The 57,314-nt window shown below is 46.4% G+C and carries 55 protein-coding genes, 2 tRNA genes, 2 rRNA genes, 2 pseudogenes and 1 riboswitch (2 of these 62 only partly in view); of the genes and pseudogenes, 27 read left to right on the plus strand and 34 right to left on the minus strand.

Annotation, left to right across the window (positions count from 1 at the left end; translation table 11 throughout):
* The 6 genes from ABK447_RS17475 to ABK447_RS17500 form a co-directional block, all read right to left on the minus strand.
* Window positions 1-639 (minus strand): 23S ribosomal RNA (locus ABK447_RS17475) (it extends 2,291 nt beyond the left edge of the window).
* Between the two features lie 175 nt (window positions 640-814).
* Window positions 815-2,364 (minus strand): 16S ribosomal RNA (locus ABK447_RS17480).
* The 16S and 23S rRNA genes sit together here with 2 tRNA genes alongside, the layout of an rRNA operon.
* A gap of 98 nt (window positions 2,365-2,462) precedes the next feature.
* Window positions 2,463-2,536, minus strand: a tRNA-Gly gene (locus tag ABK447_RS17485).
* An 8-nt stretch (window positions 2,537-2,544) separates the two neighbouring features.
* A tRNA-Arg gene (locus ABK447_RS17490) sits at window positions 2,545-2,621 on the minus strand.
* Window positions 2,622-2,922: 301 nt separating this feature from the next.
* Window positions 2,923-4,341 (minus strand): sugar porter family MFS transporter, encoded by a 1,419-nt coding sequence (locus ABK447_RS17495; RefSeq protein WP_100001262.1) that lies wholly within the window; start codon window positions 4,339-4,341, stop codon window positions 2,923-2,925.
* 427 nt (window positions 4,342-4,768) lie between these two features.
* Complete coding sequence (locus ABK447_RS17500) at window positions 4,769-5,770, minus strand: acryloyl-CoA reductase (RefSeq protein WP_100001260.1); 1,002 nt, start codon at window positions 5,768-5,770, stop codon at window positions 4,769-4,771.
* 127 nt (window positions 5,771-5,897) lie between these two features.
* Between ABK447_RS17500 and ABK447_RS17505 the strand changes: the two genes are divergently transcribed.
* The 6 genes from ABK447_RS17505 to ABK447_RS17530 all read left to right on the plus strand — a co-directional run bounded on the left by ABK447_RS17505 (window position 5,898) and on the right by ABK447_RS17530 (window position 10,545).
* On the plus strand, window positions 5,898-6,365 hold the full coding sequence (locus ABK447_RS17505) for an SRPBCC domain-containing protein (RefSeq protein WP_015239285.1): 468 nt from the start codon (window positions 5,898-5,900) through the stop codon (window positions 6,363-6,365).
* 111 nt (window positions 6,366-6,476) lie between these two features.
* Window positions 6,477-7,331, plus strand: coding sequence for a manganese catalase family protein (locus tag ABK447_RS17510; RefSeq protein WP_007409292.1), 855 nt, complete (start codon window positions 6,477-6,479; stop codon window positions 7,329-7,331).
* A 237-nt stretch (window positions 7,332-7,568) separates the two neighbouring features.
* Entirely contained in the window at window positions 7,569-9,131 is a 1,563-nt protein-coding gene (locus ABK447_RS17515) for an APC family permease (RefSeq protein ID WP_015239284.1), read from the plus strand.
* 116 nt (window positions 9,132-9,247) lie between these two features.
* Window positions 9,248-9,829, plus strand: coding sequence for a TetR family transcriptional regulator (locus ABK447_RS17520; protein WP_007409294.1), 582 nt, complete (start codon window positions 9,248-9,250; stop codon window positions 9,827-9,829).
* Window positions 9,830-9,901: 72 nt separating this feature from the next.
* Window positions 9,902-10,231 carry a multidrug efflux SMR transporter gene (locus tag ABK447_RS17525; protein WP_003156023.1) on the plus strand — a complete coding sequence of 110 codons (330 nt, stop codon included), beginning with the start codon at window positions 9,902-9,904 and terminating at the stop codon, window positions 10,229-10,231.
* Window positions 10,231-10,545 carry a multidrug efflux SMR transporter gene (locus ABK447_RS17530; RefSeq protein WP_032866740.1) on the plus strand — a complete coding sequence of 105 codons (315 nt, stop codon included), beginning with the start codon at window positions 10,231-10,233 and terminating at the stop codon, window positions 10,543-10,545. The genes ABK447_RS17525 and ABK447_RS17530 overlap by 1 nt, the downstream gene beginning before the upstream one ends.
* A 58-nt stretch (window positions 10,546-10,603) precedes the next feature.
* Here ABK447_RS17530 and ABK447_RS17535 read toward each other — a convergent pair whose 3' ends face one another.
* From ABK447_RS17535 to ABK447_RS17545, 3 genes are all read right to left on the minus strand, one after another.
* Window positions 10,604-11,818: an MFS transporter gene (locus ABK447_RS17535; RefSeq protein WP_012116961.1), complete on the minus strand. Its 1,215-nt coding sequence runs from the start codon at window positions 11,816-11,818 to the stop codon at window positions 10,604-10,606.
* Window positions 11,808-12,494 (minus strand): FadR/GntR family transcriptional regulator, encoded by a 687-nt coding sequence (locus tag ABK447_RS17540; RefSeq protein WP_100001257.1) that lies wholly within the window; start codon window positions 12,492-12,494, stop codon window positions 11,808-11,810. Before ABK447_RS17540 ends, ABK447_RS17535 begins: the two co-directional genes overlap by 11 nt.
* A gap of 121 nt (window positions 12,495-12,615) precedes the next feature.
* Complete coding sequence (locus tag ABK447_RS17545) at window positions 12,616-13,332, minus strand: GntR family transcriptional regulator (protein WP_007409298.1); 717 nt, start codon at window positions 13,330-13,332, stop codon at window positions 12,616-12,618.
* Between the two features lie 177 nt (window positions 13,333-13,509).
* Window positions 13,510-13,609, plus strand: a riboswitch (purine riboswitch).
* 54 nt (window positions 13,610-13,663) lie between these two features.
* On the opposite strand from ABK447_RS17545, the gene ABK447_RS17550 reads away from it, so the two are divergent.
* Complete coding sequence (locus ABK447_RS17550; RefSeq protein WP_007409299.1) at window positions 13,664-14,824, plus strand: MFS transporter; 1,161 nt, start codon at window positions 13,664-13,666, stop codon at window positions 14,822-14,824.
* 51 nt (window positions 14,825-14,875) lie between these two features.
* On the opposite strand, the gene ABK447_RS17555 is transcribed toward ABK447_RS17550, so the two are convergent.
* Entirely contained in the window at window positions 14,876-15,442 is a 567-nt protein-coding gene (locus tag ABK447_RS17555; RefSeq protein WP_007409300.1) for a YdhK family protein, read from the minus strand.
* 196 nt (window positions 15,443-15,638) lie between these two features.
* On the opposite strand from ABK447_RS17555, the gene ABK447_RS17560 reads away from it, so the two are divergent.
* Window positions 15,639-15,812: a hypothetical protein gene (locus tag ABK447_RS17560; protein WP_015239280.1), complete on the plus strand. Its 174-nt coding sequence runs from the start codon at window positions 15,639-15,641 to the stop codon at window positions 15,810-15,812.
* Window positions 15,813-15,864: 52 nt separating this feature from the next.
* Here ABK447_RS17560 and ABK447_RS17565 read toward each other — a convergent pair whose 3' ends face one another.
* Window positions 15,865-17,223: a serine hydrolase gene (locus tag ABK447_RS17565; protein ID WP_100001255.1), complete on the minus strand. Its 1,359-nt coding sequence runs from the start codon at window positions 17,221-17,223 to the stop codon at window positions 15,865-15,867.
* Window positions 17,224-17,359: 136 nt separating this feature from the next.
* Window positions 17,360-17,629, minus strand: a complete 270-nt coding sequence (locus ABK447_RS17570) for a hypothetical protein (RefSeq protein ID WP_007409303.1) — start codon at window positions 17,627-17,629, stop codon at window positions 17,360-17,362.
* A gap of 231 nt (window positions 17,630-17,860) precedes the next feature.
* Between ABK447_RS17570 and ABK447_RS17575 the strand changes: the two genes are divergently transcribed.
* Window positions 17,861-18,115: a hypothetical protein gene (locus tag ABK447_RS17575; protein WP_007409304.1), complete on the plus strand. Its 255-nt coding sequence runs from the start codon at window positions 17,861-17,863 to the stop codon at window positions 18,113-18,115.
* Window positions 18,116-18,172: 57 nt separating this feature from the next.
* Here ABK447_RS17575 and ABK447_RS17580 read toward each other — a convergent pair whose 3' ends face one another.
* The gene (locus ABK447_RS17580) at window positions 18,173-19,366 is read right to left on the minus strand and encodes a macrolide family glycosyltransferase (RefSeq protein WP_007409305.1); all 1,194 of its coding nucleotides are present in this window, start codon (window positions 19,364-19,366) and stop codon (window positions 18,173-18,175) included.
* 141 nt (window positions 19,367-19,507) lie between these two features.
* On the minus strand, window positions 19,508-20,194 hold the full coding sequence (locus ABK447_RS17585; protein WP_020955411.1) for a GntR family transcriptional regulator: 687 nt from the start codon (window positions 20,192-20,194) through the stop codon (window positions 19,508-19,510).
* 176 nt (window positions 20,195-20,370) lie between these two features.
* Between ABK447_RS17585 and ABK447_RS17590 the strand changes: the two are divergent.
* A pseudogene (locus ABK447_RS17590) lies at window positions 20,371-21,430 on the plus strand (tartrate dehydrogenase).
* A 48-nt stretch (window positions 21,431-21,478) separates the two neighbouring features.
* Here ABK447_RS17590 and ABK447_RS17595 read toward each other — a convergent pair.
* From ABK447_RS17595 to ABK447_RS17610, 4 genes are all read right to left on the minus strand, one after another.
* Complete coding sequence (locus tag ABK447_RS17595; protein ID WP_059368346.1) at window positions 21,479-22,261, minus strand: class I SAM-dependent methyltransferase; 783 nt, start codon at window positions 22,259-22,261, stop codon at window positions 21,479-21,481.
* 35 nt (window positions 22,262-22,296) lie between these two features.
* The gene (locus ABK447_RS17600; RefSeq protein WP_094031548.1) at window positions 22,297-22,914 is read right to left on the minus strand and encodes an NUDIX hydrolase; all 618 of its coding nucleotides are present in this window, start codon (window positions 22,912-22,914) and stop codon (window positions 22,297-22,299) included.
* 175 nt (window positions 22,915-23,089) lie between these two features.
* Window positions 23,090-23,962 carry a DMT family transporter gene (locus tag ABK447_RS17605; RefSeq protein WP_015239274.1) on the minus strand — a complete coding sequence of 291 codons (873 nt, stop codon included), beginning with the start codon at window positions 23,960-23,962 and terminating at the stop codon, window positions 23,090-23,092.
* 215 nt (window positions 23,963-24,177) lie between these two features.
* The gene (locus ABK447_RS17610) at window positions 24,178-24,999 is read right to left on the minus strand and encodes a MerR family transcriptional regulator (RefSeq protein ID WP_094031547.1); all 822 of its coding nucleotides are present in this window, start codon (window positions 24,997-24,999) and stop codon (window positions 24,178-24,180) included.
* Between the two features lie 131 nt (window positions 25,000-25,130).
* Here ABK447_RS17610 and ABK447_RS17615 point away from each other — a divergent pair, with 131 nt between their 5' ends.
* Both ABK447_RS17615 and ABK447_RS17620 read left to right on the plus strand, forming a co-directional pair.
* Entirely contained in the window at window positions 25,131-25,589 is a 459-nt protein-coding gene (locus ABK447_RS17615; RefSeq protein WP_032866763.1) for a GNAT family N-acetyltransferase, read from the plus strand.
* A 156-nt stretch (window positions 25,590-25,745) separates the two neighbouring features.
* Window positions 25,746-26,489: a sulfite exporter TauE/SafE family protein gene (locus ABK447_RS17620; RefSeq protein WP_015416927.1), complete on the plus strand. Its 744-nt coding sequence runs from the start codon at window positions 25,746-25,748 to the stop codon at window positions 26,487-26,489.
* 41 nt (window positions 26,490-26,530) lie between these two features.
* Here ABK447_RS17620 and ABK447_RS17625 read toward each other — a convergent pair whose 3' ends face one another.
* Window positions 26,531-27,370: a helix-turn-helix transcriptional regulator gene (locus tag ABK447_RS17625; RefSeq protein ID WP_094031545.1), complete on the minus strand. Its 840-nt coding sequence runs from the start codon at window positions 27,368-27,370 to the stop codon at window positions 26,531-26,533.
* Between the two features lie 108 nt (window positions 27,371-27,478).
* On the opposite strand from ABK447_RS17625, the gene fabF reads away from it, so the two are divergent.
* Window positions 27,479-28,714, plus strand: coding sequence for a beta-ketoacyl-ACP synthase II (gene fabF / locus ABK447_RS17630; RefSeq protein WP_015239270.1), 1,236 nt, complete (start codon window positions 27,479-27,481; stop codon window positions 28,712-28,714).
* A 28-nt stretch (window positions 28,715-28,742) separates the two neighbouring features.
* Here the strand turns inward: fabF and ABK447_RS17635 are convergent, their stop codons facing one another.
* Window positions 28,743-29,954 carry a Bcr/CflA family efflux MFS transporter gene (locus ABK447_RS17635; RefSeq protein WP_007609720.1) on the minus strand — a complete coding sequence of 404 codons (1,212 nt, stop codon included), beginning with the start codon at window positions 29,952-29,954 and terminating at the stop codon, window positions 28,743-28,745.
* 145 nt (window positions 29,955-30,099) lie between these two features.
* Window positions 30,100-31,233 carry a glycerol dehydrogenase gene (locus ABK447_RS17640; RefSeq protein WP_003156056.1) on the minus strand — a complete coding sequence of 378 codons (1,134 nt, stop codon included), beginning with the start codon at window positions 31,231-31,233 and terminating at the stop codon, window positions 30,100-30,102.
* Between the two features lie 282 nt (window positions 31,234-31,515).
* On the opposite strand from ABK447_RS17640, the gene ABK447_RS17645 reads away from it, so the two are divergent.
* From ABK447_RS17645 to ABK447_RS17660, 4 genes are all read left to right on the plus strand, one after another.
* Window positions 31,516-32,373 (plus strand): YitT family protein, encoded by an 858-nt coding sequence (locus ABK447_RS17645; RefSeq protein WP_003156057.1) that lies wholly within the window; start codon window positions 31,516-31,518, stop codon window positions 32,371-32,373.
* 115 nt (window positions 32,374-32,488) lie between these two features.
* Entirely contained in the window at window positions 32,489-33,016 is a 528-nt protein-coding gene (locus tag ABK447_RS17650; protein WP_032866771.1) for a GNAT family N-acetyltransferase, read from the plus strand.
* A 279-nt stretch (window positions 33,017-33,295) separates the two neighbouring features.
* A complete protein-coding gene (abc-f, locus tag ABK447_RS17655) occupies window positions 33,296-34,927 on the plus strand; it encodes a ribosomal protection-like ABC-F family protein (protein ID WP_094031544.1) in 1,632 nt (543 codons plus the stop codon).
* Window positions 34,928-35,052: 125 nt separating this feature from the next.
* Complete coding sequence (locus ABK447_RS17660; protein ID WP_015239265.1) at window positions 35,053-35,775, plus strand: gamma-glutamyl-gamma-aminobutyrate hydrolase family protein; 723 nt, start codon at window positions 35,053-35,055, stop codon at window positions 35,773-35,775.
* A 33-nt stretch (window positions 35,776-35,808) separates the two neighbouring features.
* On the opposite strand, the gene ABK447_RS17665 is transcribed toward ABK447_RS17660, so the two are convergent.
* The 3 genes from ABK447_RS17665 to ABK447_RS17675 all read right to left on the minus strand — a co-directional run bounded on the left by ABK447_RS17665 (window position 35,809) and on the right by ABK447_RS17675 (window position 39,849).
* Window positions 35,809-37,962, minus strand: a complete 2,154-nt coding sequence (locus ABK447_RS17665; RefSeq protein ID WP_094031543.1) for an MMPL family transporter — start codon at window positions 37,960-37,962, stop codon at window positions 35,809-35,811.
* A 98-nt stretch (window positions 37,963-38,060) separates the two neighbouring features.
* Window positions 38,061-38,696: a response regulator transcription factor gene (locus tag ABK447_RS17670; protein WP_076425605.1), complete on the minus strand. Its 636-nt coding sequence runs from the start codon at window positions 38,694-38,696 to the stop codon at window positions 38,061-38,063.
* The gene (locus tag ABK447_RS17675; RefSeq protein ID WP_179946984.1) at window positions 38,689-39,849 is read right to left on the minus strand and encodes a sensor histidine kinase; all 1,161 of its coding nucleotides are present in this window, start codon (window positions 39,847-39,849) and stop codon (window positions 38,689-38,691) included. Before ABK447_RS17675 ends, ABK447_RS17670 begins: the two co-directional genes overlap by 8 nt.
* A 455-nt stretch (window positions 39,850-40,304) precedes the next feature.
* Between ABK447_RS17675 and ABK447_RS17680 the strand changes: the two genes are divergently transcribed.
* Genes ABK447_RS17680 through ABK447_RS17700 form a run of 5 tightly spaced genes read left to right on the plus strand, consistent with a single transcriptional unit; the run spans window position 40,305 to window position 42,622 of the window.
* Window positions 40,305-40,550: a hypothetical protein gene (locus tag ABK447_RS17680; protein WP_015416919.1), complete on the plus strand. Its 246-nt coding sequence runs from the start codon at window positions 40,305-40,307 to the stop codon at window positions 40,548-40,550.
* Between the two features lie 17 nt (window positions 40,551-40,567).
* On the plus strand, window positions 40,568-40,936 hold the full coding sequence (locus ABK447_RS17685) for a spore coat protein (protein WP_094031541.1): 369 nt from the start codon (window positions 40,568-40,570) through the stop codon (window positions 40,934-40,936).
* An 18-nt stretch (window positions 40,937-40,954) separates the two neighbouring features.
* A complete protein-coding gene (locus tag ABK447_RS17690; RefSeq protein WP_025284325.1) occupies window positions 40,955-42,091 on the plus strand; it encodes a zinc-dependent alcohol dehydrogenase in 1,137 nt (378 codons plus the stop codon).
* 18 nt (window positions 42,092-42,109) lie between these two features.
* A complete protein-coding gene (locus tag ABK447_RS17695; protein WP_025284324.1) occupies window positions 42,110-42,307 on the plus strand; it encodes a hypothetical protein in 198 nt (65 codons plus the stop codon).
* 15 nt (window positions 42,308-42,322) lie between these two features.
* Window positions 42,323-42,622, plus strand: a complete 300-nt coding sequence (locus ABK447_RS17700) for a spore coat protein (RefSeq protein WP_025284323.1) — start codon at window positions 42,323-42,325, stop codon at window positions 42,620-42,622.
* Between the two features lie 65 nt (window positions 42,623-42,687).
* Here ABK447_RS17700 and ABK447_RS17705 read toward each other — a convergent pair whose 3' ends face one another.
* Window positions 42,688-44,076 carry a PLP-dependent aminotransferase family protein gene (locus ABK447_RS17705; RefSeq protein WP_094031540.1) on the minus strand — a complete coding sequence of 463 codons (1,389 nt, stop codon included), beginning with the start codon at window positions 44,074-44,076 and terminating at the stop codon, window positions 42,688-42,690.
* Between the two features lie 126 nt (window positions 44,077-44,202).
* On the opposite strand from ABK447_RS17705, the gene ABK447_RS17710 reads away from it, so the two are divergent.
* Window positions 44,203-45,087 (plus strand): DMT family transporter, encoded by an 885-nt coding sequence (locus tag ABK447_RS17710; RefSeq protein WP_094031539.1) that lies wholly within the window; start codon window positions 44,203-44,205, stop codon window positions 45,085-45,087.
* 77 nt (window positions 45,088-45,164) lie between these two features.
* Here the strand turns inward: ABK447_RS17710 and ABK447_RS17715 are convergent, their stop codons facing one another.
* Complete coding sequence (locus ABK447_RS17715; RefSeq protein WP_021495037.1) at window positions 45,165-45,743, minus strand: TetR/AcrR family transcriptional regulator; 579 nt, start codon at window positions 45,741-45,743, stop codon at window positions 45,165-45,167.
* Between the two features lie 258 nt (window positions 45,744-46,001).
* Between ABK447_RS17715 and ABK447_RS17720 the strand changes: the two genes are divergently transcribed.
* Entirely contained in the window at window positions 46,002-47,192 is a 1,191-nt protein-coding gene (locus ABK447_RS17720) for an MFS transporter (protein ID WP_094031538.1), read from the plus strand.
* 196 nt (window positions 47,193-47,388) lie between these two features.
* Window positions 47,389-47,751 carry a hypothetical protein gene (locus ABK447_RS17725; protein WP_040238506.1) on the plus strand — a complete coding sequence of 121 codons (363 nt, stop codon included), beginning with the start codon at window positions 47,389-47,391 and terminating at the stop codon, window positions 47,749-47,751.
* Between the two features lie 47 nt (window positions 47,752-47,798).
* Here the strand turns inward: ABK447_RS17725 and ABK447_RS17730 are convergent, their stop codons facing one another.
* Window positions 47,799-48,419, minus strand: coding sequence for an FMN-binding negative transcriptional regulator (locus tag ABK447_RS17730; protein ID WP_015239251.1), 621 nt, complete (start codon window positions 48,417-48,419; stop codon window positions 47,799-47,801).
* 117 nt (window positions 48,420-48,536) lie between these two features.
* Between ABK447_RS17730 and ABK447_RS17735 the strand changes: the two genes are divergently transcribed.
* Window positions 48,537-49,919, plus strand: coding sequence for a PLP-dependent aminotransferase family protein (locus ABK447_RS17735; RefSeq protein ID WP_094031537.1), 1,383 nt, complete (start codon window positions 48,537-48,539; stop codon window positions 49,917-49,919).
* Between the two features lie 30 nt (window positions 49,920-49,949).
* Here ABK447_RS17735 and ABK447_RS17740 read toward each other — a convergent pair whose 3' ends face one another.
* Entirely contained in the window at window positions 49,950-51,239 is a 1,290-nt protein-coding gene (locus ABK447_RS17740) for a Na+/H+ antiporter NhaC family protein (RefSeq protein WP_094031536.1), read from the minus strand.
* Window positions 51,240-51,463: 224 nt separating this feature from the next.
* Window positions 51,464-51,868, minus strand: a pseudogene (locus tag ABK447_RS17745) (MerR family transcriptional regulator).
* Window positions 51,869-52,027: 159 nt separating this feature from the next.
* Between ABK447_RS17745 and ABK447_RS17750 the strand changes: the two are divergent.
* Window positions 52,028-53,077, plus strand: coding sequence for an NAD(P)-dependent alcohol dehydrogenase (locus ABK447_RS17750; protein WP_007609682.1), 1,050 nt, complete (start codon window positions 52,028-52,030; stop codon window positions 53,075-53,077).
* 58 nt (window positions 53,078-53,135) lie between these two features.
* On the opposite strand, the gene ABK447_RS17755 is transcribed toward ABK447_RS17750, so the two are convergent.
* The 5 genes from ABK447_RS17755 to ABK447_RS17775 form a co-directional block, all read right to left on the minus strand.
* On the minus strand, window positions 53,136-54,098 hold the full coding sequence (locus ABK447_RS17755; RefSeq protein WP_039062684.1) for an arsenic resistance protein: 963 nt from the start codon (window positions 54,096-54,098) through the stop codon (window positions 53,136-53,138).
* Between the two features lie 187 nt (window positions 54,099-54,285).
* On the minus strand, window positions 54,286-55,524 hold the full coding sequence (locus tag ABK447_RS17760; protein ID WP_039062683.1) for an HAD-IIA family hydrolase: 1,239 nt from the start codon (window positions 55,522-55,524) through the stop codon (window positions 54,286-54,288).
* Between the two features lie 8 nt (window positions 55,525-55,532).
* Window positions 55,533-56,351 carry a bifunctional hydroxymethylpyrimidine kinase/phosphomethylpyrimidine kinase gene (gene thiD, locus ABK447_RS17765; protein WP_039062682.1) on the minus strand — a complete coding sequence of 273 codons (819 nt, stop codon included), beginning with the start codon at window positions 56,349-56,351 and terminating at the stop codon, window positions 55,533-55,535.
* Between the two features lie 14 nt (window positions 56,352-56,365).
* Entirely contained in the window at window positions 56,366-57,124 is a 759-nt protein-coding gene (locus tag ABK447_RS17770; RefSeq protein ID WP_039062681.1) for a class I SAM-dependent methyltransferase, read from the minus strand.
* Window positions 57,121-57,314, minus strand: the end of a protein-coding gene (locus ABK447_RS17775; RefSeq protein WP_007409546.1) for a thymidylate synthase. The gene runs 817 nt beyond the window's last position; only the last 194 of its 1,011 coding nucleotides appear in the window; its start codon lies beyond the right edge, outside the window; it ends in the stop codon at window positions 57,121-57,123. The genes ABK447_RS17770 and ABK447_RS17775 overlap by 4 nt, the downstream gene beginning before the upstream one ends.

Genomic DNA, 57,314 nt, shown 5'->3' on the forward strand with positions numbered 1-57,314 from the left:
GATCGTAACTCGCCGGTTCATTCTACAAAAGGCACGCCATCACCCGTTAACGGGCTCTGACTACTTGTAGGCACACGGTTTCAGGATCTCTTTCACTCCCCTTCCGGGGTGCTTTTCACCTTTCCCTCACGGTACTGGTTCACTATCGGTCACTAGGGAGTATTTAGCCTTGGGAGATGGTCCTCCCGGATTCCGACGGAATTTCACGTGTTCCGCCGTACTCAGGATCCACTCAGGAGAGAACGAAGTTTTGACTACAGGGCTGTTACCTCCTATGGCGGGCCTTTCCAGACCTCTTCATCTACCTCGTTCCTTTGTAACTCCGTACAGAGTGTCCTACAACCCCAAGAGGCAAGCCTCTTGGTTTGGGCTGGTCCCGTTTCGCTCGCCGCTACTCAGGGAATCGCATTTGCTTTCTCTTCCTCCGGGTACTTAGATGTTTCAGTTCCCCGGGTCTGCCTTCTCATATCCTATGTATTCAGATATGGATACCACTCCATTACGAGTGGTGGGTTTCCCCATTCGGAAATCTCCGGATCAAAGCTTGCTTACAGCTCCCCGAAGCATATCGGTGTTCGTCCCGTCCTTCATCGGCTCCTAGTGCCAAGGCATCCACCGTGCGCCCTTTCTAACTTAACCGTTAAAAAGAATCACTACGTGATATCTTGCATTACTAATTGAATGTGAATTACTTCTGTTATCTAGTTTTCAAAGAACAACATCTCGAAGAATCGAATGATCCTTCAAAACTAAACAAGACAGGGAACGTTCTGTTTATAAGACCCAAGGTCTTATATTCCGTTAAAATCCTTAGAAAGGAGGTGATCCAGCCGCACCTTCCGATACGGCTACCTTGTTACGACTTCACCCCAATCATCTGTCCCACCTTCGGCGGCTGGCTCCATAAAGGTTACCTCACCGACTTCGGGTGTTACAAACTCTCGTGGTGTGACGGGCGGTGTGTACAAGGCCCGGGAACGTATTCACCGCGGCATGCTGATCCGCGATTACTAGCGATTCCAGCTTCACGCAGTCGAGTTGCAGACTGCGATCCGAACTGAGAACAGATTTGTGGGATTGGCTTAACCTCGCGGTTTCGCTGCCCTTTGTTCTGTCCATTGTAGCACGTGTGTAGCCCAGGTCATAAGGGGCATGATGATTTGACGTCATCCCCACCTTCCTCCGGTTTGTCACCGGCAGTCACCTTAGAGTGCCCAACTGAATGCTGGCAACTAAGATCAAGGGTTGCGCTCGTTGCGGGACTTAACCCAACATCTCACGACACGAGCTGACGACAACCATGCACCACCTGTCACTCTGCCCCCGAAGGGGACGTCCTATCTCTAGGATTGTCAGAGGATGTCAAGACCTGGTAAGGTTCTTCGCGTTGCTTCGAATTAAACCACATGCTCCACCGCTTGTGCGGGCCCCCGTCAATTCCTTTGAGTTTCAGTCTTGCGACCGTACTCCCCAGGCGGAGTGCTTAATGCGTTAGCTGCAGCACTAAGGGGCGGAAACCCCCTAACACTTAGCACTCATCGTTTACGGCGTGGACTACCAGGGTATCTAATCCTGTTCGCTCCCCACGCTTTCGCTCCTCAGCGTCAGTTACAGACCAGAGAGTCGCCTTCGCCACTGGTGTTCCTCCACATCTCTACGCATTTCACCGCTACACGTGGAATTCCACTCTCCTCTTCTGCACTCAAGTTCCCCAGTTTCCAATGACCCTCCCCGGTTGAGCCGGGGGCTTTCACATCAGACTTAAGAAACCGCCTGCGAGCCCTTTACGCCCAATAATTCCGGACAACGCTTGCCACCTACGTATTACCGCGGCTGCTGGCACGTAGTTAGCCGTGGCTTTCTGGTTAGGTACCGTCAAGGTGCCGCCCTATTTGAACGGCACTTGTTCTTCCCTAACAACAGAGCTTTACGATCCGAAAACCTTCATCACTCACGCGGCGTTGCTCCGTCAGACTTTCGTCCATTGCGGAAGATTCCCTACTGCTGCCTCCCGTAGGAGTCTGGGCCGTGTCTCAGTCCCAGTGTGGCCGATCACCCTCTCAGGTCGGCTACGCATCGTCGCCTTGGTGAGCCGTTACCTCACCAACTAGCTAATGCGCCGCGGGTCCATCTGTAAGTGGTAGCCGAAGCCACCTTTTATGTCTGAACCATGCGGTTCAGACAACCATCCGGTATTAGCCCCGGTTTCCCGGAGTTATCCCAGTCTTACAGGCAGGTTACCCACGTGTTACTCACCCGTCCGCCGCTAACATCAGGGAGCAAGCTCCCATCTGTCCGCTCGACTTGCATGTATTAGGCACGCCGCCAGCGTTCGTCCTGAGCCAGGATCAAACTCTCCGATAAAGTAGTTTGACTGACTACGCACATCACTGTGCGATTTATTTAAAACTTTGAATTAACAGGTACGTTTTGTCTTGTTTAGTTTTCAAAGATCATTATAATGGAGCGGGTGATGAGAATCGAACTCACGACATCAGCTTGGAAGGCTGAGGTTTTACCACTAAACTACACCCGCGTTTGAATTGGCGCGCCCGAGAGGAGTCGAACCCCTAACCTTTTGATCCGTAGTCAAACGCTCTATCCAATTGAGCTACGGGCGCTTATCAGGCGACTTAACTATCATACTACCAATCAGTTATGATGTCAAGTGTTTTTTTATTTCTTTTAAAATCTTTTTCTCGACCTCATTTATTATACACGCTTTTGAGAATTTGTAAAGTCTTTTTTTAAAAGATCATTTTCTCATTTGTCGTTATCGCTTTGTTCATCAGCGACGTTTAATAATATACCATGCACTTTAAATTAGGTCAACACTTTTACGAAACTTTTTTCTCACTTATTATTCCCTTCTATATAATAAATAAAAAAGCAGGATTCCTAGGAACCCCGCATCTATCCAGATTACCCGCTCACCTTGGCTTCTGCGCTATTACGATCTGTTTTTTCATAAGCACGGAAGTTTTGTTCAAGCTGTTCGAGCGACAGACCTTTCGTTTCCGGAAGGAACCTTTTCACAAATATAACGGACGCTATCCCTAACAGGACAAAAATGAAGAAGGTTGCAGACAATCCGATGTTTGCGAGCAGGACCGGAAAAGTGAAACCAACAAGGAAGTTCACGATCCAGAGGCAGAAGACAGTGACCCCCATACCAAGTCCCCGCAATCGAAGCGGGAATATCTCCGACAGCATCAGCCAGGTCACCGGAGAGACAGCCCCCTGCTGAAACGCAAGGAAAGTGACTGTTAATGAAAGAACCACATAAGGAAGAGCAGGCGATCCTTTCAGCACGACAGACAGAACTCCGATCAAAAGCAGCACCGCAGTCGTTCCGATCAGCCCCGTCATCAGCATCGGGCGGCGGCCGACTTTGCCGAGAAGCCATATTCCTACAAAAGTCGCGAGCACCGAAATCACACCGTTAGCGATATTGCCGATTAATGCGGCTTTTGTCTCGAAACCAGCATCTTTTAAAATTTGAGTTCCATAATACATAATTGAATTCACGCCGGTGAGCTGCTGCACTACCGCAATTCCGATCCCGATAAACACAATGCGGCGCACCCACGGAACGGCAAGATCCTTAAAGGCGGCCTGCTCCATCTCAGCTTCCTTATGAAAGGCAGATTCAATTTCAGCGAGCTCAGACTTCGCTTTCTCTTCACTCCTTATTCGCCGGAGAACGTGCAGAGCATCTTCTTTTCTTCCTTTAGAAACCAGCCAGCGCGGACTTTCAGGAACTTTCAGCATACCGAAAAACAAGAATACCGCCGGAAGGGCCGCGATAACGAGCATATAGCGCCAGGCGTGAGAGGTATCACCAAGCACATTGCCGATGATAGCATTACACGTGAAGGCAAGCAGCTGGCCTGTTACAATCATCAATTCATTTTGGGTAACCATTCTCCCTCGGCTTTCCGCCGGCGACATTTCAGCCAAATACGCCGGAACGGTTACGGATGCTCCCCCGACGGCAAGCCCCAGCAGAAAACGGGAGATGATCATAACAGATACGTTAGGCGCCAGTGTACATCCAAGCGTCGCTGCAAAGAACAAAACGGCAAGGATAAGGATATTTTTACGTCTGCCGTTATAGTCCGACAATCTCCCTCCGAAAACTGCTCCGATCGCAGCCCCCAAGAGCAGGGAGCTCGCCACCATCCCTTCAGTCAAAGCGGTAAGATTAAGCTGGTCAGCTTCCGCCATAAACGGCAGCGCCCCATTAATTACACCTGTATCGTAGCCGAAAAGTAGACCCCCGAACGTCGATACTAAAATGATGGTTCTCAAGAATGAATGCTGGCTGCTATTTTTATTCATCTTCAAATCCTCCTAGTTTTTACACAGAGATAATATCGGAATATTCAGTTATCAATATTTGCACCCATAACGTCTGCATACAAGTTCTGACCGTCCAAAACAGTTATATAAGAAGAAAATAATTTGAAAGCGTTATCATTTATAGTGATTATCCACTTTCCCCTCTCGTTAAATTGTTATTTTATAGTTACTTTGTAGTGAAGTTATAATGATATTATTGGCATTTATGTTATTATCATAATTTTAAAAGCGCTTTCAGTCAATAAATATTTCAGAAAATTTTATAAATTACCTTTATATTACCTATATGTAATCAATTTATGTTTTTAATCAACTCATTTTCACTATATGATCAATAGTTAATCTCTTTTAGATAAAAATTGATTATATATTGAAAACCCCCAATCAGCAGTTGGGGGTTTTTGATTTATTCTTCGTTTATTGTAACGATCGTTCTTCCTCTCGCTTCTCCTTTTAAAAGAGCAGGAAGCGTATCCGGCAGCTCTTCAAGTGTAATTTCCTTTTGAATAAAGGCCTCCAGATCTGCAGGCTTGAAGTCATCAGCTAAACGCTGCCATGTTTTCTTTCTTGTCTCCATCGGACAGAATACGGAATCGATTCCCAAGAGACTGACGCCGCGCAATATAAACGGAAAGACTGTAGCCGGGAGTTTCGTTCCCGCTGTCAGTCCGCTCACAGCAACTGATCCGCCGTACTGAATCTGGCTGAGAACTGAAGCAAGCGGCTCACCTCCGACCGGATCGACGGCCGCTGCCCATTTTTGTTTTTGCATTGGTTTTAACGTGCCGTTATACACTTCGTCACGGTGAATGACCGTCTTTGCTCCGAGGCTCTTCAAATAGCCGCTTTCGTTTTCTTTTCCCGTACTGGCCTCGACCTCGTAACCTAAGGTTGAAAGAATGGAGACAGCAAAGCTTCCGACGCCGCCTGTCGCTCCTGTCACCAGCACCTTCCCTTTTTCAGGAGCGGCATGGTTTTCTTCAAGACGCTGGACGGACAATGCGGCAGTGAAGCCGGCGGTTCCGATCGTCATGGCTTCTTTAAGTGTCAGACCTTCAGGCAGCGGCACGATCCAATCTGCCGGAATGCGGGCCATCCCGCTATAACCGCCAAAACGGGAAACACCTATGCCGTAGCTTGTCGCAATGACTTTATCCCCCTCTTTGAAACGGGCGTCATCTGAGGAAACGACAATTCCCGCTAAATCAATTCCCGGCACGAAAGGATACGACGTTACGATCTTGCCGTCAGGAATGGCAGCCAAGCTGTCTTTATAATTCACCCCTGAGTAGCAAACCTTAATCAGCACTTCACCCTCGGGAAGGTCCTGAACCGCCAGCTCCCGTACGCTGACTGAAAACCGGTCTTCACGTTGATCGACTACTAACGCTTTAAATTGATCTGTCATCACTACGTCTCCTTAAAATGAATTAAATGGCTTTGGAAAAGCATAAAATAAGTTTGATTTGTTTTCAAATGTCCTGCCTCGTGTAGTATGATCAAAAGTAAAAACAGCGAAAGAGTGGTTACGCATCATGTCTGATAAACAAAACAAAGATAACAAAAACAACAGCAGCAGCAATCAGCCATTACCGGACATTATTCATACCGCCGTTTTCAATGCGCCGATACAAGTTGTCTGGGATACGGTCTCCACTGCGGACGGCCTGTCTCTCTGGTTTATGCCGAATGATTTCACACCTCAAGAAGACAGTGAGTTTCAGCTGGAATCTCCGTTCGGTCCGTCTCCGTGCAAGCTGCTGGATATTGAAGCGCCGTACCGCCTTTCTTTTTCGTGGGATACGGAAGGCTGGATCGTTTCTTTTGTCTTAAAGGAAACAGAAAGCGGAGATACGGAATTCACTCTCATTCACGGCGGATGGAAAGAGCCGGAATCCGTCATCAATAAAGTCAATCGGAAAAGCTCCGAGATTCACAGTACGATGGATCAAGGATGGAACGGGCTTGTCAACACGAAACTTCGCGGGGCTGTTGAGGCTTAACACAGAAGGACGGACACGCTTTCCGTCCTTTTTTTGATGCCGATACATAAAAACTGACTTTGCAAAGACACTAACAGAAGAACCGAAAACTTCTTTCAGGGGGCGCTGTTTATGTATTATTACAAAGAAGAGCTGATCAATATCATTAAACCGGACAAGCCGGACCCGGCCGCGGCCAAGGTGCTTCAGGAAATTTTAGGCGGGCACTACGGAGAAATGCGGACGATGATGCAATACTTTTTCCAAAGCTCTAATTTCAGAGGAAAAGAAAAACAGTTCCGTGACCTGCTTCGCGGTGTATTTTTAGAAGAGATCGCACACGTTGAGCTTGTCCAGCATACGATTAATGCGCTGCTCGACGAAAGCGGCGCTGAGGGCCCCGGAAATCAGGCAGCAGATCAGGCGCCGCTTGACGAAGCAGTTAAACACGCCAATCCGCACCATTTTATCATCGGAGCGCAAAGTTCTCTTCCTGTAGACGCCGGCGGCAATCCATGGAACGGGTCTTGGGTATACAACCACGGGAATCTGATTTCCGATTTATTGGACAATGTCGTGCTGGAATCAACCGGCGTGCTGCAAAAGACACGCATTTATGAAATGAGTTCAAATCAGACGTTCAGAGAAACACTCGGTTTTCTGATCGTCCGTGACAACGCCCATCAAAATGCATTTACAAAAGCGTTGGAAACACTGGGTGTCGAATGGGGCAAATTATTTCCCGTGCCGAATTATGATATTGAAAAATACCCGGAATGCCGGAAATTCGTTGAGATGGGTTATCATAATACCCAATTTAATTTCAGACTGGATCCGACACGGATCGGAGAAATTCTGCAGGGAACGACGCCGAGCCGAAACGGCGGCGAATTAAGTGTGTCCGAGCCTCCTAAAGGTTTCCCCGTGCCGGAACTTCCTGAGCTTCCGAATGAGCACAGCCCCGGACTGAAAGATATGAACTTGTAACAAAAAACGCCTGTTTCGGGCGTTTTTTGTTTTTCTGAATATGAGGTTTGAATGTGTTTAAAACGGGGAATATAAGCCGGGAGATCTTGCCATACGGCCGTTATTATAATGTGAGCACATTGCTGTACATACTTCGTTTCGAGAGTTGTCCTAATTTTCCAGCCGGCCGGCTGGGTATGTTTGAATGATAATGGGAATTATGTAAAGAGAACAATGTCTTTTCTAAGGAGGCAGCGAATGTCTAAGCAAGGAAACTTCCAGAAAACTATGTCACTTTTTGATCTTATTTTAATCGGCATGGGAGCCATATTCGGTTCGGCATGGCTGTTTGCCGTCAGTAACGTCGCCTCTAAAGCGGGTCCATCAGGCGTTTTTTCCTGGCTGATCGGCGGGGGAATCATCTTATTGATCGGCTTGGTTTATGCGGAACTGGGCGCCGCGCTGCCGCGGACCGGGGGAATTATCAGGTATCCCGTATATTCACACGGACACCTCGTCGGATATTTAATTTCCTTTGTCACCATTGTGGCATACACGAGTCTTATTTCTATAGAAGTCACGGCTGTCCGCCAATACGTGGCGTATTGGTTTCCCGGTTTGACCGTAAAAGGCTCCGATTCTCCGACAATTGCCGGGTGGATATTGCAATTTGCGCTGCTCTGCCTGTTCTTCCTCCTCAATTACTGGAGTGTCAAAACCTTTGCGAAAGCAAACTTCATTATTTCGATTTTTAAATATGTCGTACCGATTACGGTAATTGTGGTACTGATTTTTCATTTTCACCCGGGCAATATGACCGTTCACGGATTCTCGCCTTTTGGTTTCACCGGAATTCAGGCCGCGATTTCCACAGGCGGCGTCATGTTTGCATATCTTGGGCTGCATCCGATTGTGGCTGTCGCGAGTGAAGTGCAGAATCCGAAGCGGAACATTCCGATCGCATTGATTGTCTGTATTATCGTTTCTACTATTATTTACACCGTGCTGCAGCTCACTTTTATCGGGGCGATCCCGGCGGATACCCTGAAGCACGGATGGCCGGCTATCGGGACTGAATTCTCCCTTCCGTTCAAAGATATCGCCGTTTTACTCGGTTTGGGGTGGCTGGCGACATTGGTCATTTTAGATGCGATTTTATCACCGGGCGGTAACGGAAATATCTTTATGAATACGACTTCACGTCTCGTCTATGCCTGGGCCAGAAACGGAACATTATTCAGCATTTTTTCTAAAGTCAATAAAGAAACCGGGACACCGCGTGCCTCCCTTTGGCTTTCGTTCGGTCTGGCTGTTTTTTGGACGCTTCCGTTCCCTTCTTGGAACGCTCTTGTCAACGTATGCTCCGTCGCATTGATTCTGTCTTATGCGATTGCGCCGATTTCTTCTGCGGCGCTGAGAGTCAACGCGAAGAATATTAACAGACCGTTTTATTTAAAAGGGATGAGCATCATCGGGCCGCTGTCGTTTATTTTTACCTCTTATATTGTATATTGGTCCGGATGGCGCACCGTATCCTGGCTTCTCGGTTCTCAAATTGTCATGTTTCTGATCTATCTCTGTTTCAGTAAATATGCTCCCAAAGATGATGTCAGCATACGGCAGCAGCTGAAATCAGCATGGTGGATCGTCGGCTTTTATGTCATGATGCTGATTTTCTCCTATCTCGGCTCGTTCGGCCACGGATTGGGCATTATCAGCAATCCGCTTGACCTGATTCTGATCGCCATCGGTTCGCTCGGTATTTATTACTGGGCAAAATATACGGGTCTGCCGAAGGCTATGATCGACAGTGATAAATGACGAATGCCGGAAAGAAGTATGGTCTTCTTTCCGGTATTTTTATTTTAAGGGATGACAAAAAAGAGAACATGCGATAAAATGAATGACAGTCATTCATAAAAGGAGGAACCCCTCTATTGGCAAAACAAAGCTCGGGAAAATACGAAAAGATCCTGCAAGCCGCGATTGAAGTCATTTCTGAAAAAGGATTAGACAAAGCATCCATTTCAGAAATCGTCAAAAAAGCCGGAACGGCCCAAGGTACGTTTTACTTATATTTTTCTTCTAAAAACGCACTGATATCCGCGATTGCAGAAAACCTGCTCGACACTACGCTGGACAGAATAAAAGGGAAAACGGACGGTTCTGAAGATTTTTGGACGTTGCTGGACATTTTGGTAGATGAGACATTTCACATCACCCGGCTTCATAAAGATATTATCGTTCTCTGTTATTCCGGTCTTGCCATTGATCATTCAATGGAGAAATGGGAAGCCATTTATCAGCCTTATTATTCCTGGCTGGAAGGCGTGATCAATACGGCCATTGAACAGGGTGAGGTCCACAGCGGCATTCATGTCAGATGGACGGCCAGAACGATTATCAACGTTGTCGAGAACGCGGCTGAACGGTTTTATATCGGCTGTGAACAGGATGTCGATCTCGAAGTATATAAAAAAGAAATATTCAGCTTTCTCAAAAGAAGCTTGCAGAAATGATTGGCAGAGACCGATCATTTTTGACCGCCCTAAAAATGACTGACATTCATTCATAACTGAGGTGACTGTATCATGTATTGGCTGCTTGTATTGATAGCCGGACTGTTAGAAGTAGTTTGGGCGTCCGCCCTGAAGCATGCGGATTCGCTCTTTGATTGGATTGGTATTTTCCTTCTGATTGCCGTCAGCTTTCTGATGCTGATCCGCTCTTATAAAAAAATTCCGATGGCTGCCGCATATACCGTTTTTGTCGGAATAGGCACCGTCGGCACATATGTAACGGGCGTCATTTTAGGCGAATCGTTTTCAATCGGGCAAATATTCTTTTTGGCTTTGCTGTTGTCCGGCATTTTAGGAATGAAGGTATTTACGAAAGAAACTGAAACAAGGGGTGAACATTAATGGCATGGCTGCTGTTATTTATTGCCGGAGCGGAGGAAGTTGTAGCGGCCGTTGCCATGAAACATATTGACGGTTTTAAAAAAAAGTGGCCGCTGATTGTCATGGTAACAGGCTTTATACTTTCATTCTTTTGTCTTTCCGGAGCGATGCAGGTTCTTCCCACAGGTGTCGCGTATGCGGCTTGGACCGGCATGGGAAGCATCGGCGTTTCGGCCGTGGGCATACTTTGGTTTAAAGAAAAATTCAATCTGTCACAATTGGTGTCTCTGGGGCTTATCCTCATCGGTGTCATCGGCTTAAAACTGACAACGTAACGGCCTGAGACAGCTTTTTAAATAAAAAACAAAGGACCCTAAGCGGGCCCTTTGTTTTTTATGCTGTTTTGATCTGTTCCGCTTTTCCCGCTCCGACTCCGAAAATGAAGATCAGAACGGAGACTGCGATCAGCATGAATAACGGAACCGTCCAGCCGTGCGTGATGTCATGCAGCAAACCGAATACGAGCGGCCCGAACGCGGCAAGCAGGTATCCGAATGACTGGGCCATGCCGGAAAGCGCCGCGGCTTCATGAACATGCCGGGTCCGCAGGCTGAAGAACATCATCGCCAAGCTGAACGCACAGCCTCCCGCAATTCCGATTAAAATGACCCATAGCGGAGTGAGAGCCGGGCTTCCGAAAAGAACGCCGGCAATGCCGATAAGGAAAAATAAAGCCGTCAGTCCGGCGAGTGCGCGCTGATTTTTCATTTTAGCGGCAGCGATCGGCACGATAAAAGTAATCGGCAGGACTGAGAATTGCATTAATGAAAGCATCCATCCCGCCTTACTTGAGCTGAGTCCATTCTGCTGAAGAATTTCCGGCAGCCAAGCGATGACGGTGTAAAAAATAAGGGATTGCAGCCCCATGAACATCGTCACCTTCCAAGCAAGCGGAGACCGCAGCAGACTGCTTTTCTTCTCTCCGTTTGTCCCAGTCGTGCGGACGGGCAGTTCGCGTCCTCGCATTTGCGGAATCCACATGACAAACGCAATGAAAGAAAGGATAGCCCAGCAGCCGAGCGCGCCTTTCCAGCCTAACCCCGCTGAAGAGGCGATCGGCACGCTGATGCCGGATGCAATCGCGCCGCACAGATTCATAGAAACCGAGTAGACGCCGGTCATGATGCCTAAATTTCCGGGAAACTTATGTTTAATGAGACTCGGCAGCAGGACGTTGCATACGGCGATCGACAATCCCAACAGGATCGTTCCGAAAAAGAGAGTGCCGATTCCGGCGATGGAGCGCAGCAGAGTTCCGGCTGTCAGGACAATTAATGATGACAGTAACACAATCTCGGTCCCGAAGCGCCGGGACAATAAAGGAACAAACGGCGACAGACATGCAAAGGCCAAAAGCGGCACTGTCGTAATGGTGCCGGCAGCCGCATTGGTCATGCCGAGGCTGTCCCGAATTGAGGAAACGAGCGGCCCGACCGATGTCAGAGGCGCTCTGAGGTTGGCCCCTATCAATATGACTCCGATGACCAGCAATATCAGTTTTTTACGCTGACTTGCTTGCAGAATTTGATGTTCGTCTTTAATTTTCATGTTCATCCTCCATGCGTATTGTATCTTTAAATACTGTGATGTATTGGTTGACGGCCTCCATGGCCTGATCCGGTTTCTGTCCGATAATCGCGGCGGCAAGCTGGGTGTGGATCCGTATAGCAGGGGTGATTTCCAACAGGTTATGGACTGACGCACAAAGCGCCTCCGTCATATGCTCGTAAAGATCAGAAAGCATGTTGTTATGGGCCGCCTGTACAATGGTTTTGTGCAGTTTAATGTCAGCCTCGGCATACCGTTTTCGATCTTCATTTTGCAAGGCCGCTTCACATTCATCCAAGCATGCCTTCAGTGCTTTCAGGTCTTCGTCATTACGCCTTTCCGCCGCCAATCGCGCAGCTTCTCTTTCGAGTGCGTATCTGACTTCTAATGTTTCAAGCAAATTTGATTTTTTAATATGGCGGTAAAATGCCGCGCCGAGAACACTGGATGAGCTGACATACGTACCGCTCCCCTGCCTTGTCTGAAGCAGGCCGGCATGTACGAGCGCCCGAATGGCCTCACGCAATGTGTTTCGGCTCACATCAAATTGCTTCATTAAATCCAGCTCAGGGGGAATGCGCGTCCCGACCGGCCATTTATCCGATTGAATTAACGATTCAATTTGCGTCACCACTTGTTCTACGAGTGACAGTCTGCTTGTTTTGGATATCTCCATCAAAACACCTCTGAAATTTGTAGGATGATTCTATCATTGGGTAATATAACATAAAAAAAGCGAAGATGTAAATCAGCGGCAACAAAAAAAGAGTGAGTTTTTCTCTCACTCTTCGGCGCTTTTATGAACGTTTTATATTGACTGAGGTCACGACAAACTTGTCATGACGGTGGCGGGAAAATGAATATTCAAAGGGAGTGCCGTTGTCCAAAAAGCCTACATGCTCGACTTCAAGTATCGGGTCATCCGGCCGGCAGCCGAGATATTGCTGATCCATATCATCCGACTTGCACGCTCTGATTTTTCTGTGTGAGCCTGCGATTTTGAGCTGGAGTTCCCGCGTAATATGATCGTAGATGGAATGGTTGAGCACCTCGTCATTAATGCCGGGTATAAGGCTCGCCGGCATGTACGTTTTTTCAAGAACGTACGGTTCGCCTTCAACAATTCTGAGCCTCACTACATAATAGACGGGAGTCTTTTCATCAATGGCCAAATGTGCGGCGACATCTTGAGACGGAAACTGCACTTCAAACCGGATGACCTTGCTCTTGATATTTTTTCCTTTTAACAAATTGCTCAGGCCGAGAATTTCGTTGCTGACTACGTGAACGTGCTCATCCTGCATGGCTGATTGAATGATAAACGTGCCGTGCCCTCTTTTTCTGAAAAGCATTCCTTCAGCCGCAAGTGTATCAAGCGCCCGCTTCATCGTCATCCGGCTGCACCCGAACTCCGCAGCGAGCGTCTTTTCATCCGGGATCGGCTGATCTATGTCATATACACTGCTTTTAATCCTCTTTCTCATTTCGTTGGCGATTTTTTCGTACTTATTCATCGGTTTCCTCCGGCTGTATAATGTTTGATCTGTATAGACTCCTTACGGTTATCATAAATTTTTTTCCCTGCTTCATCAATGACGTTACAGCCGCCGATATTGAAATTGAAAGGATTTCCTCGAATTTTCTATGGAATCTCCCTCACTATTATGGTAGAATTTTTTGCAGTAACGGACACAACCGAATATTGCATACATTGTATAACCTCAATGATATGGTTTGAGGGTGTCTACCAGGAACCGTAAAATCCTGATTACAAAAATTGTCCCGTACACTTTTTGTAATCAGGATTTTTTATTTTCTAAAAAATAAAAAAAGGAGTATCTGTACATGAATTTCAAAGTATTTCTGCTTGCAGCATCTACCATCGCAGTCGGATTGGTTGAATTAATTGTGGGCGGTATTCTTCCGCAAATCGCTTCCGACTTAGATATATCCATCGTCAGCGCGGGGCAGCTGATCAGCGTGTTTGCGCTCGGTTACGCGGTATCCGGCCCGCTGCTTTTGGCGGTGACGGCAAAGGCTGAACGAAAGCGGCTTTATTTAATCGCACTGTTTATTTTCTTCCTAAGTAATCTGGTGGCTTATTTCAGTCCCAATTTCGCCGTACTTATGGTGTCACGGGTTCTCGCTTCCATGAGCACAGGGCTGATTGTCGTCCTTTCTTTAACGATTGCTCCTAAAATCGTGGCGCCTGAATACAGAGCGCGGGCGATCGGCATCATTTTCATGGGGTTCAGCTCCGCAATCGCTTTAGGCGTGCCTGTCGGCATTATCATCAGCAATGCCTTCGGATGGCGCGTTCTGTTCTTGGGAATCGGCGTATTATCTCTCGTTTCCATGCTGATTATCAGCGTCTTTTTTGAAAAAATACCTGCTGAAAAAATGATTCCGTTTCGTGAGCAGATCAAGACGATCGGGACCGCCAAAATTGCCAGCGCACATCTTGTCACCTTGTTTACATTGGCGGGGCATTACACACTCTATGCCTACTTTGCGCCTTTTTTGGAAAGAACGCTTCATTTGAGTTCCGTTTGGGTCAGTGTATGCTACTTTTTGTTCGGTCTGTCAGCGGTATGCGGCGGCCCGTTCGGAGGCTGGCTGTATGACCGTTTAGGAGCATTTAAAAGCATCATGCTTGTGACCGTTTCTTTCGCTCTGATCCTGTTTATTCTTCCGCTGACAACGGTTTCTTTAATCATTTTCCTGCCTGCGATGGTGATCTGGGGATTGCTCAGCTGGAGCCTTGCGCCGGCGCAGCAAAGCTATTTAATCAAAATTGCGCCTGAGTCTTCCGATATTCAGCAAAGCTTCAACACGTCCGCTTTGCAGATCGGCATCGCGCTCGGGTCAGCCATCGGCGGCGGCGTGATCGGACAAACCGGTTCTGTCACAGCAACAGCCTGGTGCGGCGGTTTGATTGTCATTATCGCTGTCGCGTTAGCTGTATTCTCTTTAACGAGACCCGCTTTGAAAAGAAAATCCGCATAAATGTGAGACCGCAAAAAAGCCAAAGGAGTTCCTTCGGCTTTTGCGGTCTTTTTATTTTGCGGCAGCAAGCTCGTCTTCTGTCACCCATTTATGATTGGTTACTTTTTGGCCGCCGTCAGTCGGTGTATAGTCGACCATATACACGGTTGTCTTTTTGGCTGAATCAATAACGGCTTCGGCGCCCTTCATGCCTTTCATATGGGATGCCTCGATCACGGCCTTGTCACCCGGTTTTAACGTTTTATCACCGGCGCCCTTCAGCTCTTCCTGAATGACCCATTTATGATCTTCGACGCGCTTTCCTCCCGTTTCCGGAGTGTACGACACACTGTAAACCGTTGTATCATAAGCACCTTTTACGGTTCCTTGCGCATTTTTCATGCCTTTCATATGAGAAGCTAAAATCATGACATCACTGCCGACCTTATAAGTCGGATTTTCTGCCTTCTTTAAACCTTTCGGCACCTCGGATGAACCCGAGTGATTCATGTCTTCGTGAGAGTGCGTTTCTTTGTCTTTCGCTTTTTCGCTTCCTCCTGAAGATTGGCTGTTGCATCCGGCAAGCGCCAGAACGGGGATCAGGAGAAACATGCTGAATAAAAATAGTCTCGCTTTCATTTCAAGAACTCCTTTGCCTTTTTGATTTTTCACTTTCCCTTTCGTTTCTTCAGTAAAACAAAAAGATGGCCTGTCATTTCTCCTAATTCTTCAAATCTCTCTTTATTGCCTTTCATCAGGTGAAATTGTTCACAAAATGTACACATTAATGGAGATGCAGTATAATTCAATTATCAGATAATAGGGGGAACTCATCATGAAAACGAAGGTTTTTGCGGTGGTATTGGGCGCTGTTTTAATGATTGCGGGGTTGGTTTTGGCAGAGGTTTCGCTTTATATGGAATACATCACAATGCTCGGAGCTATGATTTTTTCTTCTATATTTATGTCAGAGCCGAAAAGAAAATTTCGCGTCATCAAAAGGGTTTGACTTTTCTATTACCGCCGTCTTCGCAGGACGGCGGTTTTGTTTTGCATGTCACTCAGTCTATCCGCACAGCCGTTTCTTCTGTGCCGTCCTGATATAAAACGAAATGCGGGGCTGTTTGTGCTTTATCACCTGCAAATTCAATTTCAAGCGGCAGCGCCCTGACAAAATAACGGGTTTCCGTCATTGGGAATAATTCGAATGGAGTCTGCCCGTCTATTGTAAGATACAATCGGTTTTCTTTTACCGCCACCGATGCATGTGTGTCATCCTGAAATGAGTAATTGCCGGTAAATCTGCTGTAAATCGCAGGATCGATATCTGCTTTTTTCTGATCTGCCGGACGTTTCGGAATCACGTATGGCTGATCAAATAAGATGTTTACAGCCGCGGCAATTACAGCTTGTTCAAATTGATACGATTGTTCCATATTGCTGAGATAAATCAATGTTTTATTCTGGTCAATATATCGGATCATCAGAGTTGAATAGCCCGGCCAGCCTCCGTCGTGACTGATAACCTTCCCTTTTTGGGGGCTGTTCTGAATCATCCAGCCAAATCCGTATCCGAATTGCTCTTCTTCATTCCAATAGCCCGGTGTAAACGCTTGATCTTTAGACTCTTTGCCGATGATTTCTTCCGTATAAAGAGCTTGATCAAACAGATATAAATCTCTAATAGCGGAGTTAACGGTTCCGTCACCTTTGATTCCGTCAAGAAAGACGACATAATCAGTTTCCTCAAGTTCATCCGGCAGCACATATTCTCCGGAATGAACATCATACACATAGCCATATGCATAGTTCGGAATGTTTTCTTTACTCAGCCTTCTGTTATAAATCCGCGTATCGTGCATACGAAGCGGATGAAATACGGCTTGTTTCATAAATTCAGCAAAACTCATGCCTGTTACAATTTCTATAATAACCGCTAACACCACATACCCCGTATTACTGTAAAGCCACTCCTTGCCCGGCGGGAAATAAGCATCCGGCTTATGCTGCTTGAGCATATTGATCACATCTTGATTAACGGCAATTCTGTCCCGGTCCCAATGTGTTAAGAACAACTCCATATAGTCCGGCAATCCTGACGTATGATGGAGTAAATGCCGAATGGTAATGCCCGGATAAGGAAAATCAGGAAGCCACCGCTCTATCATATCGTCATAACGCAGCTTCCCTTGCTGCTCTAAAATGATAACGCCCAAAGCTGTAAACGGCTTCGATACTGAGGCCAATTCAAAGACCGATTGGTCATTCAGCATCCTCTTTGTTTTCAGTTCTGCAGCGCCGAATGAACCCTGGTATAAGATGCGGCCGTTTTCCGCTGCCAATACAGCGCCGTTTATTTCATGTCTTTCGTCTAAAGTGCTGAAAAGCTGTTCAAACGCTTGTTTTTTCTTTTCGTTCATTTCACGAACCTCCATATACAAGCTGATTTACCCTTTTATACGAACGGCCGCTTTAGAAGTTTCAATATTTTCCCTTTCCGGAACACCAGTCAGTATACTGCCGTTCAGGCAGCCGCGGAGGTTTGATGAATGTCTTTTATTCACACAATACTGTGCAGGCTTCGAATTCAACATGCTTCTCGTCTTTATTTGCACCGGCAATTTCCATGGTCGAAAACATCGCGCAGACGACGGCTTTGTATTCGTTCATGACGGTTTGAATTTCAATCAGGAACCGTTCAGATGAAGCCGCGTATTCCGTTACGTACTCTTTCATTTTGCCGATAATATCATCTGCCTGACGGCTGAAGCCGGCCGCCTCCAAGTCACTCTCAAACTGGTTTTTGTTGATCATATGAATATGCATTTTTTAAAGGCTCCTTTCAGCAGCATTTTGTGGTTATATCTACTGTAAAGGACAGACTTGGATAAACTTTTAATAAAATATGAACAAAATATGAATTGGCTCATCGGCCTGACCGGCGGGCTTTCGGCTGTGCTCCGTTTCATTTGGACTACATGAAATAATGACTTCTTTACTCTGTTAAAAACAGCTCATATATGATCTAATACCAGTAAAATGTTTAGGAGGCGGCCTATGTCAGCAGCAGGAAATCGGCAAAAATTTTGGGTCATGGCGATGCTTATAGCGGTCTTCACCGTGTTCGTTTTCTCTTTTTCTGAGAATCATTCACAAAAGAACTGGCACACAGCGGTTGACCAGGCGTCAGTGAATGTCTTCGGCCAGCAGATCTTTGAAAAAGACCGTCTGGCAAAAACACTCGACGCACGTGAGGCAGAATCTCTTCTGACTCTTGTGAAACTTGCAAATGCAGAACATCACATCATCTAAAAGCCATTATAAAAAGCCTGTTTCCCTTTGACAGAGGAAACAGGCTTTTTCCATGTATTATTGAGCATGTTTTTGTTCAATAAACCGGTCGATCCGGGCGAGAACATCCTTCATGTCCGTACATTCTTTAAAGCTTTCATTAATGGCTTGAATGCCTTGTTTGTATTTTCCGTTATGCAGCACTTCTTCCGCGGCAAGCTTTACCTTTTCAGCGCTCACTTCATCTTTTTGCACGGTATAGCCTGCATCCAATTCAGTCAGGCGGCGCGCAACCATCGGCTGGTCTTTATCGTGCGGGATGACGACCAGCGGCACTTGATAATGAATGCCTTCATTTACACTGTTCATTCCGCCATGCGTGACAAACACGTCGGCCTGCTCCAGCACTTCAAGCTGCGGCACGTACGGGGCGATGATAAAGTTTTCCGGCGCCTGTTTGATTTTCGACAGATCGGCTTTTTCCCCGGCGGCAATGACTACTTTTCCTTCAAAATCTGAGAACGCGTCTATGCACAGATTGAAAAACGCTTCCGTGTCCCCGAGCACCGTTCCCATTGAGATATAAATGACTTTTTCATTCTTTAATGCGTCAATCGGGAAGTCGACGCGCCCTTTTCTCTTCGGAAAACTCGGACCGATAAATAAATACTCATCTCCGAATGTCTCACTTTCGGGCTGAAAATATCTGCTTGTATAGACGACGTTCAATTCACCTGTGTTGTTCATAAATTGAACCATGCTGTCAGGGGCGACACCGTATTTGTCTTTCATCTCGGCCAACAGCTCTTCACATTCCCTGTCCGGCTGAAACGGCACGCCCGATTCCGGGTGGAGCGGCAGTATTTTCAGACGGTCTTCATTGAACAGGAAGGATGCTGAAGAAGAGATGCCGGGAATGTTGAGATAGTCCCGCACCAGCTCTCCCGCACCGAATTTATCATAATAGACGGCGTCGAATTGAATGTCCTCTGCCAGCCGCTGCACAATATGTAAAATCTCCAGTGACGTTTTGATATGAACCTTTAAAAATGCAAGTATGCCGGACGGACTGCCGGGATCAATGGGTGTCATTCTGAGCAGATCGCTGTGAAGATGAACTTTCGCCCCTACTCCTTCCAGTCTGCTTTTGTATTTTTCCGTTGAGATATAATGAACGTGATCGCCCCGTTCGCTGAAGGCCTTTGTCATACCCAATGTCGGGTTTACGTGTCCTTCTGCGGGAAAATTGATCATCAGAATATGTTTCGCCATTTTTCAATCTCCTTTGCCTTTTTTGCGTCTCTTCCATATCCATCATAAATGACGCGGAAAAAATCATGCAAGGAACATCCGTCAGGTCTTTATGACGGTTCGATGACATCGGCAAAAAAAAGACAAGGCATTTCGCCTTGTCTATCGTGATGATTCGTCTGTTTCTTCCGCTCTCAGCACGCCTTTCAGATGTTCTTCATCATGCTTGAGATGCTCCGTCATATATTGCACGGCTTTTGTTTTGTCGCCCTTTTTTATTTCTTCAAAGACTTTCCGGTGCTCATGCAGAATAACCTCCGCACGTTCATCGCCTTTAAAATTAAGAACTCTGCAAAAATGAATCAGCACATTGACATGCTCAAGCAGCATGGCCAGCCGGCTGTTGCGGCTGAAATCCACAAGGAGCCGATGAAACGACTCGTTTAAGGAAATAATCTCAGTCTCTTTGACGCCTTTATTGATGGCTTCTTCCGTCTCCCGCAGCTGTTTTTCAATGAGGTCAATTTCACTCTCAGCCGCTTCATCAATAACCAGTTCGACCGCCAGTGATTCAAGTGACATTCTGATTTTATAAATCTCTTCAACATCCTTAACGGACAAAGAATAAATGACAAAGCCGTTTCGATCGTCTGCCGTCAGAAGCCCGTCCTTTTCAAGGAGCCGCATGGCTTCTCTGACCGGCGACCGGCTGACTCCGAAATCCTTGGCCAGCTGAGTCTCATTCAGCCGTTCACCCGGTTTAAAAATCCCGTCAAATATCATTTTTTTCAATTGGGAATAAAATTGCAGATAATACGGGATTGGCTTATCTAATTTAAAATTATCCATCTTTCCTACCTCTTCATACAATTTAGGCCTTATTGTTACCAAGATCATATAACAGTTTATCTATGGAAGCAACATTCCCGGGCTTGTCAGCATATCGGAGGTGCCGTAATATGGAAGTATAGTTGGTCGAGGGTATTCCGTAAACCGAAAACAATTCATTCGGAGGTGACGGAAACATGAAAACATACAAGATTGCCAGCATACCGGGGGACGGTGTGGGGAAAGAGGCAGTTCCGCAAGCGGAGCGGGTGTTGAACGCGATCGCCGAATTACATGGAGGCATTGCCTTTGAGTTCACTTCTTTTCCGCGGAGCTGCGAGTATTATTTGGAGCACGGGACTATGATACCGGATGATGGATGAGAAAGGTTACAGCACTTTGATGCTTTGTTTTTGGGAGCGGCGGGGAATCAAAAACTCGTCCCCGATCATGTTTCGCTGTGGGGGGCTGCTCATCAAGATACGCCGGGAATTTGAACAGGTGATTAATGTGCGGCCGGCAAAACTCCTGCCGGGAATCACTTCTCCCCTCGTTAACCCGAAGGATTTTGATCTGATAGTCGTCCGCGAAAACAGTGAGGGCGAGTACAGCTCTGTCGGCGGCAGAATCAATCAGGGTGAGGACGAAATCGCCATACAAAACGCGGTCTTTTCCCGACGGGGTACGGACAGAGTGATGCGGTATGCTTTCGAACTGGCGGCAAGTCGGCGGAAACACGTCACAAGCGCGACGAAATCAAACGGTATTGTTCACTCGATGCCGTTCTGGGATGACATCTTTAAAGAGGTCAGCCGTGAGTACGCCGGGATTGAGACGGATTCCCAGCACATCGATGCACTGGCGGCCTTCTTTGTCACGCAGCCGGAACGCTTCGATGTCATTGTCGCTTCAAATCTGTTCGGAGATGTGCTGACAGATATCGGCGCGGCGATTATGGGAAGCATCGGAATCGCTCCCGCAGCCAACATCAATGTAAACGGCAAATATCCTTCCATGTTTGAGCCTGTTCACGGCTCCGCCCCGGATATTGTCGGAAAAGGAATTGCCAATCCTATAGGCCAAATATGGACGGCGAAATTAATGCTCGATTCATTCCGAGAAGAGGAACTGGGCCATCTCCTCTTACAATCTATTGAAACGGTCACAAACAGCGGCATTCTGACTCCTGATGTCGGCGGAAAACATTCAACGGAAGATGTCACTTCCGCTATTATTTCTCAAATCAAGAACAGATAATACGAAAAAAACCGCGGGCAGGAAAACTGCACAGCGGTTTTTTTCGTCTCAGACGGGACGGATCGCGCAGAAACAGGCCGATTCACCTGTGAAGCCCGCAATACGGCCTGATTGATCCTTTTCTACAGAAAAAAACCGCTGTATATCACGAGGAGCATCCAGCATCTGTTTTTCCAGTAATGCGGCTTTCTCTTCAGTCAGGCCTGCCCGTTCACACCAGACGGTAAATTGAAATGGTTTCAAAAAGCAGACAGCGGATTCAATCCGGAAGCCGGCTGTCTCCAGAAAACAGAGCCATTCTGTTTTTTTCCACGCCCGAAAGTGGCTCTGATCCCGTCTCTTCTCAATGTCATTATAAAAATGGTCATATTCATCCTTTTCAGGTGCGGTATTGTCAATGAGAAGCAGTCTGCCGCCCGGTTTGACAACCCGAAACGCTTCATGAACAAAGGCTCTGACATCGGGAAAATGATGCGCCGCGATTCTGCATGTGACGATATCGAAAGCAGCATCGGAAAACGGCATCTTTTCAGCATCGCCTTTTTCGAATGACACGTTCGTCCATCCGTTTCCGGTTATAAATGCTTCAGCGGCTGCTAACATTTCTTCCGTGAGGTCATAGGCGATAACAGAGCGTACGAGAGGAGCGAGAGCGTTAGCCGTATGTCCGCCTCCCGTCGCGATATCCAGCACGTCCATATGCTTTTCGGCACCGGAAGCTGAAACGAGATACGCCAAATCCTCTCCTGCGGCGTGTCCTGGACTAGTCACATATTTCGCGGCGTTTTTGGCAAATTGCCGCTGCGCCTGCTGTTTAATTGAATCCTCCATTATACTCGGGCCCCCTTTTCTTTCTGATTGCTGCCTTAATCAAAATAAACGGGTTCGTCCGGATGTTTGAGATATGCAAACATCTTTTCAATCTGACTTTTTGTATTGCGGGCTTCAGATAGCGGCGGCAGTTCCGTTTCCGCAAAAAAGCCGGCGGCGCTTGTTTCTGTTCCCTCCCTGATCCGGCCGCCGATGATCTCGCATTTGATAAACACTTTGTAAACGTGGGCGGCGGACGGCGGATGGGAATGGCATTTCTTATCCATTACAGCTAACAGTTTAACGGGCTTTACGTCGATTCCCGACTCCTCTTTTACTTCTTTGACAGCGGTCTCGCCCGGTGAAATCCCGATATCAGCCCATCCGCCCGGCAGCGCCCATCTGCCGTCGCTTTTCTCTCTTACCATTAATATGCTCTGATCTTTAAAAACTGCCGCTCTGATATCAACTTTCGGAGTGGGATAGCCCGTGTCACCGGCGAATACGTCTTTGATGACCCTTTTGTCGGTGCCGGTATGATGCGCCATGATATCCACGCTTATTTTTCTTATTTCTTCAAATCTCTCAATATCATATATGTCTTTGGAATAAGCCAGCCCCGCTTGCGCCGCGGATTGAAGCTGTTTTGCCCATTCAAGCCATTTTGGCTCCATTTTTTCACCGCCCGTTATGTTAATTGACGAAACCCTGAGGGTCCGAGTATTGCACCTTGAGAGTACCGGTGCCCATGATCCGTTTCTGCTCCTTGTTTTCTGTGTATGACGGAGCGAATCCTGCCGGAAAAACAGAAAAAAGCCATTCATTTGCTGAATGGCTTTTTTTCATTTTCTATTTTTCTTTCATGACAAGAACGACGCCTGAAACAATAAGAGCCGCCCCGATCCAGAAGGTTCCTCCGATCGTCTCTCCCAGCAGCAGCCAGCCGAGCAAAGTCCCGGAAAGCGGCTGAAAGAAGAAAAACAGACCGCCGCTTGCCGCATTCAGTAATTGCAATCCGCGATTCCAAAGCATGAACGCGCAGGCGGTTGAGATCACACCCAGATATAAAAGTCCGCCCCATATCTCAGGCCGGGCAAGCTGAGACAAAGGAATCTCCCGAAGCGGGCCCGCTGTAAACGGGGTCAGGATGACAAATGCGACGCAAATGGAATACGTTGTGACGACAAGCGGTGAGTAATGGCCGGGAACCCGTTTCATCAGCACGGACATCAAAGCCCATGTCAGCGCCGCAGCCAGAAGCGAGAGACCGCCGAGCTGGCTCGACATATTGAGATCTCCGTTCCCCACAATGAGCAATACTCCGATCGTCGCCAGCCCTGTCGATATTCCTTTTTTCAGCGTTAACCGTTCTTTCAACATCAGCCGGGCAAATACAACCATAAATGCGGGAGTGGATGCCGTAATAATCGCACCCATCTGCGCGGTTGATAATTTCGTGCCGATTTCCTGCGTGACGATCGAAACCGTGTTGCCGATCAATCCGATCGCAGCGATCAGTAATAAATCACGTTTATGAACTTTCCAGGATTGGCGTGTAAATAAACTGAGAATCAAAAGCGAAAGAAGCGCCACCGCATATCTCAGCCATACCAGTTCAAGCGGCGGAATGACCGCTACCACAACTTTTACAACGACATACATACCGCCCCAGATACTGGCGGCCAATGCCAAATAAATCGAACCGAACAATGTATTTTTCAATTTGATGCACCCTCCGTTATCATATTAGGTCACGTCATATGCCCTAACGGAGAGAAGCGCAGTCACTTTCCTCCATTAAGGGCGGAGAAGTGCTGCCGGTACATCATGTTCAAATAAGGGCGCTAGAAACATATCGTTTTTCACCTCAATTGCAAACTGATTTTTCTCATTATACAAGGTTTGTTAAAAGACGTAAATGAACGGCGGCATCGGCTTTATCGATTGCGGACTTGCAGCTGGATTCTTGTGATCTGATTGTCAAACCCGTCCGCCACAACCTCATCAAGCATATATTCTTCATATGCATAATCGCCCATTTCCAGCCCATACTCTTCAATAAACTGCATGATGCTGCGGTAAGCCGCTTCCGCTTCATCCCCTATTTGGTACCCGACGGCATAAAGCCCTTTCGGCTTGATATGGAGGTCTCTATTCTCTATGCCTTCTTCTGTCTTCATATAAAAATGGGTGTAGTTGTAGAATTCTTTTTTCATAATCTGCTCCCGCGCAAACAGTCCGCCGACCGGATGCCCCTGATCGAGCTCATGTACCCGCATATAGCGGATCAATTCTGAAATGGCGGCAGTATATTGCCGTTCTGGCAAATGGAGTACGGGCCGTCCTATCATAAGTGTCTCTTCATCTAATCGCTGCAATGAGACGGAGGAAAAGTCTGTCTCCAAGGCTTGTTCGGTCAGCTTCACCTTTGTCCGAATCATCCTTTGCAGGTGCTCCAGCTTTTTGATTTTGCTTTCGATTTCTGAAGATTTCTCTTTTAAAAGCGTGATGATACCCTCAGGGGTTTTGTCTGTTAAGAGCGGTTTGATCTGCTTCAAGGGCACGCCGACCTCCTTAAACAGACCGATGACCTGAAACAGTTCGAATTGATGATAGGAATAGTATCTGTATCCGTTCGCTTTTTTGATTTCCGGAGAAAGCAGGCCGATCTCGTCATAATGGAACAGGGTTTGTTTTTTTACGTGGCACAGTTTTGCAAATTCACCCGTTGTGAAGTATTTTCTGACGTCTTCGCTCATAATGCCTCCTTGACTATACGGTAACCATATCCTTTATGATGATCATTGTATCCGAGAGAAGGCTGATTCACAAATGGCTTACGTAATGAAAGCTTTACCGTCTCAAAAAAAGCGGAAGAGGAGTATCAAGTATGACGATTGAAATCAGAACAGTCACGGAAGAAAACCGTGCCGATATACTGGCGCTTCATGTAAGGGAAAGCCAGACTTCATTTATTGAAACCGCGGAAGAGTGCTTACAAGATGCTGAGGATTGCCGGCATTATCAGCCGGCCGGTCTTTATGTTAACGGGGAATTGGTCGGCTTTGCCATGTACGGATGGTTTCCGGAATATGATGAGGAAAATGAAAACGGCAGAGTGTGGCTTGACCGTTTTTTTATTGATGAACGCTATCAGGGACGGGGATTGGGCAAGCTGTTGCTTGATGCCCTAATCCGTCATCTCACTCAAATATATGATTGCAGACGGATTTATTTAAGCCTGTTTGAAGATAACGTCCACGCATTGCGGCTTTATCAAAAATTCGGCTTCTTATTCAATGGAGAGCTGGACTTCAATGGTGAAAAAGTGATGGTGAAAGAGCTGTAAACCCTCTGTATAAAAGCAATTCGTCTTCTTGCCAATACCTTAAATTTGAGGTAACATAAAGATATTAGACGACGGTCGACGGACTACGGTCGATTATTAAAACCTGATACAGCGGAGCGGAACATGGTGTTCAGGCATCTAATGGAGGAGAAGATTGTGCTTATTATACTCGTTATGTTTCTTCTCGGGATTATTCTCGGGTTTATCGGCGCCGGGGGAGCCGGTTTTGTCATTGCACTTTTAACTATACTGTTTCACGTACCGATTCATACGGCTTTAGGCACCTCCCTTGCCGGAATGGCTTTCACAAGTTTATCGGGGGCATTCAGCCACTACCGTGAAGGCAATATTCAGATGAAAATCGGTCTCATCGTCGGCGTTTTTGCGGCATTCGGTTCGTTTTTCGGGGCAAGGCTTACTTCCCTTATCCCCGCAGATTTGCTGCATTACTTGACGGCGGGCATGCTGTTTTTATCTGCTCTGCTTATTTTAGTCCGGTTATTTATTGTAAAAGAAACACAAGAAGATTCCGGACAGCAAAGCAATCTGAACATATGGGTGAAAGCTGTTGTACTCGGTGTCATCGCAGGAATCCTGTCCGGAACGTTCGGGATCGGCTCTGCCCCTTTCATCCAAATCGGCTTAATGATTCTTTTGCGCTTATCCATCCGCCAGTCGGTCGGCACCACCATGCTTGTCATTATCCCGCTTGCGGTCGGCGGAGGACTCGGTTATGTGACGGAAGGATTTGTCGATTATATGCTGTTGGTCAAAGTGCTGATCGGAACGATGTGCGGCGCATATGTCGGAGCGAAATTCACCAACCTCGTGCCGAAAGTCATTCTGAAATCAGCCATCTTTTTAACACCGGCCATCGCCGGTCTCATGCTTTTATTTTAAACTGAAACGGGAGGCGGCCGCCTCCCGTTTTGTTCTGTTCTTCATCTGTTTTCGAAGAGCTTTTTCAGCTTTGCTTCCGTTTCGGTATGATCTACCGGCGTATACACACTACAACGCAGATCACTGTTGCCCTGAACCTGAAATGAAGTCAGGTTAAAGACCATTTTTCCCGCCTTCGCGTGGCGGAACTCAATTAATACTTCGGGTGCCGAGCTGACTTCGCTCTCATTCCACAGCGTATGAAATTCCGAATACGTTTTCTCCATTTCTTCTATAAACTGAGAATACCACGTATCAGCTACATACTGGCCGTAATACGTTCTGAAAATGGCGATGAATCCTTTCACAAAGTGCTCCCAGTTCACGGCTAAACTTCTTAATTCTTTTCTGGAAAACAATAGCTCTATGAGATTCCGCTTTTCAGGAGGAATTTGTTCAAAATCTAAAAACACGTGCGCCGCAGCCTGGTTCCACCCTACGATATGACACCGCCTGTCCGAGATAATGGTGGGACAATAACGGAGCTCCTGCAGGATTTTTGAAAGGGACGGGCTGATAACCGCTTCTTCCTCCGCAGCAAACGGCTGCTTCACGCCCTCCTCAATGGCAAGCGCGTATAAATAATTTCTCTCATCTTTGTTCAGCTGCAGCGCATCGGAAACGGCGTCCAATACGGCTACGGACACTTTAATGTCTCTGCCCTGCTCCAGCCACGTATACCACGTGGTGCTTACGCCGGCTAATTGCGCGACCTCTTCTCTTCGGAGTCCGGGCGTTCTTCTCCGTGTGCCCATCGGCAGCCCGGCCATCTGCGGAGAAATTTTGGCCCGCTGCGTTTTTAAAAACTCTGAGAGCGCCTGCAATCTTCCTTCTGGTATCATACCGAATCTCTCCTCTCTTACCCTGGTATTCATTATACTAGGATAATCAACAACTTGTAATAGGATAATTGCGAGTTACAATAAATACATACCGAAGGAGGAATGACCATGAAAAGAGTTGTGATCACCGGAATGGGAGTGATTTCACCTCTCGGCAATGATGTGCATACATTTTGGAAACACCTGACGGAAGGAAAATCGGGAATCTCTTTCATCGATTCGTTTGATGTCTCCGGCTCAAAGACAAAAATAGCCGGTACCGTCCGTGATTTTGACGCAGAAGAAAGATGGGGCAGAAAAGAAGCGAGACGGCTTGACCGTTTCAGCCAGTTTGCTTTAGCGGCAGCAGAACAGGCGCTTGAAAGCTCCGGGATTCAGCTCGATCAGATTGACCGTGAACGCCTCGGCGTGTACGTCGGCTCGGGAATCGGCGGCATCACGACTTTGATTGATAATGTTCATACTTTAAATGAACGGGGAGCGCGAAAAGTGAGCCCGAGCCTTGTCCCCATGATGATCTCAAATGCGGCCGCCGCTCAAATCAGCATCAGATTAGGCGCGCTCGGCCCCTCACTTTCTCCCGTCACCGCGTGTTCCATCGGCAATACGTCGATCGGGGAAGCATTCAACGCCATTCGGAATGATGACGCAGATATCATGTTTGCCGGGGGAGCGGAAGCGGCGATTACGAATTTGTCATTAGCCAGCTTCGGCAATGCCCACGCGCTGTCAGCGAGAAACGAAGACCCCGCCGCGGCAAGCCGGCCGTTTGACGCGGATCGCGATGGATTTGTCATGAGTGAAGGCGCGGGCATCTTAGTATTGGAATCATTGGATAGCGCAATCGGCAGAAATGCCCCGATCCTTTGTGAGGTGCTCGGCTACGGTGCGAGCTCTGACGCCTATCATATGGTGGCCTCCCATCCGGAAGGAACGGGCGCATACCTGGCGATGAAAAACGCTTTGAAAAAGGCGAACGTTTCAGCGGAAGACATTGATGTCGTAAGCGCTCATGCGACAAGCACAAAAGCCGGAGATCTTTCTGAAACATTGGCCATCAAGACATTATTCGGGGAGCTTGCGTATGATATTCCGGTTACGGCCAACAAATCAATGCTCGGCCACATGCTTGGCGCGGCAGGCGGCGTTGAAGCCATCGCTCTGACAGAAAGCTTGAGACACGGCATCATCCCGCCGACGATCAATCTGCAGCACCCTGATTCGGCATGTGATTTGGACTATGTAGCAGACGGGCCCCGCCATCAATCGTTAACGATCGGCCTTTCCAACTCATTCGGCTTTGGCGGGCATAATTCGGCAATCGTGCTGAAGAAATATGAATAGCGGGCATCAAAAAAAGGAGTGAATCATTTCACTCCTTTTTTGCTTTCTCCGGTTTTGTTGTTAAGGCGAAAAAAGCGATGGAACCGATAACGGATGTCGTGAACATAATTGCCCCCATCGGCACGGCCGTCGCTTCATTCATCCCCACAAGCGGCGACACGATGGAACCGAGAAGAAGCGGAAGCATGCCGAGCAGTGCGCTTGCGCTTCCCGCGCGGTGTCCCTGCTTTTCCATCGCCAATGTAAAGGTGCTTGTCAGCGTCATGCCGATCGTAATCATATAAATAAAAATTGAAATCACCAGTGCCGCCAGCGGCCCGTGAATGATCGTCATGACGAGCAGAACGGCAGTCGCTGTCATCGCTGTAATCACGCCGATTCTCAGCAGGCTTTTTTCGTGAATGATCCCGCCGAAACGCCCGATGATAAAGCTTCCGGTAATGATCGCCAGACCGTTTATGCCGAATAAAACACTGAATACCTGAGGCGATACTCCGTAAATGTCCTGATACACGAAAGGCGTTCCGGAGACATACGCAAAGCTCCCGCCGTGAATAAAACCGACCGTCAGCGCATAGCCGATAAATGACCGATCCTTCAGCAGGCTTCCCATTGTCCGCACGGAATTTCCGATGGAGCTCGGAATCCGCTTTTCCGGCGGCAGGGTTTCTGTCAGCTTGAGCGCAATGATGAGAACAAGCAAAAACCCGATAAAGGTTAAAAAGAGAAAAATCGTATGCCATGATGCAAACGGAAGCAGTAAAATCGCGCCTCCCGTCATCGGCGCCACCATCGGCGCGACGGCGGTAATGACCATCAGCAGCGAGAAAAATTTAGAAAGCTCTCTTCCCGTAAACACATCTCTGACGATTGCACGGGATAAAACGAGTCCTGCCGAAGCGGTGAATCCTTGAAGAAAACGGGCAATCACTAGTGTCACAATGTTCGGTGCAAGCGCGCAAAACAGAGAAAACAACGCAAATAAAAAAATACATAGTAATAACGGTTTTCTTCTTCCCTTCGCGTCACTTAACGGGCCGACAACAACCTGTCCGATTGTCAGTCCGATCAGACATGCGGTTAAACTGAGCTGGACAAGCGATGCGCGGGCGCTTAAATCTTCAGCGATTTCAGGGAAACTTGGCAGATACATATCTATATTGAGCGGCCCCAGTATCGCAAGCATTCCGAGAAGAAAAGCCAGCGCAAGCCGCTCCTTACCGGTCGGATTATGCAGCATATCGTTCCCACCTTTCCTTTGTCAATCTCTCAAAACATTTGTATATTGTATCATAATTTTTTCTTTATTTTTAAAAGTTTTCAAAGGGCATAAAAAAACCAAGGGCTGTAACAGCCCTTGGGTCCGGGTCACGCGATAAAAGGTTTTACGCGTGTTTTTCTTTAAATGCTTTTGCGTATTGATCAGCCGCTATAATGGCATCCGCCACGTCGTCAGCCGTCACGTCAAAAGCGGCATGAATTGTTTCTTCTTCAATCGTCGCGGCTTCTGCCACTTTCATAATGTCCTCTTTAGATGCGTCTTTCAATTTGATGTCTTCAAGTGTGACAGGCAGCCCCAAGCTAATATAAAACGCGATATACCGCTCAATTTCCTCAAGCGAACGTTTTTCCAGCGCCAATTGAACGAGCGTGCCGAATGCCACTTTTTCACCGTGGGTCAAGTGATGGATTTCTCCTTCAAGCGCGGTAAATCCGTTATGAATGGCATGCGCCGCAGCTAAGCCGCCGCTTTCAAATCCCAGTCCGCTCAGAAGTGTATTGGCTTCAACCACCGCTTCCAATGCGGGCGTAACGGCTTTCGCTTTCACAGACTCATAAGCGAGATGGCCGTATTTGAATAATACCGCTTCACATTTTTCCGCGATAGCCTCTCCGGCGATTGTCGGAATTCCGCCTGCCATCGTTTTACCGCCATTGGCGATGACACTGCGCGCCTCTATCCACGTCGCCATCGCATCGGCAATCCCTGATGCTAAAAAGCGCGGCGGAGCTTCCGCGACGATTTTCGTATCGACCAGAACCAGGTCAGGATTCTTATGATAGAAACGATAGTTTTCGAACGCGCCTTGTTCAGAATACACGACAGACAGCCCGCTTGTCGGAGCATCCGTTGAAGCGGCCGTCGGCACGATAACGGTATAGCCGTTTATTTCATCTGATACGGCTTTGGCCGTATCAAGCGTTTTACCGCCGCCGACTCCGATGACAATAGTCGCGCCTGCTTTTTCTGCGATGCCGGCAATTCTTTTCATTTCTTCCTGGGAGGCTTCGCCGTTGAAAACCGCCTCTTCAGAAGAGATATTGCTTTTCTTTAATTCAGCCGTCACCTTGTGGCCCGCGATATCCCATACGGTTTTGTCCGCGATGACGACGGCTTTTTCACCAACGCCCTCCAGATGTCCGCCGATCGTTTCAATGGCGTTTTTTCCCTGCACGTATTTGGCCGGACTGATAAAAATTCGTTCCAATGTCATCATCCCTTCTTCGTTGTCTCTCATTACATTTCTCTTATTGATAGAGCAGAAATGAAAACTCTTCTGATATAATTCCTCGTTTTAAATTGATTTAAACCTCATATACACTGCAGAAAAATCAATTTTCACGGCATTGACAAGATGTGAAGGTGTCTATATAATCTTCGATATTGAAGCTGATCATTCTTTACTGAATGAACAAACGAGATTGTGAATGATTCGTCTTAAAAATTATTTAGTTCTGCTGGATAATTTTTGAGGCGTTTTTGTTTTTTATATATTTTTGACTGCGGAGGAGGTTTGCACATGAAGAACATTTGCAAGGATATACTGATGATTATGGCCGGAGCCTTTCTTATTGCGGCGTCCGTGGAATTTTTCGTCATCCCGAATCATTTAGGGGACGGCAGCACCGTGGGAATCGCTCTCGTGTTATATTATCTTTTCCATATACCTGCAAGTATTACGACTCTGGTTGTAAATTTGATTTTTATCGGGCTGGCTTATAAATTTTTAACGAAAAAAACGATTTTATACACGATACTCGGTACGGGAATGACTTCTGTTTTTCTCAGCATCGTCAGCTTTATTCCGTTCGGCGTGCACGATATGGTGCTCGGGATTGTATTCGGCGCTCTGCTGATGGGAGCGGGGCTGGCATTGATCTTTATTGCTGACGGATCTACCGGCGGGACCACGCTTTTGGCGTATTTATTAAATTACACAAAGGGCTTTAACATCTCCAAAAGCATGTTTTATATGGATTGTGTCATCATTTTCGCATCCGTTTTAGCGATCGGCATCAATCATATGCTGTATACGTTTATATTCGTATATCTGTGCGCCAAAATCGTCGATATTGTCATTGAGGGTTTCCATAATAAAAAAGCCCTCACCATTATGTCTGACCAATACGAAGAAATCGCCAAAGCCATCACCTCCGAGTACGGCAATGCGGCGACGATTTTTTACGGATACGGGTATTACGGCAGCAAAGACAAGCGCATTATCTATGTTGTCATTAAAAAGAACGAATTGCTGAAAATCAAAAAACATGTTCAAAAAATTGATCCGAAATCATTTATCGTTATTCATGAAGTAAAAGAAGCTGTCGGAGGGCAATTCGGGTTTACAAACCTGCCCGCCGCCGCAAATGAAAAATAACCGCCTGCAGTGTATAGCTGCAGGCTTTTTTTATTCGGCTCTTCCCCGCTCAAAGGTTTTTACATTTTTCAATCGAAGTAGTAGAAAAAATCTTTTTGATGGAGGAACATAAAAAATGAATATCAAAACTGACAGGCTCGTAATTCGGACATTTGAACCGGAAGATTGGCAGGATGTCTATGCGTACGCCTCAAATCCGAATGTCATGAAATATATACCAGAGGGTGTCTTTACTGAAGAAGATGCCAGGAAATTCGTTACTGAAAACAGCGGTGAACATGCCGGGAAGTTTCCCGTTTTATTGAAGGATGAAAAAACGGTCATTGGCCACATTGCTTTTTTTCAGTATTTTGGCGATCATACGTATGAAATCGGCTGGGTGTTTCACCCGGAATACCAGGGCAAAGGATATGCTTCAGAGGCGGCGCGCGCCGTGCTGGCATTCGGGTTTAACAAGATGAAATTACACCGGATCATTGCGACATGTCAGCCGGAAAACATGGCTTCGCACCGGGTGATGGAAAAGATCGGGATGAGGCGGGAAGGCTTTTTTAAAAAATGCATCCCCCATGATAATGAATGGTGGGATGAATATTATTATGCCGTTTTAGAAGAAGAGTGGGAAGTCTCCAATCTGGAATAAAAAGGCTTATACCCTTTGCTTTTACAGATAAGTGTGTGCTACACTGTTTGTAACAAATACGAAGGGATGATGGGTGGACAATGATTAACTAATCTTATTTTGACCGTTTGAAATCAAATATTTCAAATCAGAAAAAATAGGATTAGTCTGCCCATTTTCTATACGATACGAAAGCTATGTAAAAATAGCTTATTTGATCATGCACAGGTACGGCTAATCCTTCCAAATCAATTTGGGAGGATTTTTTTTGGTCCTCCCTTTAAAGCGAGGGATTGACATATGAAAGAAATGTTAAAAATAAGCGGCATCAGTTATGAAATCAACAGCGTTCCCCTTTTTGAACAGATCAGCGCGAGCGTTCAGCAAGGTGACATCATCGGCGTTATCGGTAAAAACGGCGCCGGCAAATCGTTATTGCTGCAATTGATCTGCAATCAAAAAACGCCGTCACAAGGACAGATCCAGATGATGCAAGATGTGAACATATATATGGTGGAACAAGAAACAGAAGCTTACGATTCCGGCCATCCGGAGCCTGCGGAGGCCGCCTTGTTAGAAAAGTGGAACGTACCCGCACGCGCCTTTTCGCAATTAAGCGGCGGAGAAAAATTGAAAGCCCGTCTTGCCAAAGGTTTCTCCTCCTCAAGCAGCCTTTTGTTATTAGATGAGCCGACGAACCACCTCGATCAGCACAGTTTAGAAATACTGCTAAATCAGATCAAGAATTACAAAGGCACCATTATTTTTGTTTCGCATGATCGTGCTTTTATAGATGCAGCAGCGACAAAAATCTGGGCCATCGAAGGAAAGAAACTCATTGAACATAAAGGGAATTATTCAAGCTATATGGAGGTCCGCAAACAGAGAAGACTGACACAGCAGCGCGAATATGAGAATCAGCAGAATATGGTCAAAAGGATTGAAGCTCAAATGAACGAGCTGAGCGCCTGGTCAAAAAAAGCCCACGCCCAATCAACGAAAATAGAAGGGTTTAAAGAATACCATCGCGTAAAAGCAAAACGCACGGACGCCCAGATTAAATCAAAGCAGAAGCGTCTTGAAAAAGAGCTTGAAAAAGCGAAAGCAGAACCGGTTGAAGCGGAGTATGAAGTCCGTTTTTCCATTGAGCACCGCAAAAAAGCGGGAAAGCGTTTTTTAGAAGTAAGTGATGTCACAAAGTCATATGACAGACGAACGCTTTTCAAAAACGTGAATTTCACTGTGATGCACGGTGAAAAGATCGCGATTACAGGCCCGAACGGCAGCGGGAAAACAACATTATTGAAGGTCATCCTCGGTCAGGAAAAAGCGCAGGGCGGCAGCATATGGATTTCTCCGTCTGCAAACGTCGGATATTTAACCCAGGAAGTATTCGACCTTCCGCTTGATAAAACCCCCGAACAGCTTTTTTACAAAGAAACGTTCGAAGCAAGGGGAAATGTTCAATCCCTCATGAAGCATTTAGGATTTACCGCAGCGCAATGGACGGAACCCATCGGCAAGATGAGCATGGGAGAGCGGGTCAAATGCAAACTGATGGCGTTTATTCTGGAGGAGAAAGATGTGCTGATTCTGGATGAGCCGACAAACCACCTTGATCTGCCGTCACGCGAGCAGCTTGAAGACACTTTGGCCCGATACGACGGAACGCTCATCATCGTATCTCATGATCGTTACTTTGTCGAAAAGACGACGGACATCCGGCTTGATATCTCAAACGGCAGCGTCCGAAAACAATGGAAAGAATCTCCCTCCGTCAGGGACGATGCTGAAGAACTGCGATTGAAGCTTGAGACCGAACGGCAGGAAGTCCTCGGAAAACTCAGCTTCATGACTCCGGCTGATAAACAATATCGTGAGCTTGATCAAAAATTCAAAGAGCTGACGGAAGAGATCAAGAAATTGAAATGAATGAAAAACCCGTGATTGTCACGGGTTTTGTTTTGGAAAGCTCACGTATCATGAAGAATAATTTCAAACTGATTTGTACAACCTACGTTCAGATTAATTATGAGCATGGTTCAGGGGGGCGAAGAATGGCCAAACGCATTGGAATTACGGGAAACATTATGGCTGATCAATCCGGCCCTTTCCCGGGTTATAATCGGGCATATGTCAATAATGATTATATTCAGTCTGTTTCTGAGGCCGGCGGTGTGCCGTTTATATTGCCGGTGATTCAAGAGACGGCGCTTTTAAAGGAACAGGTCTCTCATGTTGACGGGATCATTCTGTCCGGCGGCCAGGATATAGACCCGCTGTTTTACGGCGAAGAACCTTTACAGGCTTTAAGAAAGACCTTTCCTGATCGGGACGCCTACGAGAAGGAGCTGATTCTCACGGCGGTTGCTTTAGAAAAGCCGATTCTTGCAATCTGCCGGGGGATGCATATGTTAAACGTCACTTACGGGGGAACTTTATATCAAGACCTGACACACGCTTCGTTTGCTGACATTAAGCATGATCAAGAAAAAGATCCGCCGTTAAAAACCCATCATGTTTCTTTTGAAAAAGGGACACGTCTCCATACCTTGTTTGGCGATTCAGCGCGGGTGAATTCATTCCATCACCAGATCATAAAAGAGACGGCGCCTTCGTTTAAAGCCTCGGCTTATGCGAAAGACGGGGCCATTGAAGCAATTGAACGGACGGGTGAATTATTTGTCGTCGGCGTGCAATGGCATCCCGAAATGCTGACAAAAAAACATGAAGACATGAAAAAGCTTTTTTCTCTTTTCATGGATGCGGTCAGCACATAAAAAAAGCAGATCATAACGATCTGCTTTTTCATTTTATTCTTCCGGTTTCTCCGGTGTTTTGCCTTGTGTCAGCTTATGGCCTTCGATATCCACGTTCGGAATGATTTTATCCAGCCACTTCGGCAAGTACCAGGCCGCATGTCCCATCAGCTTCATGACACTCGGAATAATGGTCATTCTTACAATGAACGCATCAAAAAGTACACCGAAAGTCATTGCCAAGCCCATGGATTTGATCGTAGCTTCTCCCGCAAAGATGAATCCCGCAAAGACGAAAATCATGATCAGTCCCGCCGCTGTTACGACAGGTCCGCTATGTTTCAATCCGGCATGAATGGCTTGTACCGGATTTTTTGTTTTGACATATTCTTCTCTCATTCTGCTGACAAGGAATACTTGATAATCCATCGCCAGCCCGAAAAGAATACCGATCGCTAAAATAGGCAGGAAGGCGAGAATCGGGCCTTTTTCCGGAATGCTGAGCAAGCCGGTGAAATTCCCATCCTGAAGGACGAATACCGATAAGCCGAGTGTAGCGGTCATCGTCAGCAAAAAGCCGACGACAGCGGCAAGCGGCACGAGAAGTGAGCGGAAAACAACGGTCAGCAATACAAACGCAAACCCGACAATGAGAATGGCGAATTCCGGAATGGCATCGTTTAATCGGTCTGAAATATCAATGTTCACCGCGGTTGACCCGGTGACGAGCAGGCGGATGCCGTTTTTGTCTGATCGTTTCCGTATATCCTGCACTAACTCTTTCGTTGCCTTATCATTCGGCCCGGTTTCAGGCATTGCCGTAATGATGGCATAGTCCCCTTTTTGATTCGGCATGGCAGGTGTGACGCTCGCCACATTGTGCAAGTCCTTCACTTCTTTCACGGCGTCTTGAAATGCTTCACTTTTGTTCCCCTTGACCCCTTTTGCATCGGCAACAATTGTCAGCTTGCCGTTAAAGCCTTCTCCGAATCCTTTAGACAACAGATCATAGGCGCGGCGATCCGGGCTGTCTTTCGCTTTCATTCCCGCATCAGGCAGCCCCAGCTCTAAATGCATGGCCGGCAGACTGATGACAGATAAAAGAATAATGCTGAAAATGCTTAACAGAATAGGCTTCTTTGTAACGAAGCGCCCCCAGGCATTCGTTTCGGCGCTTTTCTTTTCTTTTTTCCTTTTTGATTTCGGAATCATCCGTTTTCCTGCGACCGATAACACCGCAGGCACCAGCGTAACAGAAGCCAATACAGCCATCAGCACACTGAGTGCCGCAGTCAATCCCATGGCAGACATGAACGGAATGCCGACAACGGTCAATCCGCAAAGCGCGACGATCACGGTCAGTCCCGCAAAAACGACGGCGCTGCCTGCCGTTCCCGCGGCTTTCGCGATCGATTCATTTTTTTGTACACCTTCGCCCAAAAACTGACGATGCTTCGTAAAGATGAACAGCGCATAATCAATCCCGACGGCCAGGCCGATCATTCCGGATAATGAGAGACTGACCGAAGCTATCGTAAAGAACTGTGTCCCAATTAACGTCAGCGCGACGCTTACACCTAACCCAATCAAGGCCGTGACAATCGGCAGCCCCGCGATGACTAATGAACCAAACGTAATAGCCAGTACGACGAATGCCAGCACAACGCCGACAATTTCAGATACACCGCCGATTTCAACACCGGCCCCCGGCACATCGCCGCTGATCTCCGTCTGCAGACCCTTGTCTCCGGCGGCGGACAGACTGTGTTTCATATGTGAAACAGACGCATCCGTAATGTCATCCGCCGCTTTTTTGTACGTAATATCGGCATATGCCACTGATCCGTCTTTAGAAATGGTTCCTGTCTCAAAAGGACTTGCAATTGAAGCGACTGAATGATCGGTTTTGATCTTCTTTAATGTCTCTTCAACCGCTTGTTTTTCCGGTTTTGACGTCAATTTCTTCCCTTCTTCAGCTCCGAAAATAACCCGTATGCTTCCTTTATCGGGACCCTTTGAAAATTCTTTTTGAATGATATCCATCGCCTTTTCAGAAGGTGTGTCGGGAATTGACATATCCTCAGAAAAAGCAGGTTTTAACGAGATGGCGATCACAATCGAAGCGATCAGTATCACGAGCCACGCACTGATCATTTTAAATCGGTTGCGGGCAGACCATCCCCCTAATTTATATAAAAAACCAGACATCGAATACTCCTCTCCAATCATTACTTTCTGCCTAATTGTAGTTCACATTCACATAAAAAAAACGTACATAGGGGCATGTACGTTTGGGCAGTTTTTCATTATATATTCAGTTTCAGAATGCCTTTTTGCATGGCAATGGTGACGGCTTCCGTCCGCGAATCAGCGCCTAATTTGTTATAAATCGATGTTAATCTCGCTTTTACCGTCCGCTCTGAGATTCCTAAATCGAAGGCGATCGCTTTGCTTTTATGTCCTTGCGCAACGGCTTCTAGAACTATGATTTCCTTGTCCGTCAGCTGTGTTTCATTGGCATTTGCCCGTTCCATTTTCATTTCCCGGAAACGCCGCAAGATGTCCGGCTGCAGAAGCACTTCTCCCCTGACCGCCGCATCCATCGTATGAAATAAGGTTTCTGAGCTTGTGTCTTTCAGCAGATAACCGTTCGCGCCTGATTCAATGCCTTCTATCATCAGATGATCTTCATTATAGGTCGTCAAAATAATGATCGGCACATCAGAATGCTCTTTTATCTGTTTAATGGCTTCCAGCCCGCTCATTTTCGGCATGTACAGATCCATGAGAATGACATCGGGCTTTAGTTCCTCTGCGAGGCGGACGGCGGTTTTCCCGTTTTCCGCCTCTCCCGTTATGGTGTAATGGTCATTTGTTTCTATCAAAAGCTTCAGACCTTCTCTGACGACAAGATGGTCATCTGCTATTAACACTTTATACATGTTCCGCCTCTCCTTGAATTGGTATGATGATCTCAATTTGAGTTCCCGCTGATCTGGCGCTTGTTATACGGAAAGTGCCGTTCATCATATTGACGCGTTCTTGTATCCCAAGCAGCCCGTAATGTCCGCTTTTTCTCATTTCTGTTCCGGCATCAAAGCCTTTCCCGTCATCTTTGACGGTTATGCGGATCTGTCCCTCTTCTTCCTGAACGGATACCCAGACATTCTTTGCTTCTGCATGCTTGGCGGCGTTTGTCAGGCCTTCTCCGATCATGTAATGGCAATTCTCCGCCGTATGAACGTCAAGCACATGATGCACGCTGTAATCTAAAAAACAAGACAGCCCGGAGGCTTCTGTAAAATGGTTGATTTGTTCAGTGATGCTTTCTTTTAAGAACCCGATCTTTTCTGATGTGCTGCGAAGGTTGTCAATGGCCGAGCGCGCATCAGCCAATGTGCCTTTCACTCTGTCCATTGACTGGCTGATGATGTCTTTCGCTCTGTCAGTGTTACCCTTTGAAAGATGAACATGCACCGCTTCAAGCTGCATATGCAAGCTGACCAATCCTTGAGCAAGCGTATCGTGCAAGTCTCTCGCCATCCGCTGTCTTTCATTCTGAAGCGTCAGCTGTTTCACTTGCCGGTGAGCGAGCTCTAATTTTTCAAGCGTCATCTGTGTTTTTATTTTTTCATCAACTTGTGCGAAAAATGTGGCCGCATACGTGATAATCACGATCATGATGGGAGCGGCGATAACGATGAAACGCAGCAGATGATGCGGATGCTCCTGGTGCAAAGCTGTTATGGACATTAAAATGAACAGATAGAGTATGAGCAGCGTTTTTCCCTTATCCGCCATTCCGATAATCTGCCCGATTAAAAAGGCATAGAGACCGACGACAACCGCAATATAGCCGCCAGTCATCAAGTTAGCCGATGTATATATGATAAATCCCTGTATGATGAAATAAAGAAACGTTTTTTTCTTCACCCAGCGATGGGAATGCCAGTGCAGCACGGTAAAAATGACGATCAATATTGTGAATAACAGCAGCAAAAAAACCGTCCAGCTTTCATAAATGTACTGCAAAGAGACTGATGCGGCATATACCATTAAAATAAACGCCAGACCGGGCACCCGAAGCGCAAGCATATGCAATGAACGTCTGTCACGGGAGACATAGTCTTCTTGATGTTTTGTACCAAACAATCTCTGTCCACTTCCTTTTAGCTGACCGGCCTCACGAGGTTTTATTCTATTTGTCATCATACCATAAGTGCCTGCTTCTCACCTTCCCCTTCTTTCCTGCATGACTGGTGAAAGGAAAAACAGCCTGCGGGATTGTTCGCAAGCTGCTTTTTTGTTTATATCTTTTTTATGACTTTTCCCGGGTTTCAGCGGGCTCGTCTCCCGCGCGGCAAAACCGCGCGCATCAGAAAAACGTTCATGACACCAACAGCCGTTCCATGTGAACAAGAGGAAGCGATTGTGCCTCCTCTTTTTTTTTGACTCTCCGCTTTTTCTGATAAACAAAATTTGTAAGACTAGACCTCTTTTCTCAGGGGAAATTAACTACGTATTTCTACAAAGGGAGGTTTCAGACGATTATGGATAAGCGTGAATTAGCGGCTCACGAGTCGCTGGACTTACATGAAATCATTAACTTCAAGACGCTTTGTGTCGCGAAATCCAAGCTCATGCAAGGCCTTGTGTTTGATCAGGATCTGAAAACGTTAATGGAAAAAGACGTTCAGCAAGCCTCTCAAGACCTTGCTGATCTGCAGGCGGTTTATGAACGGGCAACGTTTCAGGCCCCCGTTCCTCAAAACCGGCCGACTTCGATCATCAATTGAAAGGAAGGTAAGCATCATTGAATCATGACCATTTAGATCCGATCAATTCATTACATGTCCCTGAACTTGCGGATATGACATTCGCAATGGATTTTCTCATACGCGCCAAAGAAGGCGTCAGAAATACCGCCGTTGCTTTAACAGAAACCGCTTCACCTGATGTAAGAGCTTTGCTTCGCAAACAGCTCATGCAGGGAATCACGATGCATCAGGAGATAACAGACTTGATGGTCAGCAAAAAGTGGTTTCACCCGCATGATCTGAGCGAACAGTATAAATTGGATCAGCTCTCTGCGAAAAATACCCTCATGGTCGGAAATATGAATCTGTTTCCCGTTGAAACGAACAGAAAAGGGTTGTTTGACCGCACACCTGATGAACACTAACACTGGAGGTATTACAGCATGAAGGCCGTAACGTATCAAGGAGTGAAAAACGTCGTTGTGAAAGACGTGCCTGATCCGAAGATTGAAAACCACGATGACATGATTATAAAAGTCACAAGTACGGCAATTTGCGGATCAGATTTACATTTAATCCACGGACTCATCCCGAACTTGCAGGAAGACTACATCATCGGGCATGAACCGATGGGCATCGTGGAAGAAACCGGTCCCGGCGTGACGAAAGTCAAAAAAGGGGACCGCGTCATTATTCCTTTTAATATCGCCTGCGGAGAATGCGTTTATTGTAAAAATCACCTGGAAAGCCAATGTGATCAATCAAATGAGAACGGCGATATAGGCGCTTATTTCGGCTATTCAGGAAATGCCGGCGGCTATCCGGGAGGCCAGGCGGAGTATTTGCGCGTTCCATTTGCGAACTTTACTCATTTTAAAGTTCCCGAAACATGCGAAGAACCGGATGAGAAACTGAGTGTTATTTCCGATGCGATGACAACCGGCTTTTGGAGCGTTGACAATGCCGGCGTAAAAGAAGGCGATACAGTTATCGTTCTCGGCTGCGGGCCCGTGGGCCTTTTCGCTCAAAAATTCTGCTGGTTAAAGGGAGCGAAACGCGTAATAGCCGTAGACTATGTCAACTACCGTCTCCAGCATGCGAAACGGACGAATAAAGTGGAAATCGTGAACTTCGAAGACCACGAAAATACGGGCAGCTACCTGAAGGAAATCACTAAAGGCGGCGCCGACGTTGTCATTGACGCCGTCGGCATGGACGGGAAAATGACAGACCTTGAGTTCCTCGCCAGCGGATTAAAACTTCAGGGCGGGGCGATGAGCGCATTGGTCATCGCATCCCAAGCGGTGCGAAAAGGCGGAACGATCCAGATTACGGGCGTGTACGGCGGCAGATACAACGGGTTTCCCCTTGGCGATATCATGCAGCGAAACGTCAATATCCGATCAGGACAAGCTCCCGTCATCCACTATATGCCGCATATGTTTGAATTGGTGTCAACCGGCAAAATTGATCCGGGCGATGTTGTAAGCCATGTCATTCCGCTTAGTGAAGCGAAGCACGGCTATGAGATGTTTGACACGAAAACAGATGATTGCATAAAAGTTGTACTCAAACCTTAAAGAACGGAGGCTACAGAAATGGCCCGCGCCTTACATGAATTACTCGAAATTCAGGAGATGGCTTCTTTTAAGTCACTTTGTCTGACGAAATCTAAAACCATGAAAGCGCTCGTATCCGATCCGCAGCTGAAAGAAATCATGCAGCAGGATGCGGATACATCAACAAGGCAATTGCAGGAATTTGCCTCAATTTTATCTGATGCACAGCATGAATGAGGAGATGAATGACGAATGAATCCGATTATTGAATACTTGACGGGAATGAATGCACTGACAGACCAAATTGTCGCTATGGATTTATTGAATTCGGCAAAAAGCGGAGTCAGAAACTATGCGATGGCGGCGACGGAAGCCGGAACGCCTGAAGTGAAAGCGATCCTCACCCGTCACTTAGAAGAAGCCATCGACATGCATGAGCAAATCTCACGCTATATGATGGAAAAAGGCTGGTATCACCCGTGGAACACAAATGAACAAGTCCGGCTCAATTTGCAAAATATTGATACGGCGCTCCGCCTGCCCGTCCTATAAATCGTTTTGCTGCTGAGACTGCATCCCTGACTCAAGCTTCAGTATTTCAAACTGTGAGCTGCCTTTTACAGCGCCCAGGCGGCTCTCAGTTTTTTTATGCCTTCTTGTATATCGGTTTCAGAAACCCCCGCGAATCCGAGGGAAACTGTTTTTTCAGGGACCTGTTTTTGATAGGTAAGAGACACGGGATAGATTTTGACGCCTTGTTCCTCCGCCTTTTCAATCAGCTCTTTTTCGCTGAAAGGCAGATGAACGTCAAGTAAAATCCGCAGCCCGGAATTTTCTCCGCGAATCCTGACGTATTGTCCCAGCTCGCGCCGCACGGCCTCTAATAATACCGCTCTTTTTTTCCGGTACAGCTTTCTCATTCTGTTAATATGTTTCTGCCACTCTCCGCTTTTGATAAATTGAGCCAGCGTCAGCTGACTGTGGCAGGAGACGGTCTGTTTATATAAAGAAGCGATTTCCCTGCCTTTTTCAATAAGCGGCAAAGGAAGAATCATATAGCTGATGCGCAGCGAAGGAAGCAGAGATTGGGAAAACGTCCCCATATAAATGACACGGTGATGCTGATCAAGCCCCTGCAATGATGGGATCGGCTGGCCGGTGTATCGGAATTCACCGTCATAATCATCTTCTATAATGAACGATTGATGTTCCTCCGCCCATTTCAGCAGCTGAATCCTTCTGTTTACCGGCATAATCGTTCCTAACGTAAATTGATGAGAAGGCGTGACATATACAAGACGCGGCCGCTCTTCATTCAGCTTCCGGATACAGACTCCTTCACCATCGACGGGTATCGGAATGATCTTCATGTGATTGGCTTTAAAAATCTCCCTCGCTCTCGGATAACCCGGATCTTCATATCCGATGGATAGATTTGCTTCAAATATTTTGCACAGCATTTGCAAAAGAGCAGGGTTCCCGGCGCCGACTATCACTTGTTCAGGAAGACAATTCACGCCGCGCGACTGATATAAGTACTCTGAAATGAGCGTTCTCAGTTCAAGCTCGCCCAAATCATCCCCGGGCCGATACAGCTCATGCCCGTATCGATCTAAGCTTGCAACCATGCTTTTGCGCCATGCCGAAAACGGAAAATGAGCGGCATCCACAGTGCCGTAGTGAAAATCAATCCATTGGCGGTCTTCCTTCGCCTTTGTTTGAACAGGCGAAGCGCCCGGCTTTTTCACATAGACGGCGTCCGAGTCATAATCGGCAAACCATCCGCTTCTCGGCTTGCTGACAATATAGCCTTCGGCGGCAAGCTGTTCATAGGCACGCTCCACAGTCGTCTGACTGACGGAAAGCTGACTTGACAAAAGCCTTTTTGAAGGAAGCTTCAGTCCTTTAGGAAGACGGCCCTGATGCATATTTTCCTTAAAATGCCGATAAAGCTGCTGATAAAGCGGAATATCCAGATCTCTATTTAAAAATGGCGTGATATCCATTTTTACTCCCTCCAAACTGGCATTCTTCTTTTTATAAAAACTGGCCATTTGTATAAGGCCAATTTCAGTTTATAGTCATTATAAACTTTGTAAATGGGTTTAGAAATATATATTGGAGTGATTGGAATGAAGAAAGCCGCAAACGGCTGGATTAACGGATTTATCGGCGTGCTCATTTTCAGCGGCTCGCTTCCGGCGACCCGCTTGGCTGTAGCGGACTTTGACCCGGTATTTCTCACCGTATGCCGCGCCGCGATAGCCGGTATATTGGCAGGCGCTCTGCTCCTCATTTTTCAGGAGAAACGCCCTGCCAAAAGCGACATCATTTCACTAATAACAGTAGCGCTCGGCGTCGTGATCGGTTTCCCGCTGCTTACAGCCTTAGCGCTTCAGCATGTCACATCCGCTCATGCCATTGTCTACATCGGACTTCTCCCGCTTGCGACGGCGATCTTCGGCGTAGTGCGAGGAGGCGAACGGCCCAGGCCGGTCTTTTGGATTTTTTCGGCTGCCGGCAGCATCCTCGTAGCCGGATATGCCCTGCTGCAAGGAGGAGAATCCTCTCCGCTCGGTGATACGTACATGATCGCTTCGATTATCGTGTGCGGTCTCGGTTATGCCGAAGGCGCCCGCCTCTCCCGGCGGCTTGGCAACTGGCAGGTGATCTCTTGGGCACTCGTTTTATCGCTTCCCCTTATGTTCATCCTGTCTTTCTGCTTCATGCCGGACTCATGGTCAAACATCGGCGCGCCCGCACTGCTCAGTCTTGCATATGTCTCAATATTCAGCATGCTGATCGGCTTCGTATTCTGGTATCGCGGACTCGCCCAGGGAGGCATCGCCGCGGTCGGACAGCTGCAGCTTCTGCAGCCTTTCTTCGGACTGTTACTGGCCGCCATGATTCTCCATGAAAAAGCAGGATGGGAACTTGCGGCGGTGAATGCCGGCGTTATCGCTTGCGTGGCGGCCGCCCGGCAGTTCGCAAATCAATCAGAAAAGGCCGAACAATGAACTTGTTCGGCCTTTTCATTATGTTCCGCCCATAGGCAGCAGAAGTCTGTATCTCTTTCACATGATCCGGCTATTTTTCAGGCAGGCTGAACTCCCTTAAACGCACTCATCACCAGATCATGCACATAGGAATCATTCACCTCATCACCTGTAATAAGCAGACGATAGAAAATCGGTCCGTAAATGAGATCGATGCTTACGTCAATATCAAGATTCTCTCTTAATTCACCTTTTTGAATTCCCTTTTCCAGAAGGCCTTTCGCTTGGAGGCGGCGGGGCTGGAAAAATCGCGTGCGATATTCTTCAGCCAATTTTGCATCCAGCTGCCCCGCACCGATTAATTCCTTAATAACGGTTCCTTCCCGGCTCGTCAAAAATCTTGCTAAATTCGTGGCGTGGGTCAATATATCTTGCACTGTTGATCCTGTATCTGGCACAGGCAGTCTGTCCGTAGCGGTCGAAAGAAAGCTGTCCATGATAACGGCAGCCTTGTTTGACCACCATTTATAAATCGTTGCCTTACTTACTTTGGCACGCTCAGCAATTTTATCGACTGTCACCGCGTCAAAGCCATTTTCCAACAATAGGTCATACGCTGCAGAAAGAATCGCCTTATGTGTTCCTTCATCGCGCGGCCGTCCTCGTTTACTCTGCACATGAATCATTCCTTCCCGAATTATAAACGATACGTTCAGTATACTTAACCTGTATAAAAAAAGAAAACAGAAACCCATTTACAAAACTGAACGTTTAGTATATTATTTGTTTATAATGAAACTAAACGTTTAGTTTATAAAATAACTTGAGGGAAGTCTTGATGAAATGCAGACTCCAAAAGCCTCTGCGTAAAGGAGATGAATCAGCAAATCATTTATCAAGCATCATAAAAAACACTTAAAAAGGAGTTCATTCATATGGCTAAAGAAAACAAACAAACAGCAGATCAGGGAATTTCACCTGGTTTAACCCTTCTTCTCGCAACGGCATGCGGTATCATTGTCGCTAATCTTTATTATGCACAGCCCTTGGCAGGATTCATTAGTGCGGCAATCGGGCTTTCTCCAAGCAGCGCAGGATTGATTGTCACACTGACTCAAATCGGATACGTTGCCGGCTTACTGTTTCTCGTCCCTTTGGGAGACATTATCGAAAACAAAAAACTTGTCGTTGTATCGCTCCTTCTAAGCGCAGCCGCTTTGACACTGACAGCATTTGCGAAGCATGGAACACTGTTTTTAGCCGCTGCGTTTTTCATCGGACTGGGATCAATTGCAGCCCAAGTGCTTGTTCCGTTTGCATCATACCTTGCACCGGACGCCGCACGCGGCCGGGTTGTCGGCAATGTGATGAGCGGCCTGCTACTCGGTATTATGCTTTCCCGTCCGATATCCAGTCTGGTCGCTGATATATGGGGGTGGAATGCCATATTTGCTTTATCCGCCGCGTTAAGTGTTGTCCTGGCAATCGTCTTATCAAAAGTGCTTCCTGCCAGAAAACCAACAGCAAACACAAGCTATACCGTCTTACTCGGCTCAATGTGGAAGCTGCTGCGCACGACTCCGGTCTTACGCCGCCGTGCCATTTATCATGCGTTTGTATTTGGCGCTTTCAGCTTGTTCTGGACGACTGTACCTTTATTATTGTCCGGTCCTGCTTTTCATTTTTCTCAAAAGGCAATCGCGCTGTACGCATTAGCGGGCATTGCAGGTGCAGCGGCTGCACCGATAGGCGGCCGTCTGGCTGATCGCGGCTTGACCCGGCTTGCCACCGGAATCGCTCTCGGTGTTGTCATCGTTTCTTTATTACTCCCGCTCATGATTCAGAGCAGCTCCCCCGTCGGCATAGCAGTTCTGGTGGCCGCAGCTATCCTGTTGGATATGGGTGTATCTGCCAATCTCGTACTCAGTCAGCGTGCCATTTTTTCGTTGGCACCTGAATTTCGCAGCCGATTAAACGGATTATTTATGGCCATCTTCTTTCTGGGCGGCACTGTAGGATCATCAATCGGAGGATGGGCATACGCCTCAGGCGGGTGGAGTATCACATTATGGATTGGAATCGCTTTTCCGGTCATCGCATTGCTTTATTTCACCACGGAGAAATAAGCCTTTCACCAAAAATAAGCCGTCAGAACCAAGCTGACAGCTTTTTTTGATGTATTCTTCTTTACATCTATCCGAAGAAAAATCCGGATTCATAAAAAGATGATATTGATTCTTTACGCCCCGCTCACATAGCAGAAACGGTAAAACCATGTCATAATATGTTAAGAAATAATTGCGCCATAGGCAGGTGAAACACATGAAGAAGTATTTATATAAACACCTTTTGTTAGCTCTCGTTTCGTCCGTTTGCTTTTTATTGGTCTTTTATGTGGGTTTAAAATTGACACAGGAAGACACACCGCCGTTGTCTTCTTACCCGTTTTACCTTTTTATTTATCTGTACATCGCAGCCGGATATTTGACGGTCGGCCTTGTTTTAGCTTGTATGACTGATATCTTGAAGAACCGCTGGACATTCAATAAACCGTCTACCATTCTATTGAAACTTATCGTTTACTTACTCATACCGTATGCTATTTTTCATTCTTTCTTCATTTTAATGGCGCCGTTGATTTATGTGCTGTTTGAGTCGTTATTCATCCTGAGAAAAGCTTCATAACCTGAAAAAACATACCGCATGCTGCCGGTATGTTTTTAACATGCTTGTCAGTTGTTCGCAGTGATCTGTTTGATGTTTTCTTCCATCAAGCCGGAAATGAGCTGTTCGTTTGTATGAGGAATCTGTTTGAGCTGTTGTACGACCAGCCCTTGTCTTGCAGCTGAATGATTTTGACTCAGCTTTGCTTTCCCCTCTATTTTGCTGATATTGATTTTAAAGCCTTTTACCCCTTTGTTCATGCCTGCCAGCAATTTCGCATCGACATCCTCTAATTTGTACGGGCTGTCGGGGCTTTCGTATTTCAATACGAGATCACTCATCGACTGCACGGTTTCTTCCTCATCCAAAAGCTCCGCCTCTCCGTAAACATGAACCGCCACATAATTCCATGTGGGAACAGCCTGATTCGTCTCATACCATTTAGGCGAGATATAACAATGCGGCCCTTGAAAAACGGCTAACACGTTTTGGCCATCAATCTCTTTCCATTGGGGGTTCGGCAATGCAAAATGACCGTATAAGTATTCGTTATTCTTACTCATCATCAATGGCAGGTGGGTTGCATACGGCATGCCTTCCGCCGTTGAAAACAATGCTGCGAAACCATACTCTTTGATAACATCGCACGCTTGAGCTTCACTCAGCTGAAATGGAGCCGGAATATACATACAAAACTCTCCTCTCGAACATGGATTGATAAAGCGCTTTCCGCTATAATAAGATATCACCTGACATTTTAAAAGGTACAGTTAGGAATAAATACACATGTCAGAGGAGAACATCTGATGAAAAATATGATTTTCGCTTTCGAAAGCGACACCCCGAAATACAAACAAATTTACGAGCAATTTAAAACATTGATTGAGCAGGGAAATATTCAGGCAGATGAGCGGCTGCCTTCGATTCGGGAGCTGGCAGATTCCCTGCGGGTAAGCCGCAATACAACGCTGATGGCTTATGATCTTCTTTTAGCGGAGGGATACATTCGCGGAGAAACACGCAAAGGTTATTTTGTAAATGAAGTAGAACCTTCTATATTTCAAAAAGAAAACGATGTTGTTTACGCTGAAAAAACCGAATCAACTCAGCCGGTCCTGATTGATTTTCGCGCCGGAGCCGTCGATCAAAAGCATTTTCCTCTGAAAACATGGAGAAAATTATACAATCAAGTTTTGACATCAGAGAAAAGCTTCCTGTACGGTGAACCGTTCGGCGAGAGAGACCTGCGTGAACAAATTGCCGCTTATCTCTTGGAATCCCGCGGAGTGAAAACAGATGCGGATTCCATTATCATCGGCAGCAGCACGCAGCAGATGCTGATATATCTCAGTCGGATTCTGAAAGAGGATTTTTCGGGAATTATTGTTGAAGACCCGGGATTTGACGGTGCCAGAGCGGCTTTTCAATTTCACGGGCTATCTCTGGAAACGATGCCTGTCTATGAAAACGGAGCTGATTTTTCTCAATTACATGCAATGAAAGAAAAATTAATCTATGTGACCCCATCCCATCACAGCCCTTACGGCGTAAGCATGTCCATTCAGAAGCGCCAAACTCTGATCAATTGGGTGAATCATAGAGAGGGTTATATTCTTGAGGATGATTATGACAGTGAATTCCGTTATACACAGCAGCCGTTTCCCGCTCTTGCTTCCATTCAATCAGACCGGGTGGTTTATTTAGGGAATTTCTCAAAATCCTTTCTTCCGGGCATCCGCATAAGCTATATGGTTTTGCCACAGCGCCTTTTGCGCCGGTATAAAGAACGGTTTATTCATTTCGAAAGCACCGCTTCTTCGCTTAACCAGCTGACCATGGCTGAATTGATGAAGGCCGGTGAATGGACCCGCCATATTAAGCGCATGCGCATTGTTTACAGGCGAAAAATGCAGCACTTGATTTCACATGTAAAGCAGCAGTTCGGCGATCATGTGACGATCATCGGCGAGCAGTCGGGATTGTATATATTGGTGAGAGTTCACCTGAACTATACAGAAGAAACATTAATCGAACGCGCTTTTCAGTACGGAGTGAAGGTATATCCTACCGCCGTTTATTTCGTTGCCGAAAAACCCGAACCGCCGATCATAAAGCTGGGTTTCGCCCATCTCGATACGGATCAGATCACACATGGCGTACAGCTTTTGAGAAATGCTTGGCTGTCATGAAAGAAAAAAGGCGCCGAACGGCGCCTTTTTTTATTTCGTATTTCTTGTGAATTTCGGCAGTCCAAATATGATGGCGGCGATGCCGCAGATTCCGATTAAAACGGGATAGAAAGAGTATGGCAGGATGCTGACTGGTGAAATATTCCCGAATTTCCCGGCTGATAACAGCTGCGCGCCGTAAGGAATCAATCCTTGAATCATGCACGAAAAGATATCCAGAATACTTGCCGATTTTCTGTTGTCGATGTTGAATTTATCAGCGATATTCTTTGCAATCGGCCCGGCTGCGATAATCGAGATCGTATTATTGGCCGCAGCCAGATTCGTCACGCTGACCAGTCCGGCAATGCCGGCTTCGGCGCCTTTTTTGGAACGGATTCGTTTCGTGATGAACTCCAGTAAAAAGTCGATCCCGCCGTTTTGTTTCATCACGCCGACCATCCCGCCGATCAGCATGGACAGGATGATCAGATCGCTCATTCCGGCAATTCCATCCGTAATCGCCTTAAAATAAGAATCAAACGTCAGGCTGCCGCACGCTAACCCTATGATTCCCGTCAAAATCAATCCGCCGAATATGACAGCCATCACATTAATACCGATTAACGCAAAAACCAACACGGCGATATAAGGAAGCACCTTAATCCAGCTGTAAGATGCAGTTCCCGCATGGACGGCGTGGCCTGCCGGAATAAAAAATAAGATAATAACAGTCACAATGGCAGCGGGCAAAACAATCAGAAAGTTCGTTTTGAATTTATCCCTCATTTGTGTTTTTTGCGTCCGGACTGCCGCGATGGTCGTATCGGAAATAAAAGAAAGATTATCTCCGAACATAGCTCCGCCGACCACAGCCGCAATCGGAATCGCGGCGGAGATGCCAAGCTCGCCGCTCAAACCCGCGCTGATCGGCGCAACCGCCGCAATCGTGCCCATTGATGTTCCCATCGATATAGAAATAAAACAGGCAATGATAAACAGCCCCGGCAGCAAAAACTGCTGCGGAATAACGCTCAAAGCAAGATTGACAGTTGAATGCACCGCTCCCATCGCTTCAGCCGCTGAAGCAAAGGCACCTGCCAATATAAAAATCAAAACCATAATGATAATATCAGGATGTCCCGCACCGGAAGCGAACCATTCTATTTTTTGATTGAGCGATTTCTTCCGGTTAAATAACAGCGCAAAAGCTGACGCAATGATCGCGGCAATCAAGATCGGCAATTTATAAAAATCTCCGGTCACCAGACCAGAGCCGACAAAAAGCCCTACGAATAAGACTAAAGGCAATAACGCCCAAGGATTCTTATGATTGTTCATCTGGGTAAACCACCTCTTTTCAGCATTAAAGTCGCTAATCACAGTCTAAGCAACATTTCACACTTTAAAAGTCTGCAGTAAAAAAGTCAAGCTGAAAAAAGGATAAGTAATGATTGATAAGATAGAAAAGGCTGTTTTCTTTCCACTCTTTAGAAAATAAAAAAAACCAAGGCTCGTTTCCCTTGGTACATTTCATGCGGCCCGGCGCCCGGGACACCTTCTCTTCATTCAGAAATACATTCAGCTTTCAATCTGTTTTTAAGTTTCGCTTCATTTTCAAGGATATCTTCGTAATCCTCAATCTTCCTGTTTAATCGTTATATGGTTTCATCAATTTCCCTCTGTTTCTCCGTCAGCCTTTTCCTTTCATTTATAAGGATGTTTTTTCGGGGTTCAATCGTATGATCGGCTCCTTCAATAAATAAAGCGGTATATTCAATCAGCGCCTCAATCGACAGCCCGGCACTTCTCATGCATTTTATAAATTGAATCCAATTCACATCATCTTCGTCATAATCGCGGATGCCGCTTTCATCGCGTTGTACCGGAGGAATCAGTCCTATACTTTCATAATACCTAAGCGTTGCGGCTGATAACTCAACCTGCTTTGCAGCCTGCGCAATCTTCATATTTTTACCACCCGTCCTTCATACCTTTCATAAGCGTGCCATTATAGAATATCATTTCATAAAAAAATAAACCAAACTCCTTGACTTAAAGTCCGCTTTAACATTTAAAGTAAAATCGAACAGAGGATTCATCACTTTATCTTGGAAAGGAAGATAACCATGTGCAATAATCATCCGACTCGTGTATTAAGCGCTCCGCATGCAAAAGCTAAATTTGAGCGGACAACGATTGAGAGAAGAGCATTACGGCCGCACGATATCCTGATTGATATTAAGTACAGCGGGATTTGTCACTCAGACATCCACAGTGCATTCGATGAATGGGGCGGCGGAATCTTTCCGATGGTTCCCGGGCACGAAATTGCCGGAGTTGTGGAAGCCGTGGGTGAAGAAGTCACCACATTTGCCGTCGGCGACCGTGTGGGTGTCGGCTGTTTTGTAGACTCCTGCGGGGAATGTGAATACTGCCTTAACGGAGACGAACAATATTGCACAAAAGGCGTTGTTCAGACTTATAATAACCTGGACTACGACGGAAACCCTACGTACGGCGGCTACAGCCAAAAAATAGTTGTCACTGACAGATTCGTTGTCCGGATTCCGGATCAGCTGGATTTGGATGCTGCCAGCCCGCTATTGTGCGCGGGCATTACCACCTATTCTCCGCTGAAACACTGGAATGCCGGCCCCGGCAAAAAAGTGGCGATTGTCGGAATGGGCGGGCTCGGACATTTAGCCGTTCAATTCGCGCACGCTTTAGGCGCAGAGGTCACCGTCCTCAGCCGCTCAATGAACAAAAAAGACGAAGCGCTTGAATTTGGAGCCGATCACTACTTTGCAACAAGCGATCCGGATACATTTACTGAGCTGGCCGGACGATTTGATCTTATTTTAAATACAGTATCCGCGAACCTTGACGTAGATGCCTACTTATCCCTGCTTCGCATTGACGGTACATTGGTAAATGTGGGAGCGCCCGCTAAGCCGGACTCATACAGTGTGTTCTCCTTAATCACGGGCCGCCGCAGCATTGCGGGTTCACTCGTCGGCGGTATTCCGCAGACTCAGGAGATGCTTGATTTCGCCGCCGAGCACGGCATTGCTCCTAAAATTGAGGTGATACCGGCCAATCAAGTTGACGAAGCGTACGAACGGGTTCTCCAAAGCGATGTCCGCTACCGTTTCGTCATTGATATTTCAACTTTATAATCGACATAAAAAACATACCAATATCTATTGGTATGTTTTTTTCTGTTCAGATTATTTTTTATTTCAGCAGCCATCCGGGCACCGCTTTTATATAAACCAATTCGCCTATCAATTCAACGATCGTCTGTGTGACGATAACAGCGGCGGCTAATGAGGCCCAAGCATCCGGCAAAGCCAGCGCTAACGGAAGAACTGCGAGAGAATTTCTTGTGCCCGTGCTGAAGATCAATGCTCTTCCTTCACCTGTATCCAGACGGAACGCATATGCGATAAACCGGGAGACAAACGGCATAATGAGCAGGAATAACAGATAGATCGGAATCACACGTATAATGATGCCAGCATCACTGATGACCTTTCCGATTTGTGTGGCGACGACCGCCAGTAAGACCAGAGCCATAAAAGGAACAGGCAGCCAGGCCGTCCACTCTAACATCTTTTCTCCAGCCGGCTTCTTATCAGCCCATAATTGTGTCATCACTGCCGCCAGCAGCGGTCCCGCTATTAAACATAAGAATGCTTCCAGAAACGGCCCCGCATGAACAGCCCCTATCACTTCTTTCCCGATAAACAGCCACAGGTATAACGGAAGCAATACCATCTGAACGGCGAACAAAACCGGCGTGGAAGCCAGTATTAATCTCTCATTTCCTTTGCCGAGCTGAGTAAAGACGATGACGTAATCAATACAAGGTGTAAGCAATACCAAACAAACCCCTGATAATATAGGAGGAGATTGAGGAAAAATGGCGGTTAACACCCATACAACGACAGGTACAGCTAAGAAATTACCGATCAATAAAGCCGCCATAAACTTGAGGTTTGACATGGCTTCCCTCAGCTTCAAGAATGGGATTTGGGCAAACATGGCATACATGAGAACAGCGATAAGCGGTGATATCGTCCATCCCCAGCGAAGTCCTGAATCTTTCCCGGCGATCCCCGCTATTCCGCCGATTACAAGAGTCACACCATATATCCAAATTTGCTGTTTTTCTAATGTCTCTCTGGTTATTTTCATTGGCTGACACCTCTTCTCCGCCCATTATACCTTCTTTTCTGCCGCTCTTGCATTATGGTTCTGCCGGAATTAAAAAACACCAAGGGTCTGTGACACTTGGTGTTTTTGGAACGCGGCGAGAAAAACGGGTTGAAAACCGTTAATCCTTGTAAATAACCCCCAAAAAGTATTTTTGACATACTGTTCCTTATCGAATAAAAGCATTCTCTTTCATTTCCAAAGCATCATCCAGCCATCTCGGGTGCATCGGCAAGAGATGTTCAGGTAATTCATGGATATCAAAATATCTGATTTCCATGGCTTCCTCAGTGGACTTTTTCAAAGTGCCGCCGATGACGTCACATTGAAAACAATTGGTAATAAAATGGCTGACTCTGCCGTCAGGGTATATAAAGGTTTGTGAACTCGGATCAGAATAAACGCCTATCATTTTAGAGACTTTCACCACTAATCCAGTTTCCTCTTCTATTTCTCTTATAATTGCTTGTTCAACTGTTTCACCAGGTTCCACATGTCCTGAAGGAATGCCCCATAAACCATTATCAGCACGCTTCATTAATAAAACGGAACTTGATTCTTTAATTATAATTCCAGCGACTCCGGCTTTCACTTGTTCTGTCCATTGGAAATCCGGTTTTTTCCGTACTTCTGCCTTTATTTCATTATCGAACAAGTCTTTCAGATCGCGGATCACAACATCCGGATTTCTAAAATCATGTTTTGCAGGAAATAAAGTATTTTGTTCAGAAACTAATACGGAAGTTATGCCTATTTGGTTTGCTCCGACAATATCTGTTTCAGGCGTATCCCCAATCATAACGCATCTCTCTTTATCTTCAAAAGACTCGAGTACTTTTTCAAATATTGAAGACGCCGGTTTTCCAATTATAATCGGCTCTTTAGCAGCTGCTGTTTTAACAGCCGCGACTATAGCGCCTGTCGCGGGAGCCGGTCCGTTAGCGGCAGGAAATGTTTTATCCCCGTTTGCAGCGATAAATGAAGCCCCGCAGCGGATGAGGTTTACTGCCTTATGCACATCCTGAAATGTAATATTTTGATCCCATCCAATGACAACAGCCTCCGCCTGATCTTCCGTAAGATCAATATCGGCCTTTTGAATTTCACTTTTAAGTTGGTCATTTCCCAATATATATGCCTTCTTTATTCCTTCGCTGACAAGGTAATCAGCTGTTGCCCACCCCGCAGTAAACACTTCATCAATACTTGCTGAAATCCCCAGTTTATGAAGGCGTTTCACAATCGTTTCTCTTGTAACACAAGGATCATTCGTTAAAAAGCGAATGGCTTTCTTTTCTTCACGGAGTCGTTTTAAAGAGGCCACAGCTCCTGGTAAAGCTTTATCTCCTATATATATCACTCCGTCTAAATCAAATAAAAATACATCATAATTCTCGGAGATCATCATAACACTCCTTAAGCGGTTGTCTCTTGGTTAATAGTTGAGCGATACGCAAAATGATTTGTAGGGCCTTGTCCTTTCCCGATTCCTAAGGGATGTTTAATGGCTGCTGAAATGAATTCCTTTCCAGTTGCCACTGATTCCGGTATGCTGTGCTGCTTTGCCAGCTCTGCAGTTATCACAGCTGAAAACGTACAGCCTGTTCCATGAGTATGCTTTGTATCAAAGCGGGGAGAAACAAATTCCTCGAAGTCCTCGTCAAAGTACAAAATATCACGGGCTTCTCCGTTCAGGTGCCCCCCTTTTACGACAGCACTTTTTGCCCCGTATACCTCCACTATTTCTTTCGCCGCATCACGCATCTGCTGTACAGTCTCGATTGATTTGCCGATGATTGCTTCCGCTTCCGGAATGTTCGGTGTAATAACAGTTGTTTGGGGTATTAATAATTTCTTCAAATGATCAATGGCGTCCTTATGGAGCAGATGATGTCCGCTTTTAGCAATCATAACCGGATCCATCACATACGATTGAATATTTGCGTCTTTTAACTTTTCTGCCAGCAATTCAATAATTCCTATACTTGCAAGCATACCGGTTTTGACAGCATCCGGTTTTATATCATCCATGACACAGTCTATTTGCTGAGATATATTCTGAAGAGACATCTCCTCAAAACTTTTCACACCAAGTGTGTTTTGTGCAACAACTGATGTAATAACTGCCATTCCATATACCTTTTGTTCCTGAAATGTTTTTAAATCCGCGTGAATTCCCGCCCCTCCGGAAGGATCAGTCCCAGCAATCGAAAGCGCTTTATAAATATCCGTCAACTTACACTCCTCCTTCAGGCAGGTTTCACTGCTTTAAAAATGACAAAAGGCGGGTATTCCTTTTCACATTTCCAATTATTAAATTGAAACTCTTTCTCTATGGCTTTTACATGCTCTTGGTCAATATCGTTTAACGTTGGTTCTGATAAAGTTACATTTTCAAAACCTGCATGAGTTAATAGTGTATAATACATTGACTTCGGCCAATGAAAATCATTTAAAATTAAATCTGCTTGCCCGGGAACATGGAGCCATTCATTTCTTTCTTCTCCGTAAGAATATTCTTTCCCCGGTATTCCATTGCGGAAGGTTGAAAATTCAATTCCGGTTGAATCAGGATTCGTATCGAGTATGACAAATGAAGCTCCTGGTTTTAACACACGAAAAATTTCATTTATGATACCTTTGATACGCTGGTCACTATCCGTATTAATAAAAACATAACAGGCCATTGCAGCATCAACTGAGTGATCTGGTAAGAAGGAAAGATTATCGTGTTCAATTAAATGATAGTCCACATGAGGATGTTGTCTTTTTGCCTTTGCTATATCTAACATCTTCCTTGATTCATCGACTGCGATCACATTGCAGCCTATTCTGTCAGCCAGCCTATAAGCTACCTTTCCTGGACCGCATCCGAAATCGAGCACCTTTTTAATCTCCGCTTTATCAAAAGTACGAAAAACAAACTCAAAACCTAACGTTTGTTCTAAAACGTCATTATAAGCATCGAATTTACCAGCAACACTGTCTTCTTTCCATGAAGTTTTCATTGAATTTCCTCCTTTTGCTCAGTTGAGAAATAATGAAACCACTTATTCCTGACGAAAAATTGATATATAGGAAGTAAACTTTGAAATAGAGAATGATCCATATCCCGTTTATATGCAATATGCTGGTATATACTGAAAAGGAAAAGAATCTGTTTCCAGTAATCAGGTAAATCAAGCATTTCAATATCGT

The organism is Bacillus sp. hwrm1, assembly GCF_040207805.1.
Lineage (GTDB): Bacteria > Bacillota > Bacilli > Bacillales > Bacillaceae > Bacillus > Bacillus velezensis.

Excerpts from the sequence above, each read along its gene's own strand:
- ABK447_RS17770 (WP_039062681.1), bottom strand. The coding sequence starts at position 57,124 with ATGAAAACTTCATGGAAAGAAGACAGTGTTGCTGGTAAATTCGATGCT.
- ABK447_RS17505 (WP_015239285.1), top strand. The coding sequence starts at position 5,898 with ATGTCTGATAAACAAAACAAAGATAACAAAAACAACAGCAGCAGCAAT.
- ABK447_RS17510 (WP_007409292.1), top strand. The coding sequence starts at position 6,477 with ATGTATTATTACAAAGAAGAGCTGATCAATATCATTAAACCGGACAAG.
- ABK447_RS17495 (WP_100001262.1), bottom strand. The coding sequence starts at position 4,341 with ATGAATAAAAATAGCAGCCAGCATTCATTCTTGAGAACCATCATTTTA.
- ABK447_RS17585 (WP_020955411.1), bottom strand. The coding sequence starts at position 20,194 with ATGGATAATTTTAAATTAGATAAGCCAATCCCGTATTATCTGCAATTT.
- ABK447_RS17700 (WP_025284323.1), top strand. The coding sequence starts at position 42,323 with ATGAATCCGATTATTGAATACTTGACGGGAATGAATGCACTGACAGAC.
- ABK447_RS17735 (WP_094031537.1), top strand. The coding sequence starts at position 48,537 with ATGAAAAATATGATTTTCGCTTTCGAAAGCGACACCCCGAAATACAAA.
- ABK447_RS17595 (WP_059368346.1), bottom strand. The coding sequence starts at position 22,261 with ATGGAGGATTCAATTAAACAGCAGGCGCAGCGGCAATTTGCCAAAAAC.
- ABK447_RS17760 (WP_039062683.1), bottom strand. The coding sequence starts at position 55,524 with ATGATGATCTCCGAGAATTATGATGTATTTTTATTTGATTTAGACGGA.
- ABK447_RS17540 (WP_100001257.1), bottom strand. The coding sequence starts at position 12,494 with ATGGAGATATCCAAAACAAGCAGACTGTCACTCGTAGAACAAGTGGTG.
- ABK447_RS17565 (WP_100001255.1), bottom strand. The coding sequence starts at position 17,223 with ATGAACGAAAAGAAAAAACAAGCGTTTGAACAGCTTTTCAGCACTTTA.
- ABK447_RS17525 (WP_003156023.1), top strand. The coding sequence starts at position 9,902 with ATGTATTGGCTGCTTGTATTGATAGCCGGACTGTTAGAAGTAGTTTGG.
- ABK447_RS17755 (WP_039062684.1), bottom strand. The coding sequence starts at position 54,098 with ATGAAAATAACCAGAGAGACATTAGAAAAACAGCAAATTTGGATATAT.
- ABK447_RS17665 (WP_094031543.1), bottom strand. The coding sequence starts at position 37,962 with ATGTCTGGTTTTTTATATAAATTAGGGGGATGGTCTGCCCGCAACCGA.
- ABK447_RS17750 (WP_007609682.1), top strand. The coding sequence starts at position 52,028 with ATGTGCAATAATCATCCGACTCGTGTATTAAGCGCTCCGCATGCAAAA.
- ABK447_RS17740 (WP_094031536.1), bottom strand. The coding sequence starts at position 51,239 with ATGAACAATCATAAGAATCCTTGGGCGTTATTGCCTTTAGTCTTATTC.
- fabF (WP_015239270.1), top strand. The coding sequence starts at position 27,479 with ATGAAAAGAGTTGTGATCACCGGAATGGGAGTGATTTCACCTCTCGGC.
- ABK447_RS17730 (WP_015239251.1), bottom strand. The coding sequence starts at position 48,419 with ATGTATATTCCGGCTCCATTTCAGCTGAGTGAAGCTCAAGCGTGCGAT.
- ABK447_RS17640 (WP_003156056.1), bottom strand. The coding sequence starts at position 31,233 with ATGAGAGACAACGAAGAAGGGATGATGACATTGGAACGAATTTTTATC.
- ABK447_RS17680 (WP_015416919.1), top strand. The coding sequence starts at position 40,305 with ATGGATAAGCGTGAATTAGCGGCTCACGAGTCGCTGGACTTACATGAA.
- ABK447_RS17530 (WP_032866740.1), top strand. The coding sequence starts at position 10,231 with ATGGCATGGCTGCTGTTATTTATTGCCGGAGCGGAGGAAGTTGTAGCG.
- ABK447_RS17675 (WP_179946984.1), bottom strand. The coding sequence starts at position 39,849 with ATGCTTGCGCTTCGGGTGCCCGGTCTGGCGTTTATTTTAATGGTATAT.
- ABK447_RS17695 (WP_025284324.1), top strand. The coding sequence starts at position 42,110 with ATGGCCCGCGCCTTACATGAATTACTCGAAATTCAGGAGATGGCTTCT.
- ABK447_RS17635 (WP_007609720.1), bottom strand. The coding sequence starts at position 29,954 with ATGCTGCATAATCCGACCGGTAAGGAGCGGCTTGCGCTGGCTTTTCTT.
- ABK447_RS17610 (WP_094031547.1), bottom strand. The coding sequence starts at position 24,999 with ATGAGCGAAGACGTCAGAAAATACTTCACAACGGGTGAATTTGCAAAA.
- ABK447_RS17550 (WP_007409299.1), top strand. The coding sequence starts at position 13,664 with ATGAATTTCAAAGTATTTCTGCTTGCAGCATCTACCATCGCAGTCGGA.
- ABK447_RS17545 (WP_007409298.1), bottom strand. The coding sequence starts at position 13,332 with ATGAATAAGTACGAAAAAATCGCCAACGAAATGAGAAAGAGGATTAAA.
- ABK447_RS17625 (WP_094031545.1), bottom strand. The coding sequence starts at position 27,370 with ATGATACCAGAAGGAAGATTGCAGGCGCTCTCAGAGTTTTTAAAAACG.
- ABK447_RS17720 (WP_094031538.1), top strand. The coding sequence starts at position 46,002 with ATGGCTAAAGAAAACAAACAAACAGCAGATCAGGGAATTTCACCTGGT.
- abc-f (WP_094031544.1), top strand. The coding sequence starts at position 33,296 with ATGAAAGAAATGTTAAAAATAAGCGGCATCAGTTATGAAATCAACAGC.
- ABK447_RS17710 (WP_094031539.1), top strand. The coding sequence starts at position 44,203 with ATGAAGAAAGCCGCAAACGGCTGGATTAACGGATTTATCGGCGTGCTC.
- ABK447_RS17580 (WP_007409305.1), bottom strand. The coding sequence starts at position 19,366 with ATGGCGAAACATATTCTGATGATCAATTTTCCCGCAGAAGGACACGTA.
- ABK447_RS17615 (WP_032866763.1), top strand. The coding sequence starts at position 25,131 with ATGACGATTGAAATCAGAACAGTCACGGAAGAAAACCGTGCCGATATA.
- ABK447_RS17725 (WP_040238506.1), top strand. The coding sequence starts at position 47,389 with ATGAAGAAGTATTTATATAAACACCTTTTGTTAGCTCTCGTTTCGTCC.
- ABK447_RS17575 (WP_007409304.1), top strand. The coding sequence starts at position 17,861 with ATGTCAGCAGCAGGAAATCGGCAAAAATTTTGGGTCATGGCGATGCTT.
- ABK447_RS17690 (WP_025284325.1), top strand. The coding sequence starts at position 40,955 with ATGAAGGCCGTAACGTATCAAGGAGTGAAAAACGTCGTTGTGAAAGAC.
- ABK447_RS17500 (WP_100001260.1), bottom strand. The coding sequence starts at position 5,770 with ATGACAGATCAATTTAAAGCGTTAGTAGTCGATCAACGTGAAGACCGG.
- ABK447_RS17660 (WP_015239265.1), top strand. The coding sequence starts at position 35,053 with ATGGCCAAACGCATTGGAATTACGGGAAACATTATGGCTGATCAATCC.
- ABK447_RS17600 (WP_094031548.1), bottom strand. The coding sequence starts at position 22,914 with ATGGAGCCAAAATGGCTTGAATGGGCAAAACAGCTTCAATCCGCGGCG.
- ABK447_RS17535 (WP_012116961.1), bottom strand. The coding sequence starts at position 11,818 with ATGAAAATTAAAGACGAACATCAAATTCTGCAAGCAAGTCAGCGTAAA.
- ABK447_RS17515 (WP_015239284.1), top strand. The coding sequence starts at position 7,569 with ATGTCTAAGCAAGGAAACTTCCAGAAAACTATGTCACTTTTTGATCTT.
- ABK447_RS17555 (WP_007409300.1), bottom strand. The coding sequence starts at position 15,442 with ATGAAAGCGAGACTATTTTTATTCAGCATGTTTCTCCTGATCCCCGTT.
- ABK447_RS17670 (WP_076425605.1), bottom strand. The coding sequence starts at position 38,696 with ATGTATAAAGTGTTAATAGCAGATGACCATCTTGTCGTCAGAGAAGGT.
- ABK447_RS17560 (WP_015239280.1), top strand. The coding sequence starts at position 15,639 with ATGAAAACGAAGGTTTTTGCGGTGGTATTGGGCGCTGTTTTAATGATT.
- ABK447_RS17570 (WP_007409303.1), bottom strand. The coding sequence starts at position 17,629 with ATGCATATTCATATGATCAACAAAAACCAGTTTGAGAGTGACTTGGAG.
- ABK447_RS17705 (WP_094031540.1), bottom strand. The coding sequence starts at position 44,076 with ATGGATATCACGCCATTTTTAAATAGAGATCTGGATATTCCGCTTTAT.
- ABK447_RS17650 (WP_032866771.1), top strand. The coding sequence starts at position 32,489 with ATGAATATCAAAACTGACAGGCTCGTAATTCGGACATTTGAACCGGAA.
- ABK447_RS17645 (WP_003156057.1), top strand. The coding sequence starts at position 31,516 with ATGAAGAACATTTGCAAGGATATACTGATGATTATGGCCGGAGCCTTT.